Origin of the sequence: Frankia umida (assembly GCF_023242945.1) — a bacterium.
Taxonomy (GTDB): domain Bacteria; phylum Actinomycetota; class Actinomycetes; order Frankiales; family Frankiaceae; genus Frankia; species Frankia umida.
The window spans coordinates 1-57,671 of the sequence record NZ_JALKFT010000015.1 but is presented as its reverse complement, the minus strand read 5'-3'; the positions used below and the strand labels follow the sequence as shown (position 1 = coordinate 57,671).

Genomic DNA, 57,671 nt, shown 5'->3' with positions numbered 1-57,671 from the left:
TGGCCGCGGGACCCGGGGTCAACCCGTTCGGCGACGAGGCGCTCGCCGCGCTCGAGGACTGGGGCCGTCGTGGCCCCTGCGTGCCCGACGAGGCCTGCGTGTCCGCCGCCGGCGGTGCCGAGCGCGAGAACGCGAAGAGGAAGGGATCGGCATGACCCGCGTCGCCGCGATCGACTGTGGCACCAACTCGATCCGTCTGCTGGTGGCGGAGGTCGATGGTCCCCGACTGCGCGAACTGACCCGCCGGATGGAGATCGTGCGTCTTGGTGCGGGAGTCGACCGCACCGGAGAGCTCTCCCCGCAGGCGCTGGAGCGCACACTGGCGGCGCTGCGTGACTATGCCGGCGAGATCGAACGGCTGGGCGCGACGCGGGTGCGGATGGTCGCCACCAGTGCCACGAGGGACGCCCGGAACCGCGGCGATCTGGTTGCCGGAGTCCGGGAGATCCTCGGGGTCGACCCCGAGGTGATCAGCGGGGACGAGGAGGCCGGGTTGTCGTTCGCCGGTGCGATCGGTGATCTGGCCACGACCGCGTCCGTCGCGACGCCGGTCCTGCTCGCGGACATCGGCGGCGGCTCGACCGAACTGGTCCTGGGCGACCTGGCCGGGGTGCGGGCCGCACGTTCGGTGAACGTGGGCTGCGTGCGTCTGGCGGAGCGGCATCTGCGGGACGACCCGCCCACGGCGGCGCAGGTGGCGGCGATCGTCGCCGATGCGCGGGCCGCGTTCGACCTGGCCGCGCAGACCGTGCCGATCGAGCGGGCGGCCACCCTGGTCGGTGTCGCCGGAACGGTCACCACCGTTGCCGCGCTCGCCGCGGACCTGCCCGGCTATGACGCTGAGCGCATCCACCTGTCAGTGACCAGCGCCGAGCAGGTCGCCGAGGTCACCGCCCGTCTGGTGGCGATGACCCACGACGAACGGGCAGCGCTCGCGGTCATGCATCCGGGCCGGGTCGACGTCATCGCGGCCGGATCACTCGTACTGCGCACGCTGATCGAGCGCACCGGGGCGAGCGCGGTCGTGGCCAGCGAGCGTGACATCCTCGACGGCATCGCGCTGGCCCTGGCCGCGGCCCCCGCCGCACCCATCGTCACGGGCTGAGCCACGGTCGCTCCCACGGGGCCGGACGCACCAGCGGCCGAGTCCGCCGGGCAGGTGGTGACGTTCGCCGCCACGGCGGCCGGGACCGACGAACTCGACGGGTGGGTGTCGGCCTGTCGCGCGGGCCACCGTTGTCGGCTGTTATCACCCGGGCCGGCAGAACACCTTCACCGGGCGGGTCGCCGAGGTGATGCTCGACACGGTTTTTGCCTCGACCCCACGGCTGGTCGAACCGGGCTGAGTGCGTTCACAATGTAGGCCGAAATGTGGCCGTCACCACGGCACGTGGTCCAAAGCACTCATCTGTATTACGTGTCGTGCGTCACGGAAATGGTCGTGCCGGTTGGTTCGAGCGGCGGTGTGACACGGTCGTCGCGGGTACGGTTTTCGCATGAGCTATGGGCGCGCACCGCACATCCTCATCGTCGGTGGGGGTTACGTCGGCATGTACACGGCCCTGCGACTGCAGCGGAAGCTGCGCGGCGGCGAGGCGAGCATCACGGTGGTCGACCCCAACTCGTACATGACCTACCAGCCGTTCCTGCCCGAGGCGGCCGCCGGCAACCTGGAGCCACGGCATGTGGTCGTCCCGTTGCGCAAGGTGCTCAAGTCCAGTCGTGTGACCAGTGGGACTGTACAGTCCGTGTCCCATGGGCGACGGGTGGCGGTGATCCAGTCGCCCCTCGGTGATCATTTCGAGCTGACGTACGACGTGCTGGTGATGTGTCCCGGCTCGGTGGCGCGAACACTGCCCATTCCGGGGCTGGCGGAGCAGGGCATCGGGTTCAAGAGCGCAGCCGAAGCGATCTATCTACGCAATCAGGTCCTCAGTCGCCTTGACGCCGCGGCCTCCGCCACGGAGGCGGCGGTCCGGCGCCGCGCCCTCACATTCCTGTTCATCGGTGGCGGTTATGCGGGAATCGAGGCCCTCGCCGAACTCGAGGACATGGCCCGCGATGCCTGCTCGTTTTATCCTGATCTCAGTGCGGACGAGATGCGCTGGGTTCTGGTGGAGGCCACCGATCGAATACTTCCGGAGGTTTCTCCGGCGATGGGTCTTTATACCGTGAAGCAACTGGAGCATCGCGGAATCGAGGTGAAGCTGAAAACGCGGGTGGAAAGTCTGGTCGATGGGCGGGTCGAGTTGGACAGCGGCGAGCGCTTCGACGCCGGAACCGTCGTCTGGACCGCTGGCGTCAAGCCGAACCCCGTGCTGTCCCGGACGGACCTTCCGCTCGACGAACGGGGCCGGGTGCGGGCCACGGCCTTCCTCCAGGTCGACGGAGTGCCCGGCGCCTGGAGCGCGGGTGACTGCGCCGCGGTGCCCGACCTGACCAAGGGGGAGGGGGCGACCACGGGTCCGTCGGCGCAGCACGCCGTCCGCCAGGCGGCTCGCCTCGCGGACAACCTCGTCGCAGAGCTGAGGAAGCGTCCGATTCGTCCCTATGAGCACAGCTATGCCGGCAGCGTGGCGTCGCTTGGCCTGCACAAGGGGGTCGCCGAGGTGTATGGGGTGCGGTTGCGTGGCTGGCCAGCCTGGTTGATGCACCGGACCTACCACCTCAGCCGCGTGCCGACCGTCAACCGCAAGGCCAGGGTGATGGCCGACTGGACCCTCGCGCTCTTCTTCCGGCGAGAGATCGTCTCGCTGGGTTCCTTCGCCGATCCGCGCAGGGAGTTCCGCAGCGTGGCCACGCCGACGCCGGCCGTGTCGGCATCGGCGGCCCCCTCCGGCGCATCGGAGGGCTCGTCCGGCAGCTGAGCGGGATGTGGTGGCCGGCATCCGGTGCGCACCACGAATGCCGGCGACTGTCCAGAGATGAGGTCGGCCGGGTTCCGTGCACCTTAGTGGGCTATTCCGGCGAGGCCGGTGGCATCTGCTAACTGTGCCTACGGCCCGAAGTATTTGACTGTCGCCGCTCGGTCCACCTCTGATCGAAGGTCATAGCGAATGAGCGGCATCCCCGTCACGAAGAGTCACGCTTTCGTCGGTGTCGTCGACCCCGACTGCTTCATCCGCGATGTGTTATTCCCAGAACCTACGTAGCGTGGTAGAAATAGCAGCGATGTAGACGAGCCGGTGTATCCCAACTGGTAGAGGAGGCTGTCCTAAAAACAGCTCGAGTGTCGGTTCGACTCCGACCACCGGCACATTTGCTCAACGTCGATCGCCCACACCGCCCAGTTGCGCGTGTGGGCGATCGACGTTGGACTGGACTCACCCTCGCGTCCCGGTCGGGAACCCCTGCGCGCGCGAGATCGTTGGACCGGTGACCACCTCGTTCACTGTCGTTGGAGGAGCCGGCTCGATGGCCGACCTACGTTCCTCGAACCCCGCGCTGCGCCCAGGGTCCTTCGCGCCGCCGCCCACGCCCACCCCGGAGCAGCTGTCCAGCCAGTTCCGGCAGCCGACGACGCTCACCGTCGACGACGTCGTGGTTCACACCCTCGGCCTGTTCGGGGTGCTGGGCATCGGTGCCGTCGGCGGGTGGCTGATCGGGCCGGACGCTCCGGGCATCGCGCTGGGCGCCGGTCTCGTCGCGCTGGCCCTGAGCCTGGTCGTCTCGATGCGCGGGACCATCCGGCCGTCGCTGGTGATCGCGTTCGCGCTGATCGAGGGCGTCGCGGTCGGCGCGGTCTCGCGCTACTTCGAGGACGCGTTCGCCCACATCGTCCCGCAGGCACTGCTTGGCACCGGGCTGATCTTCGTCGCGATGCTGGTCGCCTACCGCAGTCGCCGGCTTCGCGCCACGCCGCGGATGGCCCGCATCGTGACGGGCGTGCTGTTCGGCGTTGTCCTGCTGGGCCTGGCGGATCTCGTGGTGCGCGGTGTCAGCGACAGCCACCTGCCAGTGATCAACGATCCGTCACCGCTGGGAATCCTGTTCAGCGTGGTGGTGCTCGGCGTGGCCAGCCTGCAGTTCATCCTCGACTTCGACGGCATCGAGCGGGCGATCCAGGCGGGGGCGCCGCGGTCGGAGGCCTGGCGTGCCGCGTTCGGTCTGCTCATCGGCTTCGTCTGGGTCTACCTGGAGATGCTGCGCCTGCTGTCCAAGCTTCGTCAGTAGCGTCGGTCTCGCCAGCGGCATCGGCCGGCGGCTGGGGGCGGCCGCACCGGATCGCTGATCCGGGCCACCGTCCCCAGCCGGGCCACGTGCGGCCTAGGTGCGGATCGCCCGCCTGCGTAGGTCGGCTTCGTGTACGAGAGCAGAGGCGTAGCTGTGCGGCAGGTTGTGCTCGGCGCGTAGCCAGTTCACCCGCTCGGAGAAGCGCAGCAGCCCTGGGCCCTCGGCCAGCCGGCCCAGCCAGATGTTCACCTCATGACCGGTGACCTTGGGGATTCGCTCGATGAGGTACTGATGCGTCTGAGCGGAACGGACCTGCGGGGAACGGACCTGCGGGGAACGGACCTGCGGGGAACGGACCTGCGGGGAACGGTGTAGTGACATGCGCGCCTCCAGTCGTGAAACCCGACGTCAACGACTCATGTCGTAAGCGTGCCCCAGACCACAGCGCCCGGCAAGGGCCGGCGTCGGTTCGGTCCGGTATCCTGCCCGGATGTCCACCTCAGTGGTCGAGCTCGCCCGTGAGGTGCGGCTGCTCGTGCGGCAGCTGCGCGGCTGGGCCGGCGCGTCCTGGGAGGTTCCCGTACCAGGCGCAGTGAGCCGGGCACAGCGGACTGTTCTGCTGATCAACGAGCTGGCCGTTCTGGGGGAACGTGCCGGTGTCGGTTCGCCACCGGGGACGCGGCCCCCTCAGCTGGCCCCACACGCGCTGGCGGACCAGGTGGCCGTGCTCGCCGAGGAGCTGCTCGCCGCGCTGGCCGAGGCCCGGGAGCCGGCAGGTGCCCGGGCGGTGCGGATCCTCGCCGACGCACGCACGGCTGTCACCGGCGCGCGCACTGATCTCGATGGTGCCGGCTTCGGCTTCCGAACGCGCTGACCCGCGCCGCGCGGGCGGGGCTCAGCCCGGTTGGCGCATGGCGGCAACCGCCTCGAGGACGGGCCCCGCGACGATCCGAGCGCCGTCCAGGGTGAGGTGCACCCCGTCGCGGGAGCGGGCGAGTACGGCCCGGCCATCGGCGGTGGTGAGGTAGTCGCTGTAGCCGCCGTCCCGCGACAGCCAACGTCGAAGATCCAGGTAGGTGGCGCCGGGAACGGTCCTCGCGGCCGCGGCGGTCGCGGTGTCGAGCTGGTCGAAGTAGCCGGCCAGGCGCTTCGACCGGGCGGGCGGCAGGCCCAGCCACAGCAGGTGCCGGGTGCCGTCGCCGGTCCAGATCCGCATCACCACCTCGGCCCGTCGGGTGTACTCGGCGGCCCACCGCGGTGTTCCGGCTGGCAGCAGCGTCCCGTCGGGCAACGTGATCGTCTGCCCGTCGTTGCCGCCCATGGTGACGATGACCAGCTCCAGGTCGCGCTGCGCGGCCTGGGCGCGGGCCTGGACAGCCCAGTCGAAGAAGTCCGGACGCACCAGACCCGTCCCGTATCGGGTCTCGGTGCGCGAGTGCACCGTGGTGCCCGCCGCGGTGGCGATCGCCGGGCCGAGTGTCTCGGTGAGCGAGTCGCCGGTGATCAGTACCCGCTGCGGGTCGGCGACGCTCGGGACCCGCAGCGCGGGCACCGTCCGTGCCGGGTGGGCGGGCTGTGGTGTCATCCGGCGGGCGGTGCTGGCCAGGCCCGGGTTTGACGGGGAGGAGGCGGGGGCCCGACCGAAGAGGTCGGCCAGCCAGCGATCCGGCAGGTCAAGGCGCAGCGGGTGCGTCAGCTCGACGAGTGGACGCGCCCCGCCGAGCACCAGGGTCCGGGTGAGTCCAGGGCGCATCCCCTCCCCGGTGTGCACCATGGCTGGCGCCCGCAGCACCGCCAGCAGTCCCAGTACGCCCAGCACCACCAGCATCGCCCGCCCGGCCGATTCGGTCGGACCGTCCGGTTGGCTGTCGTCGCGCTGGGGCTCGGTCATCTCTGCGTCGTCCTGTTCTGGCGGTCATGCGGTCGGGCGTCCCGCAAGACGCTGGCTCGAAGGTGAAGGGGAAGGTCAGAAGCGGAAATAGATGAACGGGGACACCGTCTGTGTCCCGACGGCGTGATAGATGACCGTGACGGCAGCGGTGATCAGGACGACCTGGAGACCGGCGCCGAGCCGGGCGAACTGGCCGCGCACGACGATCCACCAGGCCCGGGGCACGGCCGCCGTCGCCAACCCGGCGAGGATCGCGGCCACCACGGTGGGGGTGACCAGCGGTGCCGGACCGGGCATGCTGACCAGCCGAGCGAACACCTGACCAGCCGTTCCCAGGTCCGGGGCGCGAAACAGCACCCATGTCGCGCAGACGAAGTGGAAGACCACCAGCCGCCCGATCCAGGTCCGCACCCGCGATGGCGAGGCAGGGCCAGGGGCCGGTCCAGGTGCGGGCCCGAGCTCGCGGGCCGGACCGGACGCGAGGTGCGCCGGGGTCGTCGTCGGCCGGAGGGCCGGCTCCGTCAGCAGGCCACCAGCCGGCACCGGCACCGGGGCGGCCTCACGCCGGGGAAGCGGCAGGGACACGGGCCGGGCGGCGGAACGTCCCGCGGGGCGTCCGAGGTGATCCCGTCGGGCGCGCAGGCGACGCTCCAGAGCGAGGGCCGCGCCATGCAGGGTGCCCCACAGCACGAACGTCCAGGCGGCGCCGTGCCACAGCCCACCCAGCATCATGGTGATCATGAGATTGAGCTGGGTGCGCCGCGGGCCGGCACGGCTGCCGCCCAGTGGCAGGTAGATGTGGTCGCGCAGCCATCGGGACAGGGTCATGTGCCAGCGCCGCCAGAACTCCTGCAGACTGCGGGCGGCGTACGGGCGGTCGAAGTTGTCCGGGAAGCGGAAGCCGAGCAGCAGGGCGAGCCCGATCGCGATGTCGGAGTAGGCGGAGAAGTCGCAGTAGATCTGGACCGCGTAGCCGTACACCGCGGCGAGGACCTCGGCGCTGGAGTGCTGCGCGGGCACGGCGAACACGGGGTCGACCAGCCGGGTCGCGATCAGATCGGCGAGTACCACCTTCTTGGCCAGGCCGCCGAGGATGAGCAGCAGCGCGCGGTACAGCGGGACCCGGCGAGGATCGCGGGGCGTGGTCAGCTGGGGGAGGAACTCGCTGGCCCGCACGATCGGTCCGGCGACCAGATGCGGGAAGAACGCCTCGTAGACCGCGAAGTCGAGCAGCGGCGCGGGGGCGGTCACCCCGCGGTGGACGTCGACGACGTAGCTGATCGCCTGGAACGTGAAGAACGAGATCCCGATCGGCAGCGCCACCTGCAGCAGCGGCAGCGGTGCGGGCAGGCCGACTCCGCGCAGCGCCTCGTCCACGGACAGGGCGAAGAAGCCGTAGTACTTGAACCAGCCGAGCAGGCCCAGATTGCCCGCGACCGCGGCCACGAGGATCCGCCGGTCGTGCCAGCGGTGGATCGCCCGGGCGGCGGTCTGGTTGAACAGGGTCGACGCGACGAGCAGCAGGACGAAGCGGGCGTCGGCGTAGCCGTAGAACAGGTAGGAGGCCGCGAGGATCATGGGCTTCCACGCCCACGGATGAGGCATGAGCAGCCACGACAGGGACAGGACCACGGCGAAGAACGCCGCGAACTCGATTGTCGGAAAGATCACCTATATCCGCCAGCCCTACGGTCATCGTCACCGAATAGAGTCAACCAAGCGCACAAGGTAGTGAGTCTGTGGGCTAAATGCCCTTCGCCTCGCGGTGGACCCGGCAGTGGGCCTCGCGGTGGACCTCCGGGCGGGCCCCGAGGGCCGGCTTGGGTGTCTTGGGCGGGAAGGCGTGCGTCTGCGCCATCGGATGGCTACCGTCCGGGCCATGAGCATCGTCATGGCCAACGGCCTGCAGCTGGCCTACGAGATTCACGGTGACAACGGCGGACGGCCGTTGTTGCTGATCGGCGGGCTCGGCCAGCAACGCGCCGGTTGGCATCCAGATCTTCTGGTCGCGCTGGCCCGCCGCGGCTACCGGGTGGTCGTGTTCGACAACCGGGACGTCGGCGAGTCGACTCATCTCGATGCCCTCGGTCAGCCCGATCTCGCCGCGATCCTGGCCGGCCGGTTCGAACATGCCCCGTACACCCTGGCCGACCTGGCCGAGGACGCCCTCGGGCTGCTCGACGCCCTGCGCATCGAATCGGCCCACCTGGTCGGCCAGTCGATGGGTGGCATGATCGCCCAGGTCGCGGCGCTGCGTCAGCCGGGACGGGTCCGCAGCCTCACATCCCTGATGTCACATCCCGGTGATCACCGGGTGCAGCCAAGGCCCGAGGCGCTCGGGCTGTTCATGCGCCCGGCCCCGGACAGCCTGGAGACGTCCCTGCTCGCCGCCCAGGAGGCCCAGCGGGTGCTCGGCTCACCGGAGTTTCCCTCGGACGAGGCATGGCTCGCCCAGCGGACCCGGATCTACTGGGAGCGGCGCAGCGACCCGAACGGGCTGCTGCGCCAGGCTGCGGCCCTGCTCAGCGCGCCCGACCGGACCGCCGATCTCGCGACGCTCACCACCCCCACGCTCGTGGTGCACGGCGGAGCGGACCCGCTGGTGCCCGTCCTGGGCGGACGGTTGACCGCGGCGGCGATCCCGGCCGCCGAACTGTTCGAGATCGACGGGATGGGCCACGACCTGCCCCGGCCGGTGTGGGACCGGCTGCTCGACAAGCTCGAGGATGTCGTCGATCGGGGCGAGGCGGGCCGTGCGTCGCTGGCGGCCGCGAGCTGATCGACGCGGGCGTTCAGGCGCCAGGCTTGATCACCATCAGGCTGGCGACGAGAAGCCAGCACAGGGTGCTCGTCGCCGCGCCGACGGCGACGCCGGCGATCCGGCGCCGAGCGTCGCCACCGGCCTCCACCTCGGTGATCGCACGCGACATTCCTGGTGCGACCAGGCCCAGGCAGCTCGCGCAGCCCAGCGCCCACAGCAGGAGCGAGCCCAGCAGCCAGCCGTCTCCCAGCGAGCGGACGCTGCCGAACGATCCCTGATGGACGAGCCCCACGCCGGTGAGCACGATGAGCAGCGAGGCTGCCGCGAGCACCCGCACCAGCCGGGTGGCCAGCAGCAGCACCGGCAGTGGCCCGGGTACCGCCCGCAGCAGCACCGGCGCCGTCACGCAGACCAGGGCGAGTGGTCCCAGCAGGAACAGTGCGAGGACGACGTGCAGGGTCAGTAACAACCCGAAGGCACCCGGATGTGGCATGCGCCGACGCTATCGATCGATGGCGGAGGTTGGCACACCGGCTGGGGCGGGTCCGGTCGAACCACTCGGCCGGACCACCCCGGGCCGGGGTGCCTCACAGCTGGAGGGAGCGGATGTAAAGGGTGCGGACCTCGTCGCCGAAGCGGGTGCCGTACAGCCGGTCGGTCGAACCGGCGTAGGCGTAGCTGACGACCCCGTCGATCCAGCCGTGTCCGGGGCCGAGCTGACCGAGGCCGGTGAGGAAGGGGCCGCCGCTGGCTCCGGCGGTCATACGGCAGCGAATTCCGATGGACGGGCCGCCGTACGGGTCGGTCGCCGCGGGGCTCGCGCAGTAGATCAGCCGAGTGCCGTCGAACGGCGCCAGCCGCGGATAGCCGAAGCTGTACTGCCGGACGGTGGTCGGCAGGTTGAACGCGATGTCCTGGGCGCCGACGACGTCCTGGAGGCGACGTCCGCCGTGCGGGTTGAACGTGGCGAAGCCGGCGTCGACATCGAAGTCCCCGCGCTGGGACCAGCCCGGGGTGGCGAGCAGTTGCCGGGCGGTCCAGATGCCGTAGGGCATCGAACCGTTGGCGTAGCCCGGCACGAAGGCGACGTTGCGGGCGAAGGTGGAGCCCGCCCCGCCGTGCAGGCAGTGTCCGGCGGTGACGACAAGGTTGCGGCCCGGGCTCGTGACGACGCTGGCGGAACAGGCGAAGTCGGCGCCGTCGATGGTGGTGAACAGCCGCCCGGTCGTCGAGGTGACCAGCCCACCGCCACGGTAGGGAGCGCCGTTGCTCGGCGCCGGCGGCGCACCCGCCGGCCCCTGACCGGTCTCGGCCGCGGCCGCCGACGGGGACATCTCAGCCGCATCGGAACCGATGCCGGCCCCGGCATCGGGGCCGGTATCGGTCGCGTCTGCTCTGGCGGCGGAGTGGGAGCCGAAGGCGCGCTCCCGGCGGGTGGTGGTCCAGTAGAGCGTGACCTGCTCCTGCTCCGCGGCGGTGAGCGCGCCGAAAGCGCTCGGGGCGTCCGGCCGGCCCGAGGTGGACGAGCCAAGGGCGGCCGTGGCACCGGGGCTGGCGGGGATGGCTCCCGTCGAGGACGGGCTGCTGATCGTTCCGTGTGACGCCCCGGCCAGCACGGGAGTGGCGGGCAGGGCCGCCGGTGCCAGGGCGACCCCCGCGGTCAGCAGGACGGCGGCCAGTAGCCGGGAGCGGGCGGGTGGGCGAGGTCTGGCGACGCGGCGGGGCGCGGTGTCGCGATGTCTCGCCGGCCCTCGCACTCTCCGCATCAACACGATCGCGGACGGTAGCAGACTGGTCGTGGTTCGGTGGCGCTCTGGGGTCGGGTACCGAGCTCTCGGCGGACTTCACCCGATGCGGGTGGGTGCCTGGTGGGGCCGTGACGGGGCGTCGGCGAGGCGGGCGAAGGCGTCCTCCCAGCTCGGCGCGTCCGCCTCGGCCGCGGTGGGCCAGAAGGCGAAGCGGGCATCGGCCATCGCGGGACCAAACCGGCGCATCGCCGCGACGTGCGCGTCGCTGCGAACGAAGGCGTTGAGGGCGTCGCGGTCGGTCCAGCGCGACAGCGTGTAGTACTCGCGCCGAAGTGGACGGGCCACCAGGGACACCCCGAGTGCCCCCGGTGTGGTCAGCAGTGCTCGGCGCACCGCCAGGGACTGGCGCAGCATCGCGACCGTCTGCCAGCGTGACCGCAGGATGAACCGGGACGCCATCGTCTGGGTGGTCGCGCCACCCGCCGGCTCGGGCGGCCGGTTCGGTGAGGCCGTCGGACTGTGTGGCGTGGTCCAGGGGAAGGTCGGCATGGCGGATCTCCAGGAGGGCGAGTCGGGCGGGTCAACCATCTCTTTCATACCGTCCAGGCAATAGTATTAAAGAGACCGTATGAGTCAAGCCGTATCATCGGGATCATGGAGGAGATCGCGCTGACGCCCGTGTCCTACCTGGTGCTCGGGGAGATCGCCCGCCGCGGCAGCGCCACGCCGTACGACCTGAAGGTGGGCGTGGCCGGGTCGGTGGGGCATTTCTGGTCGTTTCCCCATGCGCAGCTCTACAAGGAGCCCCCGCGGCTGGCCGCGGCCGGGCTGCTGGAGGAGGAACGGGAGGAGGGCGGCCGTCGCCGCCGGGTCTTTCGGATCACCGAGGCGGGCCGGCGCCGGTTCGAGCAGTGGCTGGCGCGCAGCGACGCGGGCCGTACCGAACTGCGCGACCCGGGCCTGCTGCGCCTCGCCTTCGGCGACCTGGCCCAGCCGCAGGACGTGACCCGGCTGGCCCGCGAGCAGGCGGACGCGCACCGCGTGCAGCTGGCGGTGTACCAGCGGCTCGCGGCGTTGCCACCGCGGGAGATCGTGTGGTCACTGCGCCAGACGCTGGAACTCGGTCTCGCCTACGAGAAGCTGGCGGTCGACTTCTGGGACGGCGTCGCCAACGACCCCCGCATCGTCGCGCGCTCCCACGACCCCGCGCCAGACCGCACCGACCCGCCCACCGCAGGGTCTTCCACCGCCCCGCCTTCCGCGACCCCCGCCAGGCGGGGGCGGCGGAAGGCGGCTGGTGGGTCAGCGGGCGGCGCGGCGGCGACTCCGGGAGCGTAGGTAGTCGCGGATGACGTAGCTGCCGAGTGCCTGCGGGTCGGGGGAGAGGATCCGGCCACCGTTGCGGCGGGCCATCTCCTCGACGAACTGCACCAGCCGGGGCTCGTCGTCGAGCATGAAGACGTTGATCGTGACGCCGCGCCGGGTCAGCTTGTCGACCTCGGCCAGGGTGAGTTCGAGGGTCTCGGGCATCGGCGGCCAGGAGAACGAAGGGGTGCCGTCGCGCAGCAGGTGGGCGGTGGGCTCACCGTCGGTGACGACCATGACGACCGGCTCGGCCTGCGGGTAGCGGCTGAGCAGCCGGCCGGCGATGAGCAGCGCGTGCTGCAGGTTGGTGCCCTGGACCATCTCCGAGTCGAGCCCGGCGAGCTCGACCGGGCGCAGCTCGCGGGCGTAGTCGGAGAAGCCGATGATGTGGATCTTGTCCTGGGGGAAAGAGGTGCTGACCAGGGCGTGCAGTGCCAACGAGGTCGACTTCGCGATGCCCCAGGTGCCCCGCAACGCCATCGAGTACGACAGGTCCACCAGCAGGCAGACCGCGGCCGTGGTACGACGTTCGGTCTCGGCGACCTCGAAGTCGGCGACCGTGAGGCGGACGGGACGTCCGGGGCCGGTCGGACCGCCGCGCAGCACGGCGTTACGTACCGTGCGCACCACATCGATCGGTTGGGTGTCGCCGAACTGCCACGCGCGGGACGTGCCCAGCAGATCGCCGGCGGACCCGGCATCGGTCTGGCCGTGGTCGCCTCGGCCACGGGCGGAGACCTGCCGGAAGATGCGGGCAAGCGCCGCCTGACCGATGCGGCGCACCGCTCGCGGGGTGAGCTCGAGGTTGCCGGCCCGGCGGGTGATGAACCCCTGGCTTTCGAGTTCCCGCTCGATCTGCTGCAGGCTGCGCAGGTCGTCGACGGCGGAGCGGCCCAGCGCCCGAGCGACGGCCTCGGGATCGACATCCTGCAGGGACGCGCCAGCGTAGTCCTGGCTCAGGGTCGAGGCGAGCTCGTCCAGCTCGGCCATCTCCTCGAGGGCGCTGGTGGCATCGCCGAGGCCCAGCGGTGTGTCGCCGGTGAGGCCCTCGCCCATCCGGGAGCCGCGCCCGCGTGCCCGTCCACCCCAGTTCAGGTCGGGCCGGGCCGCCCGCAGCGCCTGGTCGAGCCGGGACATCTCGGCGGCGAGCCCGAGGTCCTCCCGCGCGGTGGACAGCAGATCGGCGAGTTCGGCCCGCTGCTGGGGGGTCAGCCCGGCCAGCAGCCGGGCCGCGGCGGCCGCCCGACGGGCCAGCGCGTCGACCAGATCGGCCAGCGACCGCGGTTGCTCGGGGAAGAAGTCGCCGAACTCCGCCATGAACCGCTCGAACGCCGCGCTGGTGTCCTCCCCGCGCAGGTCCGCCTCGAGCATGCTGTTCAACGCGCCGATCATCTCGCGGATGCGGGCGAAGTCCTCCGGACTGGCCTGCTCGAGCGCCTGCTTCATGCCCTTGAACTGGGCATCCAGGACCTCACGGCGCAACAGCTCGGAGATCTGCTCGTAGGTCTCACGTGCCTGCGGGGAGCGCCAGCCGTAGTCGGCGAGCGCGCGCACGGCCCGGGCCGGGTCCGACGGCAGGCTGTCGAGTTCGGACTCGCGTAGCCGGGCGGTGTCGGACGGGTCGGGAAACAGCGCCGCCCGCTCCTGGCCCACCGCGGTGTCCAGCAGCCGACGGACCTCGGTCAGGGTGCCGTCCATCCGCCCGCGGGAACGGGCCTCCCGGCGGCGACGCTCGATGGCGCGGCGCAGGTCGTCCAGCCCGCGGCGACCGGGCATGCCGCGGCGCAGCAGGGCGTCGAGCGCCTCGCGGGGGGTACGCCCCTCGAGGATCTGGCGTGACATCTCGTCCAGGGCGCCGGCGGCGGCGAACGGTGAGGCGAGCGGGTCAGGGCCACCATCGAACGGGCTGTAGCGGAACGTACCGGAATTCACCGGGATGTCCTCCCTTGGGTCACGACCCGCCGTAGACCGTTCGGCCGGGCAGTTCCTCCTTGGCCAGCCGGCGGTTGAGGTACAGGCCCTCCATCGCGAGCTCGAGCGCGGCGGCGGCGAGACCGGGCGACTCCGCGCCGTCCACACCGAGCCGGCCGAGGATCGCGGCGAGCCCGGGCACCGGCCCGATCCGGCGTAGCAGTTCGGTCGCCGGGACGAGCTCCCCGGTCTCGACCGGACCGTCGTTCTCGAAGCGGTCCTGCAGCCCGGTGAGATCCGCGCCGGCCAGCCGGGCCCGGAAGGTCTCGGCGATCGCGCGGCGCAGCAGCAGCGCCAGCACCTCGTCCTCGCGGCCCTCCTCGAGCTGGTCGAACTCGACCTTGCCGCGCACCGCCGGGATGATCGAGACGAGGTCGACCACCCGGGCGGTGGCGGTCTCCTCGCCGGTCAGCGCCGCGCGCCGCACCGCGGAGGCGGCCACCGTCTCGGCGGCGGCCACGGCGAGCCGCGCTGACACGCCGGAGCGCTGGTCGACCTGCGGCGCGTCGCGGACAAGCCGGGTGAACCGGGCGACGACCTCGAGCAGATGGTCGGCGAGCTCAGGGCTGCCCAGCGGCGAACCGGCCCAGCTGACGGCGGCCTCCTGGCGGATCAACGCGAGCTCGTCGGCCAGCACCAACGGGTAGTGGGTCCGGACCTCGGCGCCGAAGCGGTCCTTCAACGGGGTGATGATGCGGCCCCGGTTGGTGTAGTCCTCCGGGTTCGCCGAGGCGACCAGCAGCAGATCCAGGGGAAGACGCAGCAGGTAGCCGCGAACCTGGATGTCACGTTCCTCGAGCACGTTGAGCAGCGAGACCTGGATGCGTTCGGCAAGGTCAGGCAGCTCGTTGACGCTGAAGATGCCGCGGTTGGTCCGCGGGACCAGCCCGTAGTGCACCGTCTCCGGGTCGCCCAGGGTGCGACCCTCGGCGACCTTGACCGGGTCGACATCGCCGATCAGGTCACCGACGCTGGTGTCGGGTGTGGCGAGCTTCTCCCCGAACCGTTCGCCGCGATGGCGCCAGCTGACCGCCAGCTCGTCCCCCCGCTCGGCGGCGAGCGCCCGACAGCGCCCGCAGACCGGTGCGTAGGGATGGTCGTTGATCTCACAGCCGGCCACGGCTGGTGACCACTCGTCGAGCAGGCTGACCAGTGTCCGGATCAGGCGCGTCTTGCCCTGCCCGCGCTCACCGAGGAAGACGATGTCGTGACCGGCCAGGATCGCCCGCTCCACCTGCGGCAGCACCGTCTCGTCGAAACCGACGATGCCCGGGAACCGCGGCTGCTCACCGCGCATCGCGGTGACGAGGTTGTCCCGCAGCTCGGCGCGTACGGAGCGGTGGACATGCCCGCTGCGGCGAAGCTCGCCCAAGGTGGCGGCCGCCGGCGGCGCGCCGACAGGCGTGCTGAGCAGGGCGGTCGCCGACGGTGGGGCCGTCGCCGAGGAGGCGGCGACCGGGGGGGTCGCGGTCGGTGGGATGGAATGACGGGGTGGTACCGGCAGATCCTCCACGGGTTGACGGTACGTCGGCGTCGCCCGGTGCGCAGCCAAGTCGGCCGCCGTCCGCTGCGGGCGTAGCCCACCGCCGCGGCCGACCGGGTGGCCGGCCGGCCGCGGCGGTGCGCGGTGCACGTTCCGTCAGAACACCGCACCGTGCACCGCGCGGACGCACCGCGGGACGGGGCCCGCGACTCGCCGGTCGGCCTCGCGGTGCCGCGTCAGGCGACGCGCCATGGGCCCGCGACCTGCGACTGTCGCCGTGTTGGCCGCGCCGGTCGGACTATCGGAGGAACCGCCCGCCCGGTCACCGGGACACGGGCGCGGCTCAGCTGGCGTACGGCACGACCGAGACGATCTCGACCTTGGCCGAGCGGCCGCTGGGCAGTGTGTAGCTCACCGTCTCGCCCGCCTTGCGTCCGGTGACGGCGCCACCAAGGGGTGATGCGGGGGAGAAGACGTCGATCGCGGTGCTGTGATCCTCGCGTGACCCGATGAGGAACTTCTCGGTCTCCCGCTCGCCCGGGAACCTGACCTCGACGATGGTGCCCGGCCCGGCCTGGCCGCTGACCGCCGGCGCCTCGCCGACCTGGGCGTCGCGCAGCAGATCGGCGAGCTGGCGGATCCGGGCCTCCTGCTTGCCCTGCTCCTCCTTCGCCGCGTGGTACCCACCGTTCTCGCGCAGGTCACCCTCCTCCCGGGCGGCCTCGATCTTGGCGGCGATCTCGGTGCGCCAGGGGCCGGTCAGGTAGTCGAGCTCGGAGCGGAGCCGGTCGTAGGCCTCCTGGGTGAGCCAAGTCTGCTGCGTCACGCGGGTCACGCTCCTCGGTGAACATCAAAAGGGTCATGGTAGCAACATCGATCAAGGAACTCAGGGTGAGCCCGCTGCCCGCCGCGGCTTGCCTGGGCCGGCGGCGGCCTCCGGACCAGCACGAACACCCGCCCGGGGAGCCCCGGAGCGGGCCGCTGATCACGAGTACTGCCACTGGTGGCACGGCCACGGCGGCCGCCGCCGCCAGAACCGCCGAGCCCGCCCGCGCCGGGGCCAGACCGACGCCACTGTCGGTGCGCCGGCCGGCGACGTGCTGCACCCGCCGCCGCGTGTGCGGACGGTGTATTGTGCCACGGCGTTGGGTGACTCTTCCAGATCGAACGTCGGACGAACCCTGGAGGTTTCCGCTCCGCCGACCACCCTGTCGAACGCCGTGGTGACCACTGATGCGTCCGCGGTGGTGTGATGCGTCCGCGGTGCTGTCGAGGTACGGGCACGGTACCTGCTGCCAGATCGCCGGATACCGCGGTTCGTCAAGCACAATGGTCGCATGGCTGCGGTCGACGAGCGGCATGGCCTGCGTCTCATGGCCATCCACGCACATCCCGATGACGAGTCCAGCAAGGGCGCGGCGACTATGGCGCGCTACGTGAGCGAGGGCGTTGACGTCCTGGTCGTCACCTGTACGGGGGGAGAGGAAGGCAGCATCCTCAATCCGGCGATGGACACGCCGGGAGTCGCCGAACGGATCGCCGAGATCCGTCGCGAGGAGATGGACAACGCCCGGCGCATCCTTGGCGTCCGGCAGGAATGGCTGGGCTTCCGGGACTCCGGTCTGCCCGAAGGTGACCCGCCGCCGCCCCTGCCGCCCGGGCGCTTCGCCACCATCGACCTGGCGGAGGCGTCCCGCCCGCTGGTCCGGCTGATCCGCACCTTTCGGCCGCAGGTCATCACGACCTACGACGAGGCCGGCGGCTACCCTCATCCCGATCACATCATGACCCACCGCATCAGCGTCGAGGCCTTCGAGGCGGCCGGTGATCCGGCGCGTTACCCCGAGGTCGGTACCGAGGCGGGCCTCGACGCCTGGCAGCCGTTGAAGCTCTACTACCACCTGTCCTTCCACAAGGAACGCATCCTCGCGCTGCACGAGACGATGCTCGCCCGAGGCCTGGAGTCCCCCTACGGCGAGCGGCTCTCGGAATGGATCGACCATGCCGAGGACGCCGGACGGCTGACCACCCGGGTGCCCTGCGCCGACTGGTTCGAGACCCGCGACCAGGCCCTGATCGCCCATGCCACCCAGATCGACCCGACCGGCTGGTGGTTCCGCATCCCGATGGACATCCAGCGTGAGGCCTGGCCGACGGAGGACTACCAGCTGGCCCGTTCGCTGATCGAGGTCGGGCAGCTGCCCGAGGACGACCTCTTCAACGGAATCTGACCGGTGCGGCGGCCCTGCCCGGGCCGCCGAACGGGTCGCCGAACGGGTCAGGGCACGCCAGCGGCGGCGTAAGGTCGGACGCGGATGTCCTGCTGTTGTTGGCGTGAAGTCGCGTGCTGTGAGGACGTGAGGCGTGAAACACATCTTCGCCGGTTCCGTGCTGGCCGCGCAGGAGCGCAACGCCGGCGGTCTCGGGCTGCTCGTCGTCGTGGTTCTGCTCGCGGTGTCCGTGGGTCTGTTCATCATGTTGTCGCGCAGCCTGCGGCGGATGCGGGCGAACGTGGCCAGTGGTGCGTTCCGCGGTGTCGATTCGGAGCGGGCCGCCGACGACACCGTCGATCCCCGCCAGGCCCTGCGTCGACGCTCACCGATCATGCGGGGGCGGGCGCCCGTGATCGACGGTGAGGTCGTCACCAGTGGTGAGGGCCAGGCCACGCTGCCCAGCCAGCCTGGTCCGCCCGCCGGGCACTGACATCCTGGCCCTCGGGGTTCCCGGCCCTCGGGTCCTCTTCGGCCGTCGGCGCTCCCTGGCCGCCAGCGTTTCTGATCATCAGCGTTTCTGACCATCAGCGTTCCTGGCCGTCCGGTGGCGCAGGCTGACAACACGTGGATCGCGAGGAGTCGCCCGGTGCGGAACAAGCTTGCGGAACAGACGTCTCCGTACCTGCTGCAGCACGCCGACAACCCGGTCGACTGGTGGCCGTGGTGCCCGGAGGCCTTCGCCGAGGCGAAGGAGCGGGGCGTTCCCGTACTGCTGTCCGTCGGCTACGCCGCGTGTCACTGGTGTCATGTCATGGCGCACGAGTCGTTCGAGGACGCGGACACCGCCGCCTACATGAACGACAACTTCGTCAACATCAAGGTCGACCGGGAGGAGCGACCCGACGTCGACGCGGTCTACATGGACGTCACGGTCGCCCTCACCGGCCACGGCGGCTGGCCGATGACGGTGTTCCTCACCCCGACGGCCGAACCCTTCTTCGCCGGTACCTACTTTCCGCCCAAACCCCGACCGGGCATGGGTTCGTTTCGCCAGGTGATGGCGGCGGTCGCGGACGCCTGGCGGGTCCGGCGCGCGGAGCTGGAGGAGTCGGGCGCCGACATCGCCCGCCGGATCGCCGAGGCGGCCGACGGCACGATCATCGCCGCCGCGGGCATACCCGACGCGTTCGCCGAGTCGCCAGGGGTGACCGCGCACCTGCTGGACAGCGCGGTGGCCGGGCTGTCGGCCCGGTTCGACGCACGCCACGGTGGGTTCGGCGGGGCGCCGAAGTTCCCGCCGGCCATGGTGGCCGAGATGCTGCTGCGCCATCATGCGCGCACCGGCGATCCGCGCAGCCTCGAGATGGTGTCGGTCACCTGCGAGCGGATGGCCCGGGGCGGCATCTACGACCAGCTGGCCGGTGGCTTCGCCCGCTACAGCGTCGACGCGACCTGGACCGTCCCGCATTTCGAGAAGATGCTCTACGACAACGCCCAGCTGCTGCGGGTCTACCTGCATCTGTGGCGGGCCACCGAATCCCCGCTCGCCCGGCGCGTGGTCACCGAGACCGCCACCTTCCTGCTCGCCGACCTGCTGACCGATCAGGGAGGCTTCGCCTCCGCGCTGGACGCCGACGCCGTACCCGCTGGTGAGGCCGTACCCGCTGGTGAGGCCGTACCCGCTGGTGCGACCGCAGGGCATCCGCCTCTGGCGCAGGAAGGGGCCAGCTACGCCTGGACGCCGGCGGGGCTGCGCGCGGTGCTCGGCGAGGCGGACGCGGCGTTCGCCGCCGAGATCCTCGGGGTCACCGAGGACGGAACCTTCGAGCACGGGACGTCCGTCCTGCGGCTGCCGGTCGATCCGGTGGAGCCCGCGGACCAGGAACGTTTCGCCCGAATCCGGACGGCGCTCGCCGCCGCCCGGGCGACCCGCCCGCAGCCGGCGCGCGACGACAAGGTGGTCGCGGCCTGGAACGGGCTGGCGATCGCGGCCCTCGCCGAGGCCGGTGCCCTGTTCGCCGAGCCGCGGTGGGTGCGGGCCGCCTGCCGCGCCGCCGAACTGCTGCGCGATGTGCATCTGGTGGACGGACGGCTGCGACGCACCAGCCGCGACGGTCGGGTCGGATCGAACGTCGGTGTGCTGGAGGACTACGGCGACGTCGCCGAGGGTCTGCTCACCCTGCATCAGGTGACCGGCGACCCACAGTGGCTGGACCTCGCCGGGCGGCTGCTCGAGGTCGTCCGTACCCACTTCACCGCGCCGGACGGCGGCTTCTTCGACACCGCCGACGACGCGGAGGTCCTGCTGCGCCGGCCGCGGGACGACTCGGACTCGGCGACCCCGTCCGGTCAGGCGGCGGTGGCCGGCGCGCTGCTGACCCACGCCGCGCTGACCGGTTCCGCGCAACACCGGGAGGCCGCCGAACGGACGCTGGCCCGTTTCGTCCCGTTGCTCTCCCGTGACGCCCGGTTCGCCGGCTGGGCCGGGGCGGTCGCCGAGGCGATGCTGGCGGGGCCGGCCGAGGTGGCGGTGGTGGACAGCCCCGCGCTGGAGCGGGTGGCCCGGCTCGGCACTGATCCCGGGGCGGTCGTGGTGACCAGCGGTCCGCTGCTGACCGGTCGGACCGCACCCGGTGTGTACGTGTGCCGTGACTTCGTGTGCGGACTGCCGGTGCACACCGTGGACGAGGTGCGCCGGGAACTGGGCGTGAAGGTCGCCACCTGAGGGCCGACGGGCTTTCCTTGCTTTCCGGGTAAGCGTGTAATCCTCGAAGGTCGGCCCGTGCGTGGGGGATCCGATCGGGGGACGACGAGGAGACGCGACATGTCCGGTGCGCGTGGTCGGGTGTACGGCAGATCGGGGGACCGTCTCGACGGCCGGCCCGGGCAGGACGCGTCGGACTGGTTCGCCGCCCGCGTGCCCGCGGACTGGTTCACCGGCCCCCCGGAGGTCGTCGTCGACCGAGACGAGATCACCGTTGTCGGCGAGCTCGCGGTCGGGTCAGCTGACGGGTCCGGGTCAGCGGGCGGGGCCGGGACGAGCGCACCGGACGAGGCGGGTGCCGGCCGGATTCGGCGGTTTCGCGAGAGCACCCGGGACGAGCGGGTCGTGATCGCCGGCGAGGCCGAGCGACGGTACGGGCGCAAGGTCGCCTGGGGGGCGACCAGTGGCCAGGCCAGCGAGCTGTTCACCGTGCTGTCCGTGCCGGTGATGACCCGGTTGCGCCAGCCGGAGCGCCAGGTGCTCGACACCCTGGTCGACTCGGGTGTGGCCCGTAGCCGCAGCGAGGCGCTGGCCTGGTGCGTCCGGCTGGTCGGGGACAACGCCGACACCTGGCTGCGACAGCTGCGTGACGCGATGGAACACGTCGAGAAGATCCGCGCCGAGGGCCCGGGTCGCCAGCCGGGGCGTGACTAGAAGATGGCGAACATCAACGCGAGGTAGTGGCACAGCGCGGCCACGAGCGTGAACGCGTGGAACACCTCGTGGTAGCCGAAGGTCGCGGGGGCGGGGTTGGGTCGACGGGTGGCGTAGACGACGGCGCCAAGGCTGTAGCAGACCCCGCCGACCAGCAGCAGCACCATGGACGCGATTCCGGCGCGGTGGGCGAGTTCGGGGATGACGAAGACGGCCACCCAGCCGAGCGCGATGTAGAGCGGCACGATCAGATAGCGCGGCGAGTGCAGCCACAGCATCCGCATCGTCACGCCCAGCGCGGCGCCGCTCCACACCACGGCCAGCACGATCCGTGCCGTCGACGTAGGCATGGCAATAAGGGCAAATGGGGTGTAGGTGCCCGCAATGAATACAAAGATCATTGAATGGTCGAGGCGTTTCATCCGCGCGCGGGCACGTGACGTCGACCACATCGTGCGGTGGTAGAGCGCGCTGGTGCCGAACAGTGCGGCAATGCTCAGTGCATAAATTGCGATGCCGAGTCGAGCACGGAGCGTGGTGGCCAGGGCGACGGCAAGGAGGCCCAGTGCAAGGGAGACAGGGAATGCGCCGGCATGTAGCCATCCCCGCATGCGTGGTCGCACCAGGTCACGTGGGTGGGTTGAGCGGTCCGCCTGCGGAGCCACGGAAGGCTGCTGCGTGAGGGAAGCCACGTGCAGGACGATAACCCGCGGCTTACGGCAGCCACGAGGCGGAGTCGCCGCGCACCGCTACGTCCGTACCGCTGCGTGATGGATCCGACCCTTCTGTCCGCTCGCTATCGCGCGACTGCGGGCGGAACGCGCGGTAGAGTCTAATGATCCTGAACGCGGCCTCGCGGCACCCTGTACGGCGCTTTTTGTCGGCTCGTCGACGAGTAAGTTCAAGGGCCGAAGTGGGCACACCCTTACAGGGCGAGAACGTGGCAGGTTTCGACTCGACCGGAGGTGTGAGCTGTGACGACCGCGGCACAGATTCCGGGGCTTGATGAAGCCCCTACGAAGCACGCCAGGCTGGTCGCCTGGGTGCGCGAGATCGCCGAACTCACCCAGCCGGATCGGGTTGAGTGGTGCGACGGCTCGGATGCCGAGTTCGATCGTCTGACCAGCCTCCTGATCGAGAAGGGGACGCTCTCCAGGCTCAGCGACGACAAGCGTCCCAACAGCTTTTACGCCGCATCCGACCCCAATGACGTGGCGCGGGTCGAGGACCGGACCTACATCTGTTCCGAGACGGCCGACGCGGCCGGTCCGACGAACAACTGGATGGAACCGGCCGAGATGCGGGCGAAGCTCCGCGGCCTGTTCACCGGCTCCATGCGGGGTCGCACGCTGTATGTCGTCCCGTTCTGCATGGGGCCGCTCGGTTCGCATATCTCCGCGCTCGGAGTCGAAATCACCGACTCGCCGTACGTCGTCATCTCGATGCGTACGATGACGCGTATGGGCGCGCCCGCCCTGGAACAGCTCGGCGAAGATGGTTTCTTCGTCCCGGCGGTTCATTCACTGGGCGCGCCGCTCGCCCCCGATGAGGCCGATGTGCCGTGGCCGTGCAACACGACCAAGTACATCAGCCATTTCCCGGAAACGCGTGAGATCTGGTCCTATGGATCGGGTTACGGCGGTAACGCCCTGCTCGGCAAGAAGTGCTACGCCCTGCGTATCGCGTCGGTCATGGCGCGGGATGAGGGCTGGCTCGCCGAGCACATGCTGATTCTGAAACTCACCTCGCCCGCGGGCAAGGTCCACTACATTGCGGCGGCATTCCCGTCGGCCTGTGGCAAGACCAATCTCGCCATGCTCATCCCCACCCTTCCCGGGTGGAAGGCGGAGACTGTCGGTGACGACATCGCCTGGATGCGGTTCGGCGAGGACGGCCGGCTCTACGCCGCCAACCCCGAGGCGGGCTTCTTCGGCGTCGCCCCCGGCACCGGTGAGCAGACCAACCCCAACGCGATCACGACGCTGTGGGGCAACACCGTGTTCACCAACGTCGCCCGCACCGACGACGGCGACGTGTGGTGGGAGGGTCTGACCAAGGAGCCGCCGGCGCACCTGATCGACTGGAAGGGCCGGGACTGGACGCCGGAGTCGACCGACCCCGCCGCCCACCCGAACGCCCGCTTCACCGTCCCCGCCGGCCAGTGCCCGACCATCGCCGACGAGTGGCAGGACCCGCGGGGCGTGCCGATCTCGGCGATCCTGTTCGGCGGCCGCCGGGCGACCGCGGTTCCGCTGGTCACCGAGGCCCCCGACTGGCGGCGTGGCGTGTTCTTCGGCTCGATCGTCGCCTCCGAGACGACCGCTGCCCAGGCCGGCGCGATCGGCAAGCTGCGTCGTGACCCGTTCGCCATGTTGCCGTTCTGCGGCTACAACATGGCCGACTACTTCGCCCACTGGCTCGAGGTCGGTCAGAAGGCCGACCCGGAGAAGCTGCCGAAGATCTACTACGTCAACTGGTTCCGCAAGAGCCCCGAGGGCTCCTTCCTGTGGCCCGGCTTCGGTGACAACAGCCGCGTCCTGGCCTGGATCGTCGGCCGGCTCGAGGGCCACGCCGACGGCGTGGAGACCCCTCTCGGTGTGCAGCCGACCCGCGAGGCGCTGCCCACCGAGGGCCTCGACATCTCCGATGCCGACCTCGACACCCTGCTCACGCTGGACATCGACGTCTGGAAGCAGGAGGCAAGCCTGATCCCCGAGCACTACCAGTCGTTCGGTGACCGGCTGCCGGCCGCCCTCTGGGCTGAGCACGAGGCCCTGGTCAAGCGCCTGAACGGCTGATCTCCCCGCGCGCCCTGATCGCGCGCGGACACGCACCCTCCCGGCCCGGGCCGGACGGCAGTACCACCCGCCGTCCGGCCCGGGCCGCGTTCGTGGTCACCATGTGTGATCGGTCTCGGATGGCCCGGCGGTTGCTTCACCTGCGTCCCGCCGTCCGCGGAGTGTCCGCGTGCGCGATTCTCGGGGTGCGGCGGGGCCGCCGCGTATGTGCAAAGCAACACGTCCGGATGAAGACGCGAACCCGAGAAATCTCTCGATCTTCTGACTGATTTCCGTCGGATGTCAGGTCGCCCGGCAGGCATCGTGGAAAGTTGATGCGAAAGTGCGCCCGGTCAGCGGAAATCGCCGTTGTCGCCGCCACCGGCCGCGGGTTGCCGCGCGTTCCGAGTGTTCCATACAGGTTTCCCTTGTCGGGGAGTCGGACGGCCCGACCGGAGCGTCCACTCGTCCGTCGCTTCCGGGACCGTCCGCCGCTCCCGCGGGCCGCTCGCGTGGCCTTCCTGATGCCCACGGTTGGCCCTGCCCGGACGTACGCCTTCCAGTGAACGATGTTCTCAGGTTCGCCTTACCTTCGTCCTGGACGCCAGGAATACGTCGTCTCGCGAGACGCGGTCGTCCTCGGCCCAGCCGGGCACTGTGCCTGTTCCAGCCAGCCGGAACACCAGCGCAGCGCGCCAGGCGGGCCAGGCGGGGCCGGCAGGCTCACTCTGGCTTCCGTGCTCCCGGGGTCTCCGTGCTCCCGTGCTCCAGGGGCCCGATCCGGCGCGGCTCGGCCGATCGGTGCCAGCGGTGGCTGGGGGCGGCGGTGGGGTCACAGGATCATGGGGGCGCTGTCCCGTGGTGACGGGCGACGGGTGGCTGGCGTCCGGGCGGGACGAGGTGCGGCGATGGTCGTGTCCGGCGGGACGTGGCGTGGCGATGGCCGCGTCCCGCGGGGCCCGGTGCGCGGGCGGGGCGGGCCGAGGCCGCGCGGTCAGCGCTGGCCGTCATGATCCGTGCACGGTCGCACCCGCGGGGCTGCGGTGAGTGGGCGGGTGGGTAAAACGTTTCCAGTTCTTAACGCAACGTGTTGCGGAAAGTGGGTCGCCATCGTCCGAGGCGGCGGCTACCGTGAGACCCCTAGCGTCTAAGCCGAGGTCCGGCATAGTGCCGGACCTCTCGGGAGGCCCCTCGGTGCCGCAGGTGCGACTACACCAGGAGGCCGGTGCCCGGTCCCTGTTGGGGCTGGTCCCGGACTACCTCCGAGTAAGCGGGTGGGCGTGTGCCACGAACGCATGTCGTCGACACAAGCGTGCTGCTTTCTGATCCGGGCGCGCTGCTGCGGTTCGCGGAGCACAATGTCGTGCTCCCCCTCGTCGTCATAGGTGAGCTGGAGGGGAAGCGTAACCATCCGGAACTGGGCTGGTTCGCCCGGGAGGCCCTGCGCCTCCTGGACGACCTGCGCATCCGGCATGGCCGCCTCGACCAGCCCATCCCACTGGCGGACGGGGGAACGCTTTGGGTGGAACTCAACCACACCGATGCTGCCGTGCTTCCACCGGGGTTCCGGGTCGACACGAACGACTCGCGGATCCTCTGTGTGGCCATGAACCTGGCCGCCGAGGGCCACGAGGTCGTACTGGTCACCAAGGACCTTCCGCTGCGGGTGAAGGCCTCGGTCCTGGGCCTGCCGGCAGAGGAGTACCAGGCCCTGTCGCCGGTGGACACCGGATTCTCCGGGATGGCGGAGCTCACCGTCGACCAGGAGGACCTCGACCGGCTCTACTCCCGGGAGTACACCGAGATCCTGGCCGCGGCCGATCTGCCGTGTCACACCGGGCTGGTGCTCACCACCTCGGGGGGCAGCGCCTCGGCGCTCGCCCGGGTCACCGCGGACAAGCAGGTCCGCCTGGTCCGTGGTGATCGGGACGCCTTCGGCCTGCACGGTCGCTCCGCCGAACAGCGGGTGGCTCTCGACCTGCTGCTCGACCCGGACGTCGGGATCGTCTCGCTCGGTGGCCGGGCCGGCACCGGCAAGTCGGCGCTGGCGCTGTGCGCGGGGCTCGAGGCGGTGATGGAACGGCGGGCGCACCGCAAGGTCGTCGTCTTCCGTCCGCTGTACGCGGTGGGTGGGCAGGAACTCGGCTACCTGCCCGGCAGCGAGAACGAGAAGATGGCCCCGTGGGCGCAGGCGGTGTTCGACACGCTCGGGGCGCTGGTCTCCCCGGAGGTGATCGAGGAGATCGTCGACCGGGGCATGCTCGAGGTGCTGCCGCTGACCCACATCCGGGGTCGCTCCCTGCACGACGCGTTCGTGATCGTGGACGAGGCGCAGTCGCTGGAACGTGGGGTGCTGCTCACCGTGCTGTCCCGGCTGGGGCAGGGCTCGCGGGTGGTCCTCACCCACGACGTGGCCCAGCGGGACAACCTGCGGGTCGGCCGGCATGACGGTGTCGCCTCGGTCATCGAGACGCTCAAGGGTCACCCGCTGTTCGCTCACGTCACGCTGACGCGGTCCGAGCGGTCGCCGATCGCCGCGCTGGTGACGACGATGCTCGAGGACCTGGTCCTGTAGCCCGACGGTCCTGCCGTCCCGCGGGACGTCGTGCGTCCCAACGCCGACGTCCCGCGGGACACCGGACCGCGGGAACGTTCGGGCCGGGCGAGTGGTTGTCACAGGTGACCTTCATGGGAGGTGTCACCGCATGATCTTCGGTCGCCACAAGACCGCTCTTCCCACCCCGGAGCAGGCGCTGCCCGGGCGGGACAGTCCCATCCTCGGCGGTGAGGTGCCGCACACGGTGCTCGGCACGTCGATCACCGGTCCGTTCCCCGCCGGTCTGGAGACGGCCGTGTTCGGGCTGGGCTGCTTCTGGGGCGCCGAGCGGATGTTCTGGCGGGTGCCCGGCGTGTACACGACGGCCGTCGGCTACGCCGGCGGGTCGACGCCGAACCCCACCTACGAGGAGACCTGCTCCGGGCTGACCGGGCACACCGAGGCCGTGCTCGTCGTGTTCGACCCGGCGAAGGTCACCTACGAGCAGCTGCTCAAGGTGTTCTGGGAGGGCCACGACCCGACCCAGGGCATGCGTCAGGGCAACGACGTCGGCACCCAGTACCGCTCGGCGATCCACACCACCTCCGACGTGCAGGCGAGGACCGCCGCCGCCAGCCGGGACGCCTTCGCCGAGGTCCTCGCCGCGGCCGGGTTCGGCGCGATCACCACCGAGCTCGCCCCGGCCGGCACGTTCTACTACGCCGAGGAGTACCACCAGCAGTACCTCTCCGATGCCAAGAACCCGCACGGCTACTGCGGTCTCGGTGGCACCGGGGTCTCCTGTCCGGTGGGTGTGGCGGCCACCGGCGGCTGATCAGGGCTTGTCGGCCGGGGTGAGGGCACCGTCGATGGTGTGGACGTCCCGGCCGACGGGCAGCTTCGCGACGCTGTCGACGACCGCGGTCGGGCGGTAGGGGAAACGTTCGATGTCGGCCCGGCCGGTGATGCCGGACAGGACCAGGACGGTGTCCATCCCGGCCTCGAGGCCGGCGACGACGTCGGTGTCCATCCGGTCGCCGATGACGACCGTGGTCTCGCTGTGCGCGGACAGGGTGTTCAGGGCGCTGCGCATCATCAGCGGGTTGGGCTTGCCGACGAAGTAGGGGGTGATGCCGGTCGCCTTGGTGATCATCGCCGCGACGGCGCCGGTGGCCGGGAGCAGGCCCTCGACGGACGGTCCGGTCGGGTCGGGGTTGGTCGCGATGAAGCGGGCCCCGCCGCGGACCAGCCGAATCGCCCGGGTGATCGCCTCGAAGCTGTAGGTGCGGGTCTCCCCGAGGACGACGTAGTCCGGCGAGCGGTCGCTCAGGACGTAGCCGACCTCGTGCAGGGCGGTGGTCAGACCCGCCTCGCCGACGACGTAGGCGGACCCGCCGGGCCGCTGGGTGTGCAGGAACAGGGCTGTGGCCAGCGCCGACGTCCAGATACGTTCGGCGGGGATGATCAGGCCCGAGCGGGCGAGCCGGGCCGACAGATCCCGCGCGGTGAAGATCGAGTTGTTCGTCAGTACGAGAAAGCCCAGGCCCGCGGCGGTAATGCCGGCGATGAACGCGTCGGCGCCGGGAATGGGATGTTCCTCGTGGACGAGAACGCCGTCCATGTCGATGAGATAGTTCTCGATCCGTCGTTCCGACATGGACGCTGATTCTGCCCTGTGGTCGGCCGTTCGTCGGCCTCGGGCGGTCCGAAGGGGTCGGTGGCTCACAGCACGGCGACTCCCGCGGCCGCCTGGCCGGCCGGCATCGTCAGGCACAGCGCCGGGACCACGAGCCAGCGGCGCAGCCCCTCGTCACGGGCGTAGCGGTGGGCGTGCTCCGGGGCCCGAAACGGCCCCACGACGCCCCGGATCCGCTCGCCGGAGCCGCCGAGCACCACCACCGACCAGGCTTCGGCCGAGGTGTCGTCGGCCGTGTTCGGCAGCGCGGGGGACTCCCACCAGACCGGTGCCACGTCGATCATGCGTTCCCCCCACATTTAGTGCGACTTTTCGTCCGCATTGTGCTTAATAATTGGGATTTGACGTGGGAGATAGTTTTGAGGTTGTTCATCGGATATACGCGTGGGTGTGGCCGCCGGCCCGGCCGGAAAGTGTGAGCTGGTCGGACGGGGCAGGCGTGGGCACCCGTTCGGCCGGGCCGTGACCAGACCCGCCAGGTCTGGCCCGGATGGGGGAGGGCAGCCCCCGGATCGGGGTGGCCGGCGGCTGGGCGCGATCACAACGGCGGGCGGCGCAACGTCGTCGCCAGGCCGCGCGTCTGTTCAGTCGTTGCTTCTCACCACGGGGGGATCCGTGCGCCGCCGCCATCAGTACCGCACCTGGGAGGAACTCTCCGGGCCGGAACGCCGCCGAGGGCTGGCGATCCTCGCCGTCGTCGGCGTCGCTGCGGTCACCACGGTCTACCTCGTCGTGGGCAGCGGTGACCCGCAGGCCACCGCCGGTGCCCCGAGCCCGTCCCGCGTCGCCCTCGCCGGCGCCAGCGGCGGTTCCGATGTCACGGCCAGCCAGCCGCAGGCCGCGGCGCAGCCACCGCAGCCCCGGCCGCCGACCGATCAGGGCCAGTTGGACGCCTGGTACGCCGGCACCGCGCAGCTGCGCGGCGAGATCGTGACGGCGGTGGGCGCGGTCCGCGCGGACATCCAGGCCGCCAACGGCCTCGAGCTCAGGCCGGCCTGCCAGCGGCTGGGCACGATCGTCGACGGCGTTCCCGGCGCCGGCGCACCGCCGGTGACCAGCACGGCGGGGCAGACCTGGAACGCGGGCGCCGCGGCCTACGCGCAGGCGGTGTCGACCTGCGGGAACCTCTTCGACGGCACCCCGCTCCCGCCCACGGTGCTGTTGGCGCGCACGACCGAGGCGCTCAACACCGCCGACGGCCACTGGGCCCGGCTCGCCGCGCAGATCGGCGCGCCGGCCCAGATCATCCCGGCGAACGGCCAGCTCCCGGCCCGCTGAGCCGAAGCGCCAGAGCGGGCGGTGCTGCCAGACTCGGGCGGTGGACTACTTCGCGATCATCGAAACCGAGGGCGCGGCGCTGCTGAGGTCGACGTCGACGAACCTGGACGCCGAGGTCCCGTCCTGTCCGGGCTGGAGTTCCCGCCGACTGCTACGCCATGTGGCACGGCTGCTGCACGGGGTCGGTGTCGCCGTGCCGCGCGGGACGACCGACCCGCCGCCGCGCAACCCGCCCGCGCCGACCGAGGACGCGCAGCTGATCTCCTTCGGCTGGCAGGCCCTCACCGATGTGCTGGCCGCCCTGCGGGACACCGACCCGGACCTGCCCGCCTGGAACCACGTCGGTGCCCCGGCCGTCGCCGGTTTCTGGTCGCGCCGGCTCGCCCATGAGCTCGTCGTGCACCGATGGGACGCCGACACCGCCACCGGGCGGACCCAGCTGCCCGCCGCCGCGGTCGCCGCCGACGGCGTGGACGAACTGCTCACCGTCCTGCTGCCGGGGATCGCCCGGGCGCGCGTCCCGCGGGACGCGGCGAGCGTGCACGTCCATCTCACCGACACCGCGCCGGGCGGGGAGTGGCTGGTGCGGTGGGCCGACGGCGCGTTCGAGGTCCACCGCGAGCATGCCCGGGGCGACGCGGCGCTGCGTGGTCCCGCGGGACCGGTGCTGCTCGCCCTGTGGGGCCGGGTGCCCTTCGACCATCCCGACCTCGCCGTGCTCGGCGACCACGGCCTGCTCGCCGAGCTCAGCACCGGCCTCTGAGCACCACGGGACGCCATCCCCCGTGCCCCCGTGCGCGGGCGCGCGGGGGATGCCCCCCGGTCCCGGTGCGATCCGCCTCCGCTGACGGGCGCGGTGACCTGCGTCCGTAGCACCTTCGGGTGGCCCCCGGCGGCCGCGGGGCGGCTCAGGCCGTCAGGAGGGGCCGGTGGGACGACGGAACAGGACCGCGGTGGGCGCGGCCGGGGTGAGGGTCGCCCTGGACGGGGTGAACAGGAACGACTGCTGGGGCTGACCGTTCGGGCCGAGCAGGAAGGCCCGCTCGATCGACTCGACCTGGACGCGGGCGCCGAGGTCGCGTCCGGCGCCGACGACGCGGGTCGCCTCGATGGAGGCGATGTCCTCGGCGACGGTGCCGGCGGGCAGTTCGATGGCGGTCGCGGCCGGAACATCGCGGCGCAGCGCCCAGATCGGATACACCTTGGCGCTGCGGTAGGTCTGGGCGCTGCCGGAGAGCCGCACGCCCACGGACACACCGACCCAGTTGTCGTCGGTGTTCGGCGGGCCCACCGTCGTCTTGCGGATGATCAGATACACGTAGTTGCGCGGGTCGCTGATCCTGGTCGTCGAGTTCGGCGTCTTGTCGTTGTCGACCTTGCCCTCGCGCTGCACCTCCTGGGCCATCACCCAGTAGGTCCACGGGTTCGCGTCCAGCTCGCGTTCGCGGGCCTCGGCGGCGGGGTCGAGGGTGTCGGCGGTGGACAGCGCGAAGCGCATCCGGGCGTCCGGGTTCGGGCACATGGTGTTGTTCGAGGTGCAGGTGCCGAGCACGGGATGGGTGCCCTCGTAGCGTCCGGTGAACGGCACCGTGGTGTGCTCCGGACCCTGGATGAGCGCGCTGCCGGGAACCGCGGCGCCGGCGGCGTCGATCTCCACCTGGTAGATCCACTCGATGTCGGTGGTGCGACCCCACTGGGCCATGAGCTCGGGTGTGGTGCTGCCACCGTCCTCGTTGCTCCACACCATCGAGTAGGTGAGCAGCCGGTGCCCGGCGACGGCGGTCGGCGCCTCGGAGTGGAAGGCGAGCAGCGGCGTGTCGTCCACAGCGTTCTGGAACGGTCCCCCGGCGGCGGCGGCGGCGGCGGCGGCCGTGCCGGTGGCCGCGGTGCCCTGGGTGGCCGCGGTGCCCCCGGTGGTGCTGCCCTGGGTGGCCGCGGCGGCGTCGGGAGTCACGGCGCCGGTGCGGCCGTAGACGACGGGTGCGTGGGCGAGGGCCTGGTAGGAGGCGTCCTGCGCGGCGACGGTGCGGTAGGTGAGGCTGGTCAGGCGGGCCGAGGTGGCGGCCTGGGCGGAGCGGTCGTCGGCGAACGCGACCCGCAGGGTGTGCTCGCCCCTGGCCAGCCGGCCGAGAGCGAGGCTGCGCCGGATGGGGAACGAGGCGGGAATGACGATGTCGGTGGCGTAGGTGTTGTCGACGAACAGCGAGACCACGGCCGACTCGCTGCCGGGGGAGCCCCAGGAGACGCCGGGCGCGGCGGTGGTCACGTCCAGCAGGACCTCACCGTCGGCGGCGGTGCGGAAGGGGGTGGCCGAGCTCTGCCCGCGGTTCACCACGATCTCGGCGGGTGGATCGACCGTCCTGTCGTGCGAACTGCAGGCCACGAGACCCACTGTCATGGTGGCCGCCGCCGCCACCGCCGCGAGCACCCGCCGCACTCCCCTCGACACCGCGTTTTCCCCTCTCGGGGCCGGCGAGCTCGCCACCCGCGTGGCCGTCCCCACCCCACCGGTCCCGGTTCCATCCTGCCTCGGTCCCCCTCGCCGGCCGGCAGCGGTATGGCGCGGACGGCGAACGGGTCGGCGTGGGGTGACCGCGGGTGGCGGTGCCGGGCGCGGGGGTGCCAGTGCCACGGCGTGAGACGGGTCTCGCCGGCTGGCCGTTCGGTGTGGGTGGCCCCGGCTGGCAAGGGACGGACGTCCCGCGGACGGGACGTGGTGTTCCCCACGCGCCAGCCGACCAGGGTCGCTGCCGGCGTCGCCCGTCGATTGCCGGATACGGTCGTCGGACGGACCTGGTACCGGCGGAGAACGTCCGGACAACCACGGGTTGGCCGACACACCGTGGGCCGGTGACTCGAGACGGAGCGGGAGCGGGATTCGTGCGCAAGTTCGTCATCATGGGAGTGCAGGGCAGCGGTAAGGGAACCCAGGCGACGATGCTGGCGCGGGATTTCGACCTGGTCCACATCAGTGTCGGTGACGTGTTCCGCTGGAATGTCACGAACCACACGAAGCTCGGCGCCCAGGTGAAGCGGACGGTCGCCGCAGGCCGGCTGGTGGGCGATGACCTGGTCGAGGCGGTCGTGCGCACGCGGCTCGCCGAGCATGACTGGAACTACGGTTTCATCATCGACGGTTTCCCGCGCAACGCCCGGCAGGCCGAGTTCTTCCTGGAGAGCTACGACATCGACGGCGTCATCTACCTGGACCTGCCCGACGAGGAGGTCTACCGGCGGGTGCTCGCCCGCCGGCTGTGCTCCCGCTGCGGTCTGGACTACAACCTGATCGCCAGCCGGCCGATCGTTCCCGACACCTGCGATGTCTGCGGCGCGGCGCTGCGCAGCCGCCCGGACGACAACCCCCAGGCGCTCGCGGTGCGGCTGCGGGACTACCACGAGAAGACCAAACCGGTGATGGAGATCTTCCAGCGCAAGGAGTTCGTCGCCGTCGTCGACGCCCGCCGCGAGCCGCGGGCGGTGCAGGGCGAGATCCGCGGCTACTTCGACCTTCCGGAACTCGCCCCCGCCACGGTCTGAGGCGACCCGGCGCTCAGGCCTTCGAGAAGACGAGTTCCAGGGCGCCCGCCCCGCCGGCCCCGACGCTGCCCAGCCCGCCTCGGATGCCGTGGCCGGTGAAGCTGATCGAGTGCGCGACGCCGAGACCGACGTCCGAGGTGATGGTGTAGCCGGCGGCGGGCAGGGCGCCGCGGTAGAACGTGACCATCGAGTCGCTGGCCACCCCGGTCAGGGTCACGGTGGACGTGCCGCCGGTGGTCGTCCCGACCCGGGCCTTCGCGCCCGGGGGGACGGGGAAGTCGGCTGGCACGTTGGTGCCACGCAGGGCGTCCGCACCGGTGACGGCACCGAGGCGACCGATCCCGGGAACCGAGGCCCCGACCGAGGTGGGCAGCGAGGTCGGCAGGCCCGAGGGCAGTCGCAGCGTGGGTGTCGCGCCGACCGACGGGGTGGTGGTGGCCTCCGAGCCGGAGGAGCCGTCCGGGCCGCAGGCACTGGTCAGCCCGGCCAGGCCGACGAGGGCGAGGCCCGCGACGATGGTGCCCGCCCGGGTGGCCGCGCCCCGCGCCGGGCGGGCCGGGCGGGCCGGGCGGGCCGGGTGCGCGGGCGGTGCCTGCTGGGTGTCCGGCATGCTGCGTCCTCCGTGGAGATCCGGGTCGGTTCTGGGCGCCGGTGTCCGGTCTGGTGCCCGCCGTCGAGACCCTAGCCCGGTCGGGGGGTGCCAGGGCCATGGCTGTCGGCAGGACGTCACGATCACTGGCCTGAGCGTGGTCACCCGTCCGATGGCGGTAGCGGCCCTGGTCACGCTGCTGACCAGGGCCGACGGCGTGGCCGTCCCAAGGGGGGCCAAAAGTTCGGATTTGCGGTACTAGTTAGGTTTAGCCATGATAGGGCCAGGGTAACCGCTCATCCTGACGGTTGCTTCGGCTGCACTCCTGGCGTGCGAGACCTCGCGGGCGCCGGGCGGTGTGTCGAGCGCGGTGGGACGATGATGTCCGTGACGGTTGTGACCTGGCCGTGTACCTACGGTGAGATTAGCATCATCGACACGTAAAGTGAGGTTGCATGTACAGTTCGAGGTGCGACGTGTCTGGACGTCGGTGCCCTGTTCCGGGCACCCGGTCTCAGCTCGCTCTCTGAACGTGACGGTCACCAACAACGCGGTCATCAGCGTGGCTCTCGGCTACGTCGAGGCGAACCCGGATGACGTGGACCTCATCCGGTCCCTCATCGTCCTGGCGCTGCATGGTCCGTCGATCATCGCCCGTGATACCACTCCTGCGCATGTCACCTGCCGCGCCGCCATCGTGTCGCCGGACTGGCGCGTCCTGGAGGTCCGCGACGCGCCGTCGTCCAGCTGGCAGTTGCCGACCGGCCATCTGGAGGTGGACGACGCGTCCCTGCTGGGCGCCGCGCTGGGCCTGGCGTCCCGCCGCGGCGGCGTCGACCCGAACATGGTGATCCTCGACGGCATCGTCCCCGTCGACGTGGACGCGACGATCGCCCCGGCCGTGCCCGTGCTCGGCGAACCCGAACACGTCCACTACAACGTGACCTACCTGTTCCACGTCGAGGATCGGGACCTGGCCGTCTCCGACGCCCGCGCGCACGCCGTGCGCTGGGTCGACCCGGCCACGATCCCCGGCCAGCTGGGCACCAGGCTCGTGCGGATGTCACGCGAGGCCCGCCTGGTGCGCTGAGGCGGATGTCGGGGCCGGCTGGCCGTCCCCGACGATGGCCGGGGTCAGTCGGACGTCGGCGCGGGGCCCAGCCAGGCCCTGCTGCCGAAGCTCTCGACTGACCTGCTGGCGACCCCGGACGCCGAGGTGAGCGCGGCGACCAGATCGGCACGGCCGGCGCCGGCGCCCTGGGCGACGGCCCAGGCGAAGGCACCGTGCAGCACATCGCCGGCGCCCAGGGTGTCCACCGCGTGGACGGCGGGCGGCGTGACCGTCCCGTGACCCGTGGCGTCCGCCCAGCGGATCGGACCGGGGCCGGCGGTGACCGCCGCGAACGACGGCCCGTGCGCCAGCAGATACCGCAACGTCCGCGTGACCGCATCCCCGCTGTCGGCGCCGGCTGCGTCGTCCATGAGGCCGGTGCTGTCGGTGCGGGTCGGTGGGCGGAAGGCGGCGCCGCTGATCACGATGTCGAGGTGGGGGAGCAGCTGGTCGGTGCCGGGCTTCCAGGAGCCGGCGTCGAGGATCACCAGCGGTCGGCGCCCGATCCCGGACCTGGGCCGGACGGCGGCCAGCGCGGTCATGATCTCGAGCGCGGCCGCGGGCTGATGGCCATCCAGCAGGACGACGGACGCCCGCGGGAGCAGGGCACCCGCCTCGGCGCAGGCCCTCGCCATGGCCGCCTCCGGTGGCATGCCGTCCGGTGCTGTGGGCGGCGGCTGGCCATGGGCGGAGGCCACCGACCGCTGGCCGGTCGAGGCGCTGACCATGATGGCCGAGATGGGCAGGGTGGCCGCGTCCGGACGAAGATCGAGCGTGGTGACGCCGGTTGCGGCGAGATCCGCGCGCACGGCCTGGGCGAGCGGGCCGGTGCCGATGGCACTCAGCAGAACCGCCCGGCCACCCAGGTGCGCGAAGGTCACCGCGGCCCCGGTCGCCGGTCCGCCGGCGGCGGTCATGAACTGTTCGGCCACGATCTTCTCGTCGGCGTGCGGTGGTCGCCGCACCTGATAGACGGTGTCGAACGTGGTCAGGCCGATGAACAACCCCAGGGGCGGCGGCCTGTCGGTCGGGGACGGTGGGTGTGCGCTCACCCGTCCATTCTCGGCGCCGGCCGGGTGCTGACTCCGGCAGCGGATCGTGCCGGTGTCCCACGGCACGCGCACTGCGGGATATTCCCGGGGGTCATACCTCCGAGTGTGTTTCCTTCATTGCCGGATAGCGCCGATGCGGCAGGCTGCTGACGGCCGCCGGCACCCTCGTTCGTGGGTATCCGGAACATCGGGACGGAAACATGCCCGTGTTACTTCACGGTTCTCTGGTCGATATGGTAAAAACTGGGAACCAAGGTGATCAGTGCTCTTCTTATTGATGTTCAAAATAGCTACACAGATTCTGTGTGGCAGCGGTCGACGCTCCGGTGGAGCGCGGGAATGGCCTTGGTGGCCGCCGGACTGTGTGGTGGCCTGACGCCCCGTCCGGGCGCCGAGGGCGGAGCAGGCGCCACCGCGGGCACCGACCGGATGGGTGCCGCGATGGCCACCGTCCTGACGCGGACGTCGGCGGCGACGGCGGGATCACCGTCCGGCGATGTGGTGGGGACGGCGGGCGTCGCGCCGACGCTGGCCGTGGCGCCGGCCGTCCTGCGGGCCGGGGCGGCACCGCGGATCATGCCCGTCGCCGAGGCCAGGTCCGCCAGATCGGTGCCGGTGACCGCGCAGCCGCTGACTCCCACACCGACGAGTTCGGCACCCGCGGTTCCAGCGCCGACGGTTCCAGTGCCGGGCTCGGTGGGGCTCGAGGGGCTGGTGCGGTTGTATCTGGCGGGGCGGCCAGGGCATGTCAGCGTGGCGGTGTTCGACGCGGTCGCGGGGACGACGGTCGCGGTGACCGATCCGGCGGTGGTCGGGTACGAGATGGCGAGTTCGGTGAAGCTCGACATTCTGACCGCGCTGGTGCGCGACGCCGGGCCGACGGGCACGCTCACAGCCCGGCAGCGGACCCTGGCCCGCAAGATGATCTCGGTGAGTGACAATGACGCCGCCAGCGCCCTGTGGCGCGACGCCGGTGCCGCCGCCGGGATGAGTGTCTTCTTCGCCCGACTGGGCATGGTCGCGACCCAGGCCGATACCGGGGGGCACTGGGGGCTGACCCGGACGACCGCGGCCGACCAGCTCGCGGTGTTGCGGGCGGTCGCCTACCCGGGGGTGCTGCTCGCCGAGCAACGTGAGGTGATCGCCGCCCTGCTGCGCACGGTGATCCTCAGCCAGCGCTGGGGTCTGACCGGCGGGGTGCCGTCCGGTGTGGCGGTGGAGCTGAAGAACGGCTGGCTGCAACGCGGCGACGGCGGCTGGGTGATCACAAGTCTGGCGCACGTCCACGGCGCCGGCCGGGACTACGTGATGGCGGTCTACACCAAGGACGGCCCGAGCAGAGCCGCTGGCATCGCGACCGTGCAGGGACTGTCCGCCCTGGCCTGGAACGCCGCGGCTGTCTCACCGGCGCTGGGCTGAGGCCGCGTCCCGCGGGACGCGCTGTCCGAGGTGACGTGGCCGTGACCGCGCCACCTCGGACCAGGCGTTCGTCAGCCGCTGAAGCGGGCGACGGCGCGCATCTTGTTCATGGCGTCGAGGGCGGCGACCTTGTACGACTCGGCCAGCGTCGGGTAGTTGAAGACGCTGTCGACGAGGTAGTCGATCGTGCCGCCGCAGCCCATCACGGTCTGCCCGATGTGGACCAGCTCGGTGGCGCCCGTACCGAACACGTGCACGCCGAGCAGGCGCCGGTCCTCCGGGCTGACCAGCAGCTTCAGCATGCCGTAGGAGTCGCCGAGGATCGCGCCCCGGGCGAGTTCCCGGTAGCGGGCGATACCGACCTCGAACGGGATGGCCTGTTCGGTCAGCTCGTCCTCGGTGCGCCCGACGTAGGAGATCTCCGGGATGGTGTAGATCCCGATCGGCATCAGCTCGGCACGCAGGGCGTTGACATCCTCGCCGCACGCGGCGTAGGCGGCCAGGCGGCCCTGTTCCATCGACGTCGCGGCCAGCGCCGGGAAGCCGATGACGTCACCGACCGCGTAGATGTGGTCGACTTCCGTGCGGAAGTCCGAGCCGACCTTGATCCGCCCGCGGCTGTCCGCGGACAGGCCCGCCGCCGGCAGGTTGAGAATGTCGGTGAGACCCTGCCGCCCGGCGGAGTACATCACCGTGTCCGCCGGAAGCTTCTTGCCGCTTTCGAGCAGGGTGAGTGTGCCGCCGTTGTGCCGTTCCACCGAGACGACCGACTCGCGGAACCGGAACGTCACCGCGAGATCCCGCAGCTGGTACTTCAGCGCCTCGACGATCTCGACGTCGCAGAAGTCGAGCATGCGGTCGCGCCGCTCGACCACCGTGACCTTCGAGCCGAGGGCGGCGAACATCGAGGCGTACTCGATGCCGATCACCCCCGCGCCGACGACGACCATCGACCGTGGCAGTTTCTCCAGCGCGAGGATCTGGTCGCTGTCGACGACCGTGCGGCCGTCGAAGTCGACCGTGTCCGGCCGCGCGGGCCTTGTGCCGGTGGCGATGATGATCCGCTCGGCGTGTACGCGGCGGTCCTCGATGTCACCCGCGGCCCGCACGCTGACCGTGTGCGGGTCGATGAAGCTCGCCAGGCCCGTCAGCAGGGTGACGTGGTTACGGCTGAGCTGGTTGCGGATGACATCGATCTCACGGCTGATGACATGTCGGGTACGCGCCGACAGGTCACCGACAGTGATGTCATCCTTGACTCGATAGCTCGAACCGTAGAGCTCACGTTGCGACATGCCCGTGAGGTAGATAACAGCTTCACGCAGGGTCTTCGACGGGATCGTGCCAGTGTTGATACTGACCCCGCCGATCATCTCCCGCTTGTCCACGATCGCGACGCGCCGGCCAAGCTTGGCTGCCGCGATCGCAGCCTTCTGCCCGCCGGGCCCGGACCCGATGACGAGGACGTCATAGTCGAACACCGACACCTCCCCGCATTCTTTCCGGCTCCCGGTGAACCTGAGGCTATCTGTCGCGGCGCCGCTCGAAGCGATGTTGCACCGGCTTGTTACGTTTATTTCTTCTGGATGCTTTCCCGGGGGCGTTTCAGCCACGCGATATCACATAAAGTAGGCAATTCGGATCTCTCCGTCATACCCGAGATGGGTGGTTTTCGGCGCCTGCTTCGCGAAGTCGAGCTGCCCCTTCGGGCGATGCCGCCGCCGCGCGCGACCGCGCAAAAATTCTTGCCGGCGACCCGTAACGGACGGCCGGCGGTCTCGTTAGACAGGTCGCGGGGGTCGTGGAGGCTGTCTGGGGGGTCTTCCACGACTCCCGCCGCCGTCGAGGCCGGCCATCACTGTCGGGACGGGCGCCGGGCCACACCGGCCGGCGTACGGGAGGGATGGCGGGCCAGGGGACGCGACGGCCGGCTGCCGGCTCCGGAGCGTAAGCACTCCGGAGCCGGCCCAGCCTGAGCCACGCTGCCACGCCACGGTGATTGCGGGTGGGTCAGTGGTTACGGGTGGGTCAGTGATTACGGGTGGGTCAGTGGTTACGGGTGGGTCATGGACAGGACGTCGAGGGCCGCGTCCAGCTGGGCCTCGGTGAGCTTGCCGGCCTCGACGTAGCCGCGCTCGAGCACGACCTCGCGGATCGTCTTCTCCTCGGCGAGGGAGAGCTTGGCGACCTTCGCCGCCTCCTCGTAACCGATGTACTTGTTCAGCGGCGTCACGATGGACGGCGACGACTCCGCGAACCGCCGGCACTTCTCGACGTTCGCCTTGATCCCGTCCACGCACCTGTCCGCCAGCAGGACGCTGATCGTCGACAGGATGTGGATCGACTCGAGCAGGTTGCGCGCGATCACCGGCAGCATCACGTTGAGCTCGAAGTTGCCGGCCGACCCGCCGAAGGCGACCGCCGCGTCGTTCCCGATGACCTGCGCCACCACCTGGCAGACCGCCTCCGGGATGACCGGGTTGACCTTGCCCGGCATGATCGACGAGCCCGGCTGCAGGTCCGGCAGGCTGATCTCGCCGAGCCCCGCCCGCGGCCCCGACGACGCCCACCGCAGGTCGTTGGAGATCTTGTAGAGCGAGACCGCGATGACCCGCAGCACCCCGGACGCCTCGACCAGCCCGTCCCGCGAGGCCTGCGCCTCGAAGTGGTTACGGGCCTCGGCCAGCGGCAGCCCGGTGTTCGCGGCCAGTTCCTCGATGACGGCGGCGGAGAACCCGGGCGGCGTGTTGATCCCGGTGCCCACCGCGGTACCACCAAGCGGCAGCTCCCCGATCCGGGGCAGCGCCACGTTCAGGCGTTCCACTCCCAGGCGCACCGCCGCCGCGTACCCGCCGAACTCCTGACCGAGGGTGACCGGGGTCGCGTCCATCAGGTGGGTCCGCCCCGACTTCACCACCTCGGCGAACTCGGTCTCCTTACGACCCAGCGCCGCCGCCAGATGCTCCAGCGCCGGGATCAGCTCCTGCACGATCCCCTGCGTCGCCGCCACGTGAATGGACGACGGGAACACGTCGTTGGACGACTGCGACGCGTTGACATGGTCGTTCGGATGCACCGGACGGCCCAGACGCTCGGACGCCAGCGACGCCAGCACCTCGTTGGTGTTCATGTTCGACGAGGTGCCGCTGCCGGTCTGGAACACGTCCAGCGGGAAGTGCTCGTCCCAGTCGCCGCGCGCCACCTCGGCGGCCGAATCCCGGATCGCCTCGGCGATGTCGCCGTCGAGCACCCCGAGCTTGGCGTTCACCGTCGCCGCGGCCGCCTTGATCCGTGCCAGCGCCTGGATGTGCGCGCGGGAGATCCGCTGGCCCGAAACGGGGAAGTTCTCCACCGCCCGCTGCGTCTGCGCCCGCCACCGGGCCGACGCCGGCACCCGGACATCCCCCATGCTGTCGTGCTCGATGCGGTATTCCTGCTCGCTCATGCGCCCGTTCTCCCGATGTTCCGTCGCCATCGACCCGACCGACCAGCCCCGCGACCGGCGTCTAACCGCCCGCGCGGAGCTCAGGCCCAGCGCACGGCCCGCGAGCGCATACGCCGACCCCACCGCCGACCCTAGGACATCTGACGCGTACGGTCCCCCCACGACGGTGCGCATGGGCCCTCTCACAACACCTCCACCGCGCCGAGCACCACCCCGCCCGGCCGCGACTACCGCCCCCGCGCCGCCCCCGCAGCACCTGCCACAGCCCCGCCCTCCGGCGGCCGCCGCTCGGCGATCCCACGCCACGCTCCTCACCGACCCCTCGCCCAGCGCCTGTCTGCTCGGCCTGGTTCCCGGACCTGTCAAGGAGGTCGAGAAGGTCTGAAACGATCCCGGGGTCAACATGCTCACCGAGAACCACTCGAAATTCCTTCTCGCCGAGCATCTCCCGCTGCCGTCGCAGCCAGTGCAGATCTGTCCCTGCTTCTGGAGATTCGATCCCAAGGCGGATGGAAAGGCTCGCGAGGTTGTAGGGAACGGCTTCCGCCGCTCGTTTCTGCTCGGTATACAGGGCGCCGATCTGGGAGGTGGAGGTGGCGATGCCGGCGCGGTTGCCGAGTTCCTCGTCGAGGGTGAGGGATTGGCGGTAGCGTTCTTCGGCAGCCGGGGCCGTCCGGGGTGAGGACGTCCTCGGCGTTGTCCAGCAGCAGCGTCACGCTTGCCCGGGGTAGGAGATGCTCGGCGAGCAGATCAAGTCGCCGCCGCCATGCTGTCTGGCCGGAGCGGAGCTCGCCGACCAGGGCGCGGAGCACGTCCCGTTCGGGGAGTTCGTGGGCCAGGCACCAGGAGTGCAGGCGGTCGGCGACGGTGAGCAGGATCTGGTCGACGGCGACCAGGCCGGTCAGGGAGACCAGCAGGCCCGGGTCGTCGTCGCCGCCGGCGGTGGTCACCAGCTGCGCGGCGAGGGTGGACTTGCCGACACCGCCGAGACCCGTGGATGACGACACCGGTCCGCGCGCCACGCAGCGAACGCAGCAGGGCCCGCGCAGGTACAGCGTGGGTGTCGCCCACTCCGCCAGCGCCGCCCGCTGCGCCTCGACGGCCCGGCGGGCATCCGACAGGGCGGCCAGTGGGTCGACCACCTCACGTCCCGCGAGCTCGGCGTACAGGCGGCTGGTCAGTTCGGTCGCGTACAGGTCGCTGACCGACGTGGTCATCGCGCGCACCGCGGGCACACCGTGCGCGAGCAGCCCACGGGCCAGCGCGGGTAGCTGAGCTTCGCCTTCACCCGCACCTTCGCCTTCGCCTTCGCCGGCGGGGGATGGCGTGCCGCGCGCGGCCAGGGCGGTGGAGCAGCCGGCGAGCACGACCAGGGGGACGCCCCGGTCGCGGATCAGGATCTTCGTCGCGAACGTGGACGCGTCCACCGGGTCGGCCTCGCCGGTGGCTGTCTCAAGGATCAGCTCACCCGGGCGGGCGTGGCAGGAGATGTGCAGGATGTGGAACCGTTCCTGCTTCAACGCGGCGTGGATGGCCTCGCGGCTGCCCCAGTTCAGGATGCGCACATACGCCCGGCCCCGGCCCTGGCGGCGGGCCGGTTCGACGGCGTCCAGGATGCGGGCGAGTTCGGCCTCGTGGTCGAGCAGTTCGCCGCCGCCACGCTCCGGGCTCGCGATCACCGCGAGGATGCGCAACGGCCCGGGGATGCCCATCGCCGAGGTGGGCCCGAGGCCGCTGACGGTGCGGTGCAGCTCGACCGAGGGATGCAGCACCAGCGGACGGTCCTCACCCGGCAGCGTGAGGGTCTCCCACGGCAGCTCCGCGTACTCACTGGCCAGCGCCGCGGCCTCGGCGGATGCCTCCGGGGTCTCGGCGGATGTCTCCGGGGTCGCGTCGGTGGGGTCTTCGGCGAGGTCGAGGGCCAGGCGCAGGGAGACGCCGGCGCGTACCGCGGCACCGACCTCGGTGGCCAGGCGGGTCGCGATCTCGTGGGGGAGCAGCCGCTCGCCCAGCATGCGACCCGCCGCGCGCAGCGCCTGGGCCAGCGGTTCCGCGGTGGCGGTCGCCGTCGCCGCGGCTCGCAGGGGCGCCGCTTCGCCACCCGGCCGGCGGGCCCTGGCTCGTTGCATCCGCCAGAGGACCTGCTGGGCGGACCAGTCGAGCCCCGCGGCGGTGCCGGTGACGGTCTCGCCGTCCGGGGCGGTCAGGGTGACAGCGGTTCCGCGGAACCGCAGGGTCGCGTTCCGCGGTCCCTCCGCCACGAACGCCTGCCCGGGCGGTGGACGGATCGTGCCGTCGACGGCCGGCCGCGGGGCCCGCTCGCCGCGCAGAGCCGCGATGAGCTGGCGTACCGCGGCCTTGTAACTGGCCGGATCGGCCGTCTGGCGGAAATCGACCCAGGAACGGGTCGCCAGCATCGGCGGCATCTCCGCGTCCGCGAGCAGCACTGGGATCAGGCGGAAATCGCCCTTGACCGTCCGGTTGAGCATCGCCGCGTACTCCTCGGCGACCCAGCCCCCCGCCATCGAGTGCGGGCTGACCACGACGATGCCCAGGCGCGAATCCCGTATGCCGGCATCCATCCTGTGCACGATGTTCTGCCCGAACTGAACTTCCCACTCGTCGAACCACATGCGCAGCCCGGCGCGCTCCAGGTTCTCCGCGAGCGTGCGCACCCACGGCTGGTCGGGACGCCCATACGAGATGAAGCCGGCAAAACTCCTGTCAGCGTTATGTGTTCCCGTTTCGCCGACACCGTCACCCCGCCACAGTCGGGACGATTCCTGACACGTTAAGCCCACAGGTCGTCGCCCAACGCATCAGGAGGCGGTGTTGGTACGTGCTCCGCGAGGTGCGGGTGTTGGATTTCACGGAAGAAACGCCACCGCGACTGTGCGATGATGCTACGAGGCTTGTAGCATCATCGCATGGCGCTGTTCGAGGTCCCGGCGATGGATGCGGCCGATGAGCGGGTGCTGGGCGAGCTCGAGGTGTTCCGCGGAACACTTCGCCACCACGTCGCCGAGCCGCGCCGGTGGTTGGGGCAGCTGCGGCGCAGCATGATCGCGGGGGCTGTCCGGGGCTCCAACACGATCGAGGGCCATACGGTCGGACAGGCGGATGCCGAGGCGATCGTCGCCGGCGAGGAGATGCTGACCGAGCACGACGCGCGGACCCGGGCCGCGGTCGCCGGCTACAGCGACGCACTGACCTACGTGCTGCAGGCCGCGCGGTTCGAGGTGTTCGGCTATGACCCGATGCTGCTCTCGGCGCTGCATTTCATGATGCTGCGCGGGGAGTTGGACCGCTCGCCCGGCCGTTACCGGCTGGGGCCGATCTGGGTCTCCGGCGCACCGGACAATCCACCCGTCTACACCGGGCCGCCGGCCGAGGATGTCCCGTCCCTCATGGTCGAGCTGTGCGGCTGGCTTCAGGACGGCGATCTGGATGCCCCCGGATATGTGCGGGCGGCGATGGCGCACCTGAACCTTGTCAGCATTCACCCCTGGCGTGACGGCAATGGACGGATGGCCCGCTGCCTGCACACCCTGGTGCTCGCCCGCCAGCTGGTGCTGGCACCGGAGTTCGCCAGCATCGAGGAATGGCTCGGGTCATCTCCGCACAACACGGCGATGTACTACGCGGCGCTTGGCGCGGCACAGGGTGGCCGCTTCCAGCCTGAGCGGGACGCGCATGACTGGGTGCGGTTCTGTCTGCGGGCGCACCATCTGCAGGCCCAGGTGGTGCAGCGACGTCTGGACATGGCGGCCGAGGTCTGGCGGGTCCTGGCGGAGCGGGTCGCGATGGCCGGGCTCGGTGAGCGCACGATCGCGGCTGTGTACGCCGCCGCCCGGCCGGATGGCGTGCGCCGCACCACCTACATGCGCGACGAGGGGCTCACCCGTGACCAGGCGATCCGTGACCTTCAGGCGCTCCGGGCCGCGGGGCTGATCGAGGAAGCCGGGCATGGCCGCACCCAGCGCTACCTCGCCGCCGGCCCGGCCGCCCAGGCCGAACGGGCCGCCCGTGTCGCGATCACCAGCCAGCCGCTGCGTGATCCGTACGGCGACGCCTGAACCCGCTTCGTCACCCGGAGGTGGCGCGGGCAGGGCGCGGGGGCCATCCGACGGGTCAGGTGGGGTCGGGCGGGAACGACGACGCCGCGGCGCCCGAGGGCTGGATGCCGATCTGCGGGAGATCGGTGCCAGGCCAGGTGGACACCGCGGCGTGGAAGGTCGGTCGGGTGGACGCTGGTGAAGCTAGGCCGCGCTGGTGAAGCTAGGCCGCTAGGAAGCGGCGGTCTCGCGCTCCCGCTCGCGGGCCCGCATGTCGCGGCGGAGCTCCGGGGGCAGCGCGAACAGGAGGTGCTCGTCGGCGGAGGTGATCTCCTCGACGTCAGCGAAGCCGCGCTCGGCGAGCCAGGCCATGACGCCGGTGACGAGTTCCTCGGGGACGGAGGCGCCGGAGGTGACGCCGACGGTCTCGACCCCGTCGAGCCAGCTGTCCTGAACCTCGGTGGAGTCGTCCACCAGGTAGGAGGCCGGGGCGCCGGCGTCGAGGGCGACCTCGACGAGGCGGACGGAGTTCGAGGAGTTGGCCGAGCCGACGACGATCAGGAGCTCGACCTTGTCGGCGATGTCCTTGACGGCGACCTGGCGGTTCTGGGTGGCGTAGCAGATGTCCGAGTTCGGCGGACCCTGCAGCAGCGGGAACCGCTCCCGCAGAGCGTTCACCGTGGTCATCGTCTCGTCGACGGACAGGGTGGTCTGGGAGAGGAAGGCGACGTGCTCGGGGTTGCGGACGACGACGTGCGCGGCGTCCTCCGGACCGTCGACCAGGTGAATACGCTCGGGCGCCTGCCCGGTGGTACCCACGACTTCCTCGTGACCCTCGTGGCCGATCAGGAGGATGTCGTAATCCTCCCGAGCGAAACGGCGCGCCTCGGAGTGGACCTTGGTGACCAGGGGGCACGTCGCGTCGATGGTGCGAAGCTGACGCGTGGCGGCCTCCTCGTGCACTGTCGGCGCCACACCGTGCGCGGAGAACACGACGGTGGCACCTTCGGGCACTTCGTCCGTCTCATCGACGAAGATTGCGCCCTTGGCTTCCAACGTCCTGACGACGTGCAGGTTGTGCACAATCTGCTTGCGCACATAGACAGGTGAGCCGTAGAGCTCCAGCGCCTTCTCCACGGTCACGACAGCTCGATCGACACCGGCGCAGTAGCCGCGCGGCTTGGCAAGAAGGACCCGGCCCATGCAGGGCAGTCTACGCGGTCAGGGCCGTTCGCCAAGAGGCTCGGGGGATGCATCACCCTCTGGTGAACCCGTCCTCACCGGTCCGGGCAAGGGCCGTTCGGTGGCGTTCGGGGTGGCTTCACGGCCGTCCGAAAAGTTGTCGGACGTCCCCGCTACGGTGCCCCACATGGCCTTGACCTCGACACCCGAGCAGCCCTTGCCGGTGCGCACCGTCTCGCGCGCGGTCGGGGAGTGGATTCACCGGCTCGGCCGGGTGTGGGTCGAGGGGCAGGTGACGCAGCTGGTACGGCGGCCCGGAATGGGCACTGTTTTCCTCACCCTTCGGGACCCCGTGGCGGATATCTCCTTGCGGGTGACCTGCCCGCGTGCTGTGTGCGATGCGGTGGGTCCCGCGCTGGTCGACGGGGCGCGGGTAGTGGTGTGGGGCAAGCCGTCGTTCCACCCGGGGCGCGGCACGCTTTCCCTGGCGGTGACGGAGATTCGCCCGCTCGGTGTCGGGGCGCTGCTGGCCCGGCTCGAGCAGCTGCGGGCCACCCTCGCCGCCGAAGGGCTGTTCGCGGCGTCCCGCAAACGCCGCCTGCCGTTCCTGCCGGCGGTCGTCGGGCTGATCACGGGGCGGGCGAGCGCCGCCGAGCGCGATGTCGTGGAGAACGCGCGTCGGCGCTGGCCGGCGGTGCGCATCGAGCTGCGTGAGGTGGCGGTGCAGGGCCCGCTGGCCGTCGGCCAGGTGATCGAGGCGCTTCGCGATCTTGATGCACGCCCCGAGGTGGAGGTGATCGTCATCGCGCGCGGCGGCGGCTCACTGGAAGACCTGCTGCCCTTCTCGGACGAGGCGTTGCTGCGGGCGGTCGTGGCGGCGCGAACCCCGGTGGTGTCGGCCATCGGACACGAGCAGGACGCCCCCCTGCTCGACTTCGTGGCGGATCTGCGGGCCTCCACGCCGACCGACGCGGCCAAACGGGTCGTGCCCGACGTCGGCGAACAGGCGGCGGCGGTCAGCCAGCTGCGCACCCGCGGGCGGCGAGCCCTCGGCCACCGGCTCGAGCGGGAGGAACGTCGGCTCGCCGACCTGCGCCGCCGTCCGGTCCTCGCCGCCCCCTGGGGCGAGCTGGATCGCCGCCAGCAGGACGTCACGGCGTTGCGGGCCCGCGCCCGCCGCTGCGTCGGCCACGCCCTCGAGGTCGCCGAGCGTGATGTCGTGGCGAGCCGGGCACGGATGCGGGCGCTCTCGCCGGCGGCCACGCTCGAACGCGGCTATGCCGTGGTCCAACGGGCGTCCGACGGGGCGGTCCTGCGGCAGCCCGGCGAGGTGACGGTGGGCGACGGCCTGGCCGTGCGGGTAGCCGGCGGCCAGCTACACGCCGTCGTCGCGGACGCCTGACGCCCCGGCCCCGGCGTCAGCGCCAGCGGGTCGTGCGGGGTCGGCGGCGGCCAGGCGGGCGCGGGCGCCGTCGAGGAACGCCTGGCAGGCGTGCGCGAGCTGTTCGCCGCGTTCCCACAGCGCGAGCGACTGCTCCAGCGTCACACCACCGGCCTCCAGCTGGTGGACGACCTCCTCCAGCTCCGCCCGGGCCTGCTCATAGCTGGCCGGTGACCGCGGCGCATCCGGGACACCCGAGGTGGGAGCACCGGCTGGTGACGATGCGTCGTGCTCGCCGTCGTCGCCATGGGGCGCGCGGTCGGTGGGTCGAGTGCCAGCTTTGTCACTACGTGTCGTGGTCCGGGAACTTTCCGGCATTGCCACCTCCGGGCCGTCGTGCGATCAATTCTTTGTCAATGTGGACCCCCGGGCCGACCGCGCCGCCTCCGGCGCGTCCAGACGCATTCCCGCCAGCCCATCCACCAGTATTGCGGACGCGATCCGCCGCACCTCGGTGGTGTGTCCGCCGATGAAATCCCACCCGCACTCCACGCAACGTGGTACCAATCCGTGGACAATAATGGTCGTAGTGGGATGGTCTGGGAAAGATCTATAGTACAAGGTCACCGGTGTGCGGGATGACCGGAGCGCAAGGTCGCTGAGGTGCGAGGTCGCTGAGGTGCGAGGTCACCGACGTTCGAGGTCACCGCGAGACGTTTCCGATTCACGGTGTCCGGCTCGCGCCGGCTCCGTCTGGCTGACCGCTCCGCCGCGGGTGGTCCGGAGGTAACACGCATGCCCGGCGCACGTCCGACACCCCAACACCCGGCTGTGGGTGCTCCCGCCAGCCGGCGGCCCCGGTCCGCCGCGCCCCTGAGTCCCCGGTGGTCCTCGCGGCCCGGTGATTCCCTTCGGTCACTGCGATCCGCGCGGCCGCTGGTCCGGCGGGCGGCGGGCCTGGTGCTCGGCCTGGCGGTGCTGATTCCCGTGGCCACGGCGCTGGGCGACGGGCAGGACGGGCATCCGGGCGGCCCGTCGTCGGTCGCCGCGGGCATCGCCGAGCGCTGACGACACCCGCCCTCGCCGGTCCTGGGCGGGGAGGCGCCGGGGTTCCCCGTTGGGCCGGTCCGGCCGGACGGGCGCGCCGCCGATATCGGCGCACATCTTTGACGTAACGGTCTGGCCGTCACCCCGGCGGCTGGCCTCACGCGCAAGCGCGCAATTGTGCTCCGTCCACTGCCCAGCCGGCCACCACCCATACGAGCCGCGGCGGCGGACCCGCGCACAGAATCAGGTGAAGGATTTCGGTGCCATTCGGCCGTCAAGGCGCCATTCGACTGTCAACTCCATCCGACTGTCAATAGGCCAGGACCCGTCATTAGGCGTCGCCGGGCCAGGCGGGGTTCTGGTGGCGACGAGCGGTCAGGTGGCGGGTTCGACGGGGCGCAGGGCGCGGGCGAGGGTGATCAGGTCCGCCTGGGTGGCGCCGCCGCCCTTGCCGTCACCGTCGTCGAGGACGATCGTGACGCCGCCCTGGGTGTGCGTGATCGCCACATGGCCATGATGGTCGGGGCGGGCCTGCCAGGACTCCCCGTTGACGTCCACCGTGCCGCTGCTCGGGCGGTCGCCGAGCAGGGTCTGCACGGCGTCCGGCGCATTGGTCTCGCGCAGGCGGGCGAACGTGCGGTGACCGGAGCGGTCGATGACGTAACCGATCGAGGCCTGCGCGGTCTGGCTGCTCGAGGAGCTGCTCACCGGCAGCTGCACCCGCAGCGACGTGGGCTTCCACACATCCGCCGGCAGGCCGACGGGCAGCACGGGCGTGAAGGGGGACTGCCGGGCGAAGGCCGCCATGGGCTGGGCCGTCGCGACGACCTTGATCGCCTGTTCGTTGTTGCCGCGGGGCATCACGAAGATGACGAAGATCGCGACGCCGGCCATGACCACGCCGAGGGAGAGAACCATGTCGCGGACAGTTTCCTGGCCGCGCCGCTGTCGTTGTGCCACGACCCCATCTTCCAGGTACCGGCCGCCGAACGGGGCGCCGGGACCGACCGCACAGGCCACATCCGGGCCATCGACCGGTCACCACCCGGTCGCCAGCCGCCGCCACCGGCCCGCCGCCGACGGCACGGCGGGTGGTCGCGCACCCGTGTGGGACGCATGGCCTGACCTGCGGCGCGACGCCTGGGCCGAGAACGTACTCGGGCGGCCGTCACGCCCCCTCCGCGTGACGCCCGCCCGATCGCAGCGTTTGACGCCGAGTGGGGCCCGAAGGTTGCGCCGCAGTTCTCGGCGATGTGAATGTCGTTCGGATGACAGCCCGGATGGCCGCTGCGGCCGGGTCTGCCAGGTCCTGCGCAGTAGGCTGATCAGATGCCAGCTCCGCCCCGCGGACGGCTATCTCGGGCGTCCAAGGGGTAGTCGAACTAGGCTCAGCGCCGTGCCTTCCGACGCTCACGCCACCGCCGCCAGCCCCACCGCCGGCCCCGACGCGGGGTCGGCTGCCGCGGCCGGGTCCGATCCCAACGCCGTTCCCGACACGCTGGCCGTGCAGGGGCAGGCACCGGACCGTAACCTCGCGCTCGAACTCGTCCGGGTCACCGAGGCCGCGGCGCTCGCCGCCGCACGCTGGGTCGGCCGGGGCGACAAGAACGGGGCTGACGGCGCCGCGGTCGACGCGATGCGCCGGCTCGTGGGCACCGTGTCGATGCGCGGCGTGGTCGTCATCGGCGAGGGGGAGAAGGACGAAGCCCCCATGCTGTTCAACGGCGAGCAGGTCGGCTCGGGCGAGGGCCCCGACTGCGATGTCGCCGTCGACCCGGTGGACGGCACGACCCTGACCGCCAAGGGCATGAACAACGCGGTGTCGGTCATGGCCGTCAGCGAACGTGGCTCGATGTACGACGCGACCGCCTGCTTCTACATGGAGAAGCTGGTCACCGGTCCGGAAGCGGCCGACGTGGTGGACATCACCGCCTCCGTCGAGGACAACGTGCGGGCCGTGGCCAAGGCGAAGACGATCCATCCGCGCGATGTCACGGTCGTCGTGCTCGACCGGCCGCGGCACACCGAACTGGTCGCCGAGATCCGCGCCTCCGGCGCCCGGGTCAAGCTGATCTCGGATGGTGACGTCGCCGGCGCCGTGATGGCCGCCAGCGCCGGCACCGGCGTCGACCTGCTGCTGGGTATCGGCGGCACCCCCGAGGGGATCATCACGGCCTGCGCGGTGACCTGCCTCGGTGGTGTGATCCAGGGACGGCTGTGGCCGCGCGACGACGCCGAGCGTCAGAGGCTCCTCGAGACCGGCCAGGACCCCAGCCGGGTGCTGTCCACCCGGGATCTCGTGGCCAGCGACAACGTCTTCTTCGTCGCCACCGGAATCACCGATGGCGAGCTGCTCGCCGGGGTACGGTACCGGCCAGGTGGCGCCAGCACGTCCTCGCTGGTCATGCGGTCGCGCTCGGGCACCATCCGGCGGGTGGACAGCCAGCACCAGCTCACCAAGCTGCAGGCGTACTCCACCGTCCCGTTCTAGGCGGCAGCAGCGGGGAGGCGTACGACACGTGACGGTACCCTCACCCACTTCTCCCGGCGTCGGCCCGCGCCACCGCCTCGCCGCGTTCGGGGGCCTGTCGCGCCAGCCGCTGTCGCGGGTCCCGGCGCGACCCCGGCCCCGCCTGTTGGATCGGCTGGATCGGCTGGATCGGCCTGGTCCGCATGGCAGCGCGGCGGAGGTCCGCACCCTGGGGGCGGCCGCCCGCCGGTTCCTGGGCCATCCCCGGCCACCGGTGCTGCTTGGCTGCGTCGGCACGCTCGCCGCGGTGCGGTTCAGCCGCGGGCCCTGGCGGCTGCGGCGCGACGGCGCCATTGTCTGCGGTGCCGTGCTCGCCCAGCCGTTCGTCGAGTGGGGTGTGCACCGCCTGCTGTTGCACGCGAGCCCCGGGACCAGGTTCGGTTCGGTCGGTTACCAACTGGCCGGGCACGGCCACGAACAGCATCATCAGGACCCGACGAACCTGGACACGATGTTCCTGCGCCCCCGCGAGGTGCTGACCGGCACCGCGCTGGGGCTCGCCTCGGCCGCCTTCGGCCCGGTCTGGCTGTCCACCGGCACGTTGTGCGCCGCGGTCGGCGTCCTCGCCTACGACTGGACGCACTTCCTGCTGCACACCCGCGTCCCGCCGCGCTCGCGCTACCACCACGCCCTGTGGCGCGGGCACCGGCTGCACCACTACCGCAACGAGCGGTACTGGCTCGGCGTCACCAGCCCACTCGGGGACCTCGTCCTGCGGACAGCCCCCCACCGGGACGCCGTGGCCCGGTCACCCGCCAGCGGCTGATCCGGCCTGCGCGGCCTCGACCGAGGACGACAGTGCCGTGAGGCCACAACCCACTGTCTCGAGACCGGCCGTCTCGAGACCTGCTGGGTCGAGACTGGCCGGGTCGCCGTCGTCCACCGGGCCAGGGCACGCGGCTGCGAGGTCGACCGGGTCGAGCCGAGCCGGAGCGAGGCCGCCGGGGCGCAGGTCCGTGCGACCCAGGCGGGGGCGGAACGGGCCGACGGTCCGGCCGATGCGGCGCAGGCGTAGCAGCCGGTCGGTGCCGGGCACGGGATGTGGCTCGCAGCGTCCGAAACCGCCGAGCCAGGCCACCAGCCGGCTGTCGGCGGTGGTGGCGTCGACCGTCAGCCGAGCCAGGGCGAACCGGTCGTCGTGCGGATGGGACAGCACCTCGCGGACCGCGCAGGCCGAACTGTAACCGGCGGAGATCACCAGTTTTCGGACGGAAAGGTCGTATCCGCCGCCTGGGTAGGCGAAGGTCCGCGGCTCGTCACCGACCGAACCGGCGAGTCGCCGCCGGGAAAGGGTCAGCTCGGTGATGACATCGGTGCGGGCCAGTTCATTGAGTGGCCGGCCGGTATGTCCGGAACCGCCGATCTCGATTCCCAGGCCGCGGATGCGGTGCAGGTCCGTCCGGTGGAAATAGCCCGGATCGTCCACCCGGGAACTGGTGACGAACACGGTCGCGGTCAGTCCGAACTCGACGAGCAGGCGCAGCGCGGTCATTGTCATCCCGCCGCCGTCATCAATCGTGATGACGAGCGGCCGAGGTGGAGCCGCGGACGAACCGGCCGTGCTCATGTAGCCCGAGAGGCTCATCGTCTGCCGACCGGACGCCGCGATCAGCTGGCAGTGCCGGGCGAAGGCCGTCAGCATCATCGGACGACGCCGGGAACCACGGGACGGCTGCGGATCGAAGGAGCGGTACCGCAGAATAGGTACCAGCTGCCCATGGTCGGACGGATACTGCCCGGCCGTCACCATGGACGGGTGACACGACATCGCAGACCGGCCGCTATCGCCCCGGCGGATGTCCTCGGTGCGAACGACAAGGAGACCTCCCTGCGGGTGCCGCGGCTGTGGGTGCGGCACGGGTGAACGACACCGAAGTGCGTCCGAGGGGTGGATCCGAGATGGTCATACCGTGATGGGGATGGAATGTAGCACGGGCAGCTGCAAAGGCAAGTGATGTGCCAGCGGCGGGCATCCGGCCGGCCGTCGCCACCCCGCCATCCGGGTGTCATTTAAACGTATTGCGATTTTTTCTGGCTATCTTTGTGCCACGTCCATAGGGCGCTGGATGGCCGAGTATGGGGCTGGCATTGCGCCGTCAGCGAGGCGTGGGGGCCTCTCCGGACGGGGTGGGCGGGGCGGGCGGCTCGGAGTGCCGGTGGCGCGGCCGAAGGTGGGAGAACCCCGGGCAGGCGCACAGCGCGCAGTCATCGCCCTTGCGGTAGTGCCGGTGATCGGTGCGGCTGTGGCCGCAGCGACACCTGTCCCACCAGGATGAGCGCATGGATGGATGTCCCTCCATCAGTGCTGCGGACGGCCTCGGCGCTCGTTCGGGTGGGCGGCGGACGCCCGGAGGCGTTCCCGGCGAGCGATCTGCGCCCGGCGGCCGCGAAACAGGGCGATCAGCAGGACCAGGAGGAACGCCGCCAGCAGGATCGGCGCGTGCAGGATCAGCTCCGAGGCGATGTCGAGCACTTTGTCCCGAAGGCCCGAACTGCCGCTACCGGTCGAGGGGTGCAGGTAGCCCACCCCGATGGTGATGAGCGCGAACACCAGCGGCGGCATGATCACCACGCCGAGCAGGTCGTCGGTGTGGACCCGCAGGGCGACCAGGACGCAGGCGCCGATGAACAGGAGGCCGAAGGCGTACTTCAACGAGCCGAAGATCGCGATGTCGATCGCGGCGCCGATCCCGCCGAGGACCAGAACCACCAGTGCGGTGCCCAGCGCCGTCAGACCGCGCCGGCTCCCCGTGACCAGGGTGGACGGCGCTCCGCCCGGCCGGCCGCGCGAACCGCGGACATACGGATCGTCGAACCGGTCGGCGCGCGGGGATCTGCCCGGCGGCCTGGCTGACTGCCGATGTGGCGGCACACTCACGAACGCAAGGTACCGCCCGCGGATTTCCTGTGCGTCAGGACGATGGATCCGACGGCGTTCCCCCCGTCCGCGTTGGAGCTATCCGTGTTCGAATCACTGCTTTGTGTCGTGATCGAGTAGCCTTTCTGGGCCTTTGTCCTTGATGTCCGTCTGCCGGGTATCCGCCAGCCGGCCGGTCTCTGATATCCGCTGGCCGTCGGGAAGCAGCTCGGCGGCTGACAGCGGGCGTACCCCCGTCTCGACCGGACCGGGGCTGGGCAGCGCGCCCTCGACCACGTTCATCGCGGCCAGCCTGCGGGCGGGGGTCAGGACGCGGCTTTCCAGCGAGCCGACGGTGGCGTTGAACTCCCCGACAGCGCGGCCCAGGGAGCGGCCGAGCCGGTCGAGGTGCTCGCCGAGCGTGCCGAGCCGGGTGTAGAGATCGCGGCCGAGCTCGAAGATCTCCCGGGTGCGAGTGGTGAGCGCCTCCTGGGTCCAGGCGTACGCGATCGTGCGCAGCATCGCGATCAGCGTGGTCGGCGTCGCGATGATGACCTTGCGGGCGGCGGCGTGCTCCAGCAGCCCGGGGTCGTGGTCGAGCGCGGGGGCGAGGAAGGCCTCCGCCGGCACGAACAGCACGACGAACTCCGGTGAGGACGGCAGCGCCCGCCAGTACGACTTGGCGGAGAGCCCGTCGACATGGGTGCGCAGGTGGCGGGCGTGCGCGGCCATCCGCTCGGTACGGAACCGCTCGTCGGTGCTTTCGGCGGCGTCGAGGAAGGCCGCCAGCGGAACCTTCGCGTCGACGGCGACATTGCGCCCACCGGCCAGGTGCACCACCATGTCGGGCCGCAGCGGCCCGTCATCACCCTGGACGGTGAGCTGCTCGGTGAAGTCACAGCGGTTGAGCATCCCGGCGACCTCGGCGACCCGGCGTAGCTGCATCTCCCCCCACGCACCCCGGGCCTGCGGGCGGCGCAGGACGGTGACGAGCGCGGCCGTCTGCGTACGCAGGTTCTCCGACGCCTCCCGGGCGAACCGGACCTGCTCCACCAGTGACGCGTACGCCTCGGTGCGGGCGGTCTCCAACTCACGCAGCCGCCCCTCCATCCGGCCGAGGGCGTCGGCCAGCGGGCTCACCATGCTCTCCACGGCGGCGCGGCGGGCGTCGAGATCGCCGCGGGCGCGGGCACCGGCCTCGTCGAACCGGGCGGTGGCGAGCTCGACGAGCTGCTGGCTCGCCCCGGCCAGGGCCTGGGCGGACAGCGCCTGAAAGCTCTCCGCGAGCCGCTGCTGGCTCTGTTCGACCAGGGCGACCCGCTCGCCCGCCGACCGTTTCTCGTACTCCAGCGCCGTGCGCAGACCCGACACGTCGGCCTCGGCGAGCTGTGCGCGCTCCAGTGCGGCGGCGTTCGCCGCGCGGGCCTCGTCCCGCTCACGCAGCACCGTCGCGTGGGCGCCGGAGAGAGCGGCGTGGCGCGGATCGGCCAGCGCCCGGGCGGCGAGGAAGCCACCGACGGCACCGAGCACCAGCCCGACGAGAGTCAGCAGCGCGCTGGTCGTGTCCACACCGCAAGGCAATCACGCGCGTCCGACAGGTCCGCCTCCGGTCCCGCCGGCGGTGGTGGCGGCGGCTCCGAGGGCAGCGGCCGGACGGTGGCGGTGGTGCCGGTGGCGGCGGCGCGGCCAGCGGGTTGGGCGGCCCGTAGACTGATCCGCCATGGGTCTGTCGATCGGAATCGTGGGGTTGCCCAACGTCGGCAAGTCCACGTTGTTCAATGCCCTGACCCACAACGACGTGCTCGCGGCGAACTACCCGTTCGCGACGATCGAGCCGAACGTCGGTGTGGTCGGTGTGCCCGATCCGCGGCTGAGCCAGCTCGCCACGCTGTACAACAGCGCCCGCGTGGTGGCGGCGACGGTGAGCTTCGTCGACATCGCCGGTCTCGTCCGGGGCGCGTCGGAGGGGCAGGGCCTGGGCAACCGGTTCCTGGCGAACATCCGCGAGTCCGATGCGATCTGCCAGGTCGTGCGGGTGTTCTCCGACCCCGACGTGGTCCACGTCGAGGGCAAGGTGGACCCGCCCAGCGACATCGAGACGATCAACACCGAGCTCATCCTCGCCGATCTGCAGACTCTCGACACACGGCTGCCCAGGCTCGAGAAGGAAGCCCGCGTCGACAGGTCCAAGCAGCCACAGCTCGCCGCGGTGCAGGCCGCCCGGGAGGTCCTCGACGCGGGGCGGACGATCTCGTCCGAACCGAAGATCGACCGTGAGGCGCTGCGGGAGCTGTTCCTGCTGACGGCCAAGCCGTTCCTCTACGTGTTCAACGTCGATGAGGACGTCCTCGCCGACCCCGGCAAGCACAAGGAGCTCGTGGATTCGGTCGCTCCGGCCGACGCGATCGTGCTGTGCGCCAAGGTCGAGGCCGAGCTCGCCGAACTGGACGACGCCGACGCCGCCGAGCTGCTGGAATCCCTCGGCCAGAGCGAGAGCGGCCTGGCTCAACTGGCCCGGATCGGCTTTCACACCCTCGGCCTGCAGACCTACCTGACCGCCGGCCCGAAGGAAGCCCGCGCCTGGACGATCACCGCCGGCTCCACCGCCCCCGAGGCCGCCGGCGTCATCCACACCGACTTCCAGCGTGGCTTCATCAAGGCCGAGATCGTCTCCTACGGCGACCTGATGGCCGCCGGCTCCATGGTCGCGGCCCGGGCCGCCGGCAAGGTCCGCATGGAGGGCAAGGACTACGTCATGGCCGACGGCGACGTCGTGGAGTTCCGCTTCAACGTCTGACCGGGCACCGGCCGGTTGCGACCGTCCGGACCAGGCCTGTCAGGCCCGTCCGACCCGTCAGGATCAGGGCAGCTCGCCGGCGCGGTCGACGACTCGCCCGGAGGGCGAGCCGGGCGCCTCGGTGGCAAGGGCGACGATGGCGTCCGTGCCCTCGGTGACCGTCTGGGTGCCGGTGTGGCCGTTGAGATCGGTCGCGGTGTAACCGGGGTCGACGGCGTTGATCCGCACGCCGGGCAGGGCCTTCGCGTACTGGGTGGTGAGCATGGTCAGCGCCGCCTTGGACGCGCAGTAGAGCGGGGCGTTCACCGTCGACTCCACCCGCGACGGATCATGGGTGAGGGCGAGTGAACCCAGCCCGCTGGTGACGTTGATGATCACGGGGTCCGGGGAGCGGCGCAGCAGCGGCAGGAACGCCGAGGTCGTGCGGATCGCACCGAACAGGTTGACGTCGAAGAGCCGCTGGGCGTCGGCACCGGTGATGCTGTTCGGGTCCTCCTGCGGGCTGAGCATGCCGGCGTTGTTGATCAGAACGTCAAGGGTGCCCTCGTGCCGCTCGATGTCGGCGGCGGCGGTCGCGACGGACGTGTCGTCGGTGATGTCGATGGGCACGAAGCGCACCCCGAGGTCGGCCGCCGCCGCCGCGCCCCGCTCCTGGTCGCGGGCCCCGAGTACCACGGTGTGCCCGGCCTCGACGAGCCGGCGGGTGGTCTCGCGGCCAAGACCCTTGTTCGCTCCGGTGATGAATGTGATGGTCATGCGTCCATCGTCACCCGCTTCGCCTCGCCATGCTCACCGGCGTCACGACGGTCCTTTCCACCCCTGGGTGCGAACCGGTCGGGCGCGGGGTCCGCGCGGGGTACAACCCGAGGCAGGAGCGTGGAGCCGGGGAGGAGACTGGTGCAGGTGACCGTCGACGAGAAACCGGCACCGGACGAGCAGGTGATCTGCCATCTGGTCGAACGTTCGGCCTGGTCGGTGGGGGCGGCGGGCTACCGGCCGGCGAGCCTCGGGGCCGAGGGGTTCATCCACTTCTCCACCCCGGCGCAGGTACTCGCCACCGCCAACCGGTACTACCGGGGACGGGACGACCTGCTGCTCGTCGTGGTCGACCCGCGGCGGCTGAGCGCCCCGTTGCGCTGGGAGCCGCCCGCGCCGCCGTCCAGCGTCGCCGGGCCGGCGGCGGCGACGGCCGCGCCGACGGCGACCGACGAGCGGTTTCCGCACCTCTACGGCCCGATCGATGCCGGGGCGGTGGCGGTGGTGGTGCCGTTCCCGCCGGAGCGGGACGGCACCTTCCGCATGCCGGCCACCATCTGGTGACCATCGGCGCACGACCACGGTCGCGGGAGCGGCCGCGAC

At 71.2% G+C, this 57,671-nt stretch carries 50 protein-coding genes and 1 tRNA gene (1 of these 51 running past the window's edge); 26 read left to right on the top strand and 25 right to left on the bottom strand.

Features of this window, described 5'->3' with window-relative positions; genetic code table 11:
* The 5 genes from MXD59_RS15740 to MXD59_RS15720 form a co-directional block, all read left to right on the top strand.
* Positions 1–155, top strand: the final stretch of a protein-coding gene (locus tag MXD59_RS15740; protein ID WP_248825480.1) for a DUF501 domain-containing protein. It extends 385 nt beyond the left edge of the window; the window shows 155 of its 540 coding nt (coding positions 386–540); its start codon lies beyond the left edge, outside the window; the stop codon is at positions 153–155.
* The gene (locus MXD59_RS15735; RefSeq protein WP_248825479.1) at positions 152–1,105 is read left to right on the top strand and encodes a Ppx/GppA phosphatase family protein; all 954 of its coding nucleotides are present in this window, start codon (positions 152–154) and stop codon (positions 1,103–1,105) included. Before MXD59_RS15740 ends, MXD59_RS15735 begins: the two co-directional genes overlap by 4 nt.
* 391 nt (positions 1,106–1,496) lie before the next feature.
* Positions 1,497–2,867, top strand: coding sequence for an NAD(P)/FAD-dependent oxidoreductase (locus MXD59_RS15730; protein WP_248825478.1), 1,371 nt, complete (start codon positions 1,497–1,499; stop codon positions 2,865–2,867).
* 314 nt (positions 2,868–3,181) lie between these two features.
* Positions 3,182–3,256 (top strand) — tRNA-Leu (locus MXD59_RS15725).
* Between the two features lie 158 nt (positions 3,257–3,414).
* Entirely contained in the window at positions 3,415–4,173 is a 759-nt protein-coding gene (locus tag MXD59_RS15720; RefSeq protein WP_248825477.1) for a Bax inhibitor-1/YccA family protein, read from the top strand.
* Between the two features lie 93 nt (positions 4,174–4,266).
* Here the strand turns inward: MXD59_RS15720 and MXD59_RS15715 are convergent, their stop codons facing one another.
* Positions 4,267–4,554, bottom strand: coding sequence for a DUF4287 domain-containing protein (locus tag MXD59_RS15715; protein WP_248825476.1), 288 nt, complete (start codon positions 4,552–4,554; stop codon positions 4,267–4,269).
* A 109-nt stretch (positions 4,555–4,663) separates the two neighbouring features.
* Between MXD59_RS15715 and MXD59_RS15705 the strand changes: the two genes are divergently transcribed.
* Positions 4,664–5,047 (top strand): hypothetical protein, encoded by a 384-nt coding sequence (locus tag MXD59_RS15705; RefSeq protein ID WP_248825475.1) that lies wholly within the window; start codon positions 4,664–4,666, stop codon positions 5,045–5,047.
* A gap of 21 nt (positions 5,048–5,068) precedes the next feature.
* On the opposite strand, the gene MXD59_RS15700 is transcribed toward MXD59_RS15705, so the two are convergent.
* Complete coding sequence (locus tag MXD59_RS15700; protein WP_248825474.1) at positions 5,069–6,064, bottom strand: DUF459 domain-containing protein; 996 nt, start codon at positions 6,062–6,064, stop codon at positions 5,069–5,071.
* Between the two features lie 75 nt (positions 6,065–6,139).
* Complete coding sequence (locus tag MXD59_RS15695) at positions 6,140–7,735, bottom strand: MBOAT family O-acyltransferase (protein ID WP_248825473.1); 1,596 nt, start codon at positions 7,733–7,735, stop codon at positions 6,140–6,142.
* A 208-nt stretch (positions 7,736–7,943) separates the two neighbouring features.
* Here MXD59_RS15695 and MXD59_RS15690 point away from each other — a divergent pair, with 208 nt between their 5' ends.
* Positions 7,944–8,843 carry an alpha/beta fold hydrolase gene (locus MXD59_RS15690; protein WP_248825472.1) on the top strand — a complete coding sequence of 300 codons (900 nt, stop codon included), beginning with the start codon at positions 7,944–7,946 and terminating at the stop codon, positions 8,841–8,843.
* Positions 8,844–8,856: 13 nt separating this feature from the next.
* Here the strand turns inward: MXD59_RS15690 and MXD59_RS15685 are convergent, their stop codons facing one another.
* From MXD59_RS15685 to MXD59_RS15675, 3 genes are all read right to left on the bottom strand, one after another.
* Entirely contained in the window at positions 8,857–9,318 is a 462-nt protein-coding gene (locus MXD59_RS15685) for a hypothetical protein (protein WP_163547563.1), read from the bottom strand.
* Positions 9,319–9,412: 94 nt separating this feature from the next.
* The gene (locus MXD59_RS15680; RefSeq protein ID WP_248825471.1) at positions 9,413–10,591 is read right to left on the bottom strand and encodes a trypsin-like serine peptidase; all 1,179 of its coding nucleotides are present in this window, start codon (positions 10,589–10,591) and stop codon (positions 9,413–9,415) included.
* A 78-nt stretch (positions 10,592–10,669) separates the two neighbouring features.
* Positions 10,670–11,161 (bottom strand): antibiotic biosynthesis monooxygenase family protein, encoded by a 492-nt coding sequence (locus MXD59_RS15675; protein WP_248825470.1) that lies wholly within the window; start codon positions 11,159–11,161, stop codon positions 10,670–10,672.
* Between the two features lie 66 nt (positions 11,162–11,227).
* Between MXD59_RS15675 and MXD59_RS15670 the strand changes: the two genes are divergently transcribed.
* Complete coding sequence (locus MXD59_RS15670; RefSeq protein ID WP_248825469.1) at positions 11,228–11,911, top strand: PadR family transcriptional regulator; 684 nt, start codon at positions 11,228–11,230, stop codon at positions 11,909–11,911.
* Here MXD59_RS15670 and MXD59_RS15665 read toward each other — a convergent pair.
* The 3 genes from MXD59_RS15665 to greA form a co-directional block, all read right to left on the bottom strand.
* On the bottom strand, positions 11,876–13,870 hold the full coding sequence (locus MXD59_RS15665) for a vWA domain-containing protein (protein WP_248825468.1): 1,995 nt from the start codon (positions 13,868–13,870) through the stop codon (positions 11,876–11,878). The genes MXD59_RS15670 and MXD59_RS15665 overlap by 36 nt on opposite strands.
* Before the next feature lie 19 nt (positions 13,871–13,889).
* Positions 13,890–15,281: a magnesium chelatase ATPase subunit I gene (locus tag MXD59_RS15660; RefSeq protein ID WP_248825534.1), complete on the bottom strand. Its 1,392-nt coding sequence runs from the start codon at positions 15,279–15,281 to the stop codon at positions 13,890–13,892.
* Positions 15,282–15,735: 454 nt separating this feature from the next.
* A complete protein-coding gene (gene greA, locus MXD59_RS15655; protein ID WP_163547568.1) occupies positions 15,736–16,218 on the bottom strand; it encodes a transcription elongation factor GreA in 483 nt (160 codons plus the stop codon).
* Positions 16,219–16,729: 511 nt separating this feature from the next.
* On the opposite strand from greA, the gene mca reads away from it, so the two are divergent.
* The 4 genes from mca (at position 16,730) to abmR (ending at position 21,023) form a co-directional block, all read left to right on the top strand.
* On the top strand, positions 16,730–17,623 hold the full coding sequence (mca, locus tag MXD59_RS15650) for a mycothiol conjugate amidase Mca (protein WP_248825467.1): 894 nt from the start codon (positions 16,730–16,732) through the stop codon (positions 17,621–17,623).
* A 133-nt stretch (positions 17,624–17,756) separates the two neighbouring features.
* Positions 17,757–18,095: a hypothetical protein gene (locus tag MXD59_RS15645; RefSeq protein WP_248825466.1), complete on the top strand. Its 339-nt coding sequence runs from the start codon at positions 17,757–17,759 to the stop codon at positions 18,093–18,095.
* Between the two features lie 156 nt (positions 18,096–18,251).
* Positions 18,252–20,330, top strand: a complete 2,079-nt coding sequence (locus MXD59_RS15640) for a thioredoxin domain-containing protein (RefSeq protein WP_248825465.1) — start codon at positions 18,252–18,254, stop codon at positions 20,328–20,330.
* A gap of 99 nt (positions 20,331–20,429) precedes the next feature.
* Complete coding sequence (gene abmR, locus MXD59_RS15635; protein WP_248825464.1) at positions 20,430–21,023, top strand: ATP-binding transcription factor AbmR; 594 nt, start codon at positions 20,430–20,432, stop codon at positions 21,021–21,023.
* On the opposite strand, the gene trhA is transcribed toward abmR, so the two are convergent.
* Positions 21,020–21,715 carry a PAQR family membrane homeostasis protein TrhA gene (trhA, locus tag MXD59_RS15630; protein ID WP_248825463.1) on the bottom strand — a complete coding sequence of 232 codons (696 nt, stop codon included), beginning with the start codon at positions 21,713–21,715 and terminating at the stop codon, positions 21,020–21,022. The genes abmR and trhA overlap by 4 nt on opposite strands.
* A 282-nt stretch (positions 21,716–21,997) precedes the next feature.
* On the opposite strand from trhA, the gene MXD59_RS15625 reads away from it, so the two are divergent.
* The 3 genes from MXD59_RS15625 to msrA all read left to right on the top strand — a co-directional run bounded on the left by MXD59_RS15625 (position 21,998) and on the right by msrA (position 27,171).
* Positions 21,998–23,821 (top strand): phosphoenolpyruvate carboxykinase (GTP), encoded by a 1,824-nt coding sequence (locus MXD59_RS15625; protein WP_248813890.1) that lies wholly within the window; start codon positions 21,998–22,000, stop codon positions 23,819–23,821.
* 1,261 nt (positions 23,822–25,082) lie between these two features.
* Positions 25,083–26,375, top strand: coding sequence for an RNA 5'-3' helicase PhoH2 (gene phoH2, locus MXD59_RS26995; protein ID WP_163550025.1), 1,293 nt, complete (start codon positions 25,083–25,085; stop codon positions 26,373–26,375).
* Between the two features lie 130 nt (positions 26,376–26,505).
* Positions 26,506–27,171: a peptide-methionine (S)-S-oxide reductase MsrA gene (gene msrA, locus MXD59_RS15615; protein ID WP_248825462.1), complete on the top strand. Its 666-nt coding sequence runs from the start codon at positions 26,506–26,508 to the stop codon at positions 27,169–27,171.
* Here msrA and MXD59_RS15610 read toward each other — a convergent pair whose 3' ends face one another.
* Positions 27,172–27,993 carry an HAD-IIA family hydrolase gene (locus MXD59_RS15610; protein ID WP_248825461.1) on the bottom strand — a complete coding sequence of 274 codons (822 nt, stop codon included), beginning with the start codon at positions 27,991–27,993 and terminating at the stop codon, positions 27,172–27,174.
* 65 nt (positions 27,994–28,058) lie between these two features.
* Positions 28,059–28,316 carry a hypothetical protein gene (locus tag MXD59_RS15605; protein ID WP_163550028.1) on the bottom strand — a complete coding sequence of 86 codons (258 nt, stop codon included), beginning with the start codon at positions 28,314–28,316 and terminating at the stop codon, positions 28,059–28,061.
* A gap of 331 nt (positions 28,317–28,647) precedes the next feature.
* On the opposite strand from MXD59_RS15605, the gene MXD59_RS15600 reads away from it, so the two are divergent.
* Together MXD59_RS15600 and MXD59_RS15595 are read left to right on the top strand one after the other, a co-directional pair.
* Positions 28,648–29,310 carry a hypothetical protein gene (locus MXD59_RS15600; protein ID WP_248825460.1) on the top strand — a complete coding sequence of 221 codons (663 nt, stop codon included), beginning with the start codon at positions 28,648–28,650 and terminating at the stop codon, positions 29,308–29,310.
* A 40-nt stretch (positions 29,311–29,350) separates the two neighbouring features.
* Positions 29,351–30,073, top strand: coding sequence for a maleylpyruvate isomerase N-terminal domain-containing protein (locus MXD59_RS15595; RefSeq protein WP_248825459.1), 723 nt, complete (start codon positions 29,351–29,353; stop codon positions 30,071–30,073).
* A gap of 153 nt (positions 30,074–30,226) precedes the next feature.
* Here MXD59_RS15595 and MXD59_RS15590 read toward each other — a convergent pair whose 3' ends face one another.
* Positions 30,227–31,759, bottom strand: a complete 1,533-nt coding sequence (locus MXD59_RS15590; protein ID WP_248825458.1) for a hypothetical protein — start codon at positions 31,757–31,759, stop codon at positions 30,227–30,229.
* Positions 31,760–32,190: 431 nt separating this feature from the next.
* Here MXD59_RS15590 and MXD59_RS15585 point away from each other — a divergent pair, with 431 nt between their 5' ends.
* Positions 32,191–32,847: an adenylate kinase family protein gene (locus tag MXD59_RS15585; protein ID WP_248825533.1), complete on the top strand. Its 657-nt coding sequence runs from the start codon at positions 32,191–32,193 to the stop codon at positions 32,845–32,847.
* 13 nt (positions 32,848–32,860) lie between these two features.
* Here the strand turns inward: MXD59_RS15585 and MXD59_RS15580 are convergent, their stop codons facing one another.
* Positions 32,861–33,457 carry a hypothetical protein gene (locus tag MXD59_RS15580; RefSeq protein ID WP_248825457.1) on the bottom strand — a complete coding sequence of 199 codons (597 nt, stop codon included), beginning with the start codon at positions 33,455–33,457 and terminating at the stop codon, positions 32,861–32,863.
* 511 nt (positions 33,458–33,968) lie between these two features.
* Between MXD59_RS15580 and MXD59_RS15575 the strand changes: the two genes are divergently transcribed.
* Positions 33,969–34,526: an NUDIX hydrolase gene (locus tag MXD59_RS15575; protein ID WP_248825456.1), complete on the top strand. Its 558-nt coding sequence runs from the start codon at positions 33,969–33,971 to the stop codon at positions 34,524–34,526.
* A gap of 44 nt (positions 34,527–34,570) precedes the next feature.
* Here MXD59_RS15575 and MXD59_RS15570 read toward each other — a convergent pair whose 3' ends face one another.
* The gene (locus tag MXD59_RS15570) at positions 34,571–35,599 is read right to left on the bottom strand and encodes a PfkB family carbohydrate kinase (RefSeq protein WP_248825455.1); all 1,029 of its coding nucleotides are present in this window, start codon (positions 35,597–35,599) and stop codon (positions 34,571–34,573) included.
* A gap of 339 nt (positions 35,600–35,938) precedes the next feature.
* Here MXD59_RS15570 and MXD59_RS15565 point away from each other — a divergent pair, with 339 nt between their 5' ends.
* Entirely contained in the window at positions 35,939–37,018 is a 1,080-nt protein-coding gene (locus MXD59_RS15565; protein ID WP_248825454.1) for a serine hydrolase, read from the top strand.
* A 71-nt stretch (positions 37,019–37,089) separates the two neighbouring features.
* Here the strand turns inward: MXD59_RS15565 and sthA are convergent, their stop codons facing one another.
* The 3 genes from sthA to MXD59_RS15550 form a co-directional block, all read right to left on the bottom strand.
* Positions 37,090–38,499: a Si-specific NAD(P)(+) transhydrogenase gene (sthA, locus tag MXD59_RS15560; RefSeq protein ID WP_248813921.1), complete on the bottom strand. Its 1,410-nt coding sequence runs from the start codon at positions 38,497–38,499 to the stop codon at positions 37,090–37,092.
* Between the two features lie 572 nt (positions 38,500–39,071).
* The gene (locus MXD59_RS15555; RefSeq protein WP_248825453.1) at positions 39,072–40,463 is read right to left on the bottom strand and encodes a class II fumarate hydratase; all 1,392 of its coding nucleotides are present in this window, start codon (positions 40,461–40,463) and stop codon (positions 39,072–39,074) included.
* Between the two features lie 407 nt (positions 40,464–40,870).
* Positions 40,871–43,264 (bottom strand): TIR domain-containing protein, encoded by a 2,394-nt coding sequence (locus MXD59_RS15550; RefSeq protein ID WP_308301719.1) that lies wholly within the window; start codon positions 43,262–43,264, stop codon positions 40,871–40,873.
* A 126-nt stretch (positions 43,265–43,390) separates the two neighbouring features.
* Here MXD59_RS15550 and MXD59_RS15545 point away from each other — a divergent pair, with 126 nt between their 5' ends.
* A complete protein-coding gene (locus MXD59_RS15545; RefSeq protein WP_248825451.1) occupies positions 43,391–44,539 on the top strand; it encodes a Fic family protein in 1,149 nt (382 codons plus the stop codon).
* A 210-nt stretch (positions 44,540–44,749) separates the two neighbouring features.
* On the opposite strand, the gene MXD59_RS15540 is transcribed toward MXD59_RS15545, so the two are convergent.
* Positions 44,750–45,721, bottom strand: coding sequence for a 4-hydroxy-3-methylbut-2-enyl diphosphate reductase (locus MXD59_RS15540; protein WP_163548945.1), 972 nt, complete (start codon positions 45,719–45,721; stop codon positions 44,750–44,752).
* A gap of 166 nt (positions 45,722–45,887) precedes the next feature.
* On the opposite strand from MXD59_RS15540, the gene xseA reads away from it, so the two are divergent.
* On the top strand, positions 45,888–47,102 hold the full coding sequence (xseA, locus tag MXD59_RS15535) for an exodeoxyribonuclease VII large subunit (protein ID WP_248825450.1): 1,215 nt from the start codon (positions 45,888–45,890) through the stop codon (positions 47,100–47,102).
* On the opposite strand, the gene MXD59_RS26990 is transcribed toward xseA, so the two are convergent.
* Both MXD59_RS26990 and MXD59_RS15525 read right to left on the bottom strand, forming a co-directional pair.
* On the bottom strand, positions 47,076–47,459 hold the full coding sequence (locus MXD59_RS26990) for an exodeoxyribonuclease VII small subunit (protein ID WP_308301718.1): 384 nt from the start codon (positions 47,457–47,459) through the stop codon (positions 47,076–47,078). The two genes, xseA and MXD59_RS26990, sit on opposite strands and share 27 nt — an antisense overlap.
* A 1,044-nt stretch (positions 47,460–48,503) precedes the next feature.
* Entirely contained in the window at positions 48,504–49,088 is a 585-nt protein-coding gene (locus MXD59_RS15525) for a DUF4245 domain-containing protein (protein WP_308301717.1), read from the bottom strand.
* Positions 49,089–49,632: 544 nt separating this feature from the next.
* Here MXD59_RS15525 and glpX point away from each other — a divergent pair.
* A complete protein-coding gene (gene glpX / locus MXD59_RS15520; protein WP_248825530.1) occupies positions 49,633–50,619 on the top strand; it encodes a class II fructose-bisphosphatase in 987 nt (328 codons plus the stop codon).
* 109 nt (positions 50,620–50,728) lie between these two features.
* Positions 50,729–51,424: a sterol desaturase family protein gene (locus MXD59_RS15515; RefSeq protein WP_372512101.1), complete on the top strand. Its 696-nt coding sequence runs from the start codon at positions 50,729–50,731 to the stop codon at positions 51,422–51,424.
* On the opposite strand, the gene MXD59_RS15510 is transcribed toward MXD59_RS15515, so the two are convergent.
* The 3 genes from MXD59_RS15510 to MXD59_RS15500 form a co-directional block, all read right to left on the bottom strand.
* Positions 51,407–52,408, bottom strand: a complete 1,002-nt coding sequence (locus MXD59_RS15510) for a polysaccharide deacetylase family protein (protein ID WP_248825449.1) — start codon at positions 52,406–52,408, stop codon at positions 51,407–51,409. The two genes, MXD59_RS15515 and MXD59_RS15510, sit on opposite strands and share 18 nt — an antisense overlap.
* A 549-nt stretch (positions 52,409–52,957) precedes the next feature.
* On the bottom strand, positions 52,958–53,536 hold the full coding sequence (locus MXD59_RS15505) for a DUF6542 domain-containing protein (protein WP_248825448.1): 579 nt from the start codon (positions 53,534–53,536) through the stop codon (positions 52,958–52,960).
* Between the two features lie 93 nt (positions 53,537–53,629).
* The gene (locus MXD59_RS15500) at positions 53,630–55,084 is read right to left on the bottom strand and encodes a DNA recombination protein RmuC (RefSeq protein ID WP_248825447.1); all 1,455 of its coding nucleotides are present in this window, start codon (positions 55,082–55,084) and stop codon (positions 53,630–53,632) included.
* 151 nt (positions 55,085–55,235) lie between these two features.
* On the opposite strand from MXD59_RS15500, the gene ychF reads away from it, so the two are divergent.
* Complete coding sequence (ychF, locus tag MXD59_RS15495) at positions 55,236–56,312, top strand: redox-regulated ATPase YchF (RefSeq protein ID WP_248825446.1); 1,077 nt, start codon at positions 55,236–55,238, stop codon at positions 56,310–56,312.
* A gap of 63 nt (positions 56,313–56,375) precedes the next feature.
* Here ychF and MXD59_RS15490 read toward each other — a convergent pair whose 3' ends face one another.
* Positions 56,376–57,068: an SDR family NAD(P)-dependent oxidoreductase gene (locus MXD59_RS15490; RefSeq protein WP_248825445.1), complete on the bottom strand. Its 693-nt coding sequence runs from the start codon at positions 57,066–57,068 to the stop codon at positions 56,376–56,378.
* 141 nt (positions 57,069–57,209) lie between these two features.
* Here MXD59_RS15490 and MXD59_RS15485 point away from each other — a divergent pair, with 141 nt between their 5' ends.
* Positions 57,210–57,632: a DUF952 domain-containing protein gene (locus MXD59_RS15485; protein ID WP_504858353.1), complete on the top strand. Its 423-nt coding sequence runs from the start codon at positions 57,210–57,212 to the stop codon at positions 57,630–57,632.
* Positions 57,633–57,671 lie beyond the last annotated feature (39 nt).

Coding starts and splice junctions, on each gene's coding strand:
- MXD59_RS15705 (WP_248825475.1), top strand. CDS start 4,664: ATGTCCACCTCAGTGGTCGAGCTCGCCCGTGAGGTGCGGCTGCTCGTG.
- MXD59_RS15700 (WP_248825474.1), bottom strand. CDS start 6,064: ATGACCGAGCCCCAGCGCGACGACAGCCAACCGGACGGTCCGACCGAA.
- msrA (WP_248825462.1), top strand. CDS start 26,506: ATGATCTTCGGTCGCCACAAGACCGCTCTTCCCACCCCGGAGCAGGCG.
- MXD59_RS15565 (WP_248825454.1), top strand. CDS start 35,939: ATGGCCTTGGTGGCCGCCGGACTGTGTGGTGGCCTGACGCCCCGTCCG.
- abmR (WP_248825464.1), top strand. CDS start 20,430: ATGTCCGGTGCGCGTGGTCGGGTGTACGGCAGATCGGGGGACCGTCTC.
- MXD59_RS15720 (WP_248825477.1), top strand. CDS start 3,415: ATGGCCGACCTACGTTCCTCGAACCCCGCGCTGCGCCCAGGGTCCTTC.
- MXD59_RS15490 (WP_248825445.1), bottom strand. CDS start 57,068: ATGACCATCACATTCATCACCGGAGCGAACAAGGGTCTTGGCCGCGAG.
- MXD59_RS15610 (WP_248825461.1), bottom strand. CDS start 27,993: ATGTCGGAACGACGGATCGAGAACTATCTCATCGACATGGACGGCGTT.
- MXD59_RS15540 (WP_163548945.1), bottom strand. CDS start 45,721: ATGGGCCGGGTCCTTCTTGCCAAGCCGCGCGGCTACTGCGCCGGTGTC.
- MXD59_RS15580 (WP_248825457.1), bottom strand. CDS start 33,457: ATGCCGGACACCCAGCAGGCACCGCCCGCGCACCCGGCCCGCCCGGCC.
- MXD59_RS15680 (WP_248825471.1), bottom strand. CDS start 10,591: ATGCGGAGAGTGCGAGGGCCGGCGAGACATCGCGACACCGCGCCCCGC.
- MXD59_RS15670 (WP_248825469.1), top strand. CDS start 11,228: ATGGAGGAGATCGCGCTGACGCCCGTGTCCTACCTGGTGCTCGGGGAG.
- MXD59_RS15510 (WP_248825449.1), bottom strand. CDS start 52,408: ATGGTGACGGCCGGGCAGTATCCGTCCGACCATGGGCAGCTGGTACCT.
- xseA (WP_248825450.1), top strand. CDS start 45,888: ATGGCCTTGACCTCGACACCCGAGCAGCCCTTGCCGGTGCGCACCGTC.
- MXD59_RS15675 (WP_248825470.1), bottom strand. CDS start 11,161: ATGGTTGACCCGCCCGACTCGCCCTCCTGGAGATCCGCCATGCCGACC.
- MXD59_RS15605 (WP_163550028.1), bottom strand. CDS start 28,316: ATGATCGACGTGGCACCGGTCTGGTGGGAGTCCCCCGCGCTGCCGAAC.
- mca (WP_248825467.1), top strand. CDS start 16,730: ATGGCTGCGGTCGACGAGCGGCATGGCCTGCGTCTCATGGCCATCCAC.
- MXD59_RS15555 (WP_248825453.1), bottom strand. CDS start 40,463: ATGAGCGAGCAGGAATACCGCATCGAGCACGACAGCATGGGGGATGTC.
- MXD59_RS15715 (WP_248825476.1), bottom strand. CDS start 4,554: ATGTCACTACACCGTTCCCCGCAGGTCCGTTCCCCGCAGGTCCGTTCC.
- MXD59_RS15730 (WP_248825478.1), top strand. CDS start 1,497: ATGAGCTATGGGCGCGCACCGCACATCCTCATCGTCGGTGGGGGTTAC.
- ychF (WP_248825446.1), top strand. CDS start 55,236: ATGGGTCTGTCGATCGGAATCGTGGGGTTGCCCAACGTCGGCAAGTCC.
- MXD59_RS26990 (WP_308301718.1), bottom strand. CDS start 47,459: ATGCCGGAAAGTTCCCGGACCACGACACGTAGTGACAAAGCTGGCACT.
- MXD59_RS15685 (WP_163547563.1), bottom strand. CDS start 9,318: ATGCCACATCCGGGTGCCTTCGGGTTGTTACTGACCCTGCACGTCGTC.
- MXD59_RS15690 (WP_248825472.1), top strand. CDS start 7,944: ATGAGCATCGTCATGGCCAACGGCCTGCAGCTGGCCTACGAGATTCAC.
- MXD59_RS15545 (WP_248825451.1), top strand. CDS start 43,391: ATGGCGCTGTTCGAGGTCCCGGCGATGGATGCGGCCGATGAGCGGGTG.
- MXD59_RS15735 (WP_248825479.1), top strand. CDS start 152: ATGACCCGCGTCGCCGCGATCGACTGTGGCACCAACTCGATCCGTCTG.